Below are 54673 nucleotides of genomic sequence, written 5' to 3'. Positions count from 1 at the left end.
GCTGTTCCTGACCCTGGGCGGCGCCGCCGACATGGTCAGCGGCCTCTTCCGCGGGGTGATGTGGAACCAGACGATCCCGGACGAGCTGCGCGGCCGGCTCGCCGGGATCGAGTTGCTCTCGTACTCGGTGGGCCCGCAGCTCGGCCAGACCTACACGGGTGGCGTCGCCGCCTGGAAGGGCGTCAGGACGTCGATCTGGTCGGGCGGGCTGGTGTGCGTGGGCGCGGTGGGGCTGCTGGCGCTGTGTCTGCCGAAGCTGATGTCGTACGACGCGCGCACGAACGAGCACGCGGTACGGGTGCGGGAACAGCGGGCGGCGACATCGGCCGCTGCCGCCCCCGCGCCCTCACCTGCGGCGTCTCCGGCGGCATCACCGGCGGAGAGCTGATCAGCTCTCGTCCGCCGGGCCCGTCGGGGCGTCGTGCCACCTGGGGTCGTTCTCCCACTCCAGGTTCCGCTCCCGCGCCAGGTCCATCGCCTGCTGGGCCTCCTCGCGGGTGGCGTACGGCCCGAAGCGGTCCTTGGCCGGGCACTCCGGGCCCTCCTCGACCTTCTTGTGGACGAGGCAGTAGTACCACTCCCCCGGCTTCCCCACCGTGCGCTTCTTGAACAAGGCCATGACCGGCTCCTCTCGCCACCGTCATGTTCCCCCATGGCCGCTGGTTAGACTCGCTGCATGTCTGGCCAGTCGCTGCTCGTGCCCGGGGAACTGTCCCCCACCCGTTCCGTGCCCGGAAACATCCGTCGCCCCGAGTATGTCGGCAAGCCCGCGCCGACGCCGTACACGGGTCCGGAGGTGCAGACCCCGGAGACCGTCGAGGCGATGCGTGTCGCCGGGCGGATCGCCGCGCGGGCGATGGCGGAGGCCGCGAAGCTGATCGCGCCCGGTGTGACGACGGACGAGCTGGACAAGGTGGCGCACGAGTACATGTGCGACCACGGCGCCTACCCCTCGACGCTCGGATACCGCAACTTCCCCAAGTCGCTGTGCACGAGCGTCAACGAGGTGATCTGCCACGGGATCCCCGACTCCACGGTGCTGCGCGACGGCGACATCATCAACCTCGACGTGACGGCGTACATCGGCGGGGTGCACGGCGACAACAACGCCACGTACCTGGTGGGCGACGTGGACGAGGAGAGCCGCCTGCTGGTGGAGCGCACCCGCGAGTCCCTGAACCGCGCGATCAAGGCGGTCAAGCCGGGCCGCCAGATCAATGTCATCGGCCGCGTGATCGAGTCGTACGCCAAACGCTTCGGCTACGGCGTGGTCCGCGACTTCACCGGCCACGGCATCAACTCGTCGTTCCACTCGGGCCTGATCATCCCGCACTACGACAGCCCGCACGCGACGACAGTGATCCAGCCCGGGATGACGTTCACGATCGAGCCGATGCTGACGCTGGGCACACACGAGTACGACATGTGGGACGACGGCTGGACGGTCGTCACGAAGGACCGGAAGCGGACGGCCCAGTTCGAGCACACGCTGGTGGTGACGGAGACGGGGACGGAGATCCTCACACTGCCCTGATCATCGATCACCGAGCCCGCCCTGCCAAGGCGGGCTTTCTCTTGTACGCTTTTACCGACAGGGTGTCGGCAAGCTATTGACTTAGGTAAGCCTTACCTTAGAGGATGTGGCCCATGGAGTCCTTCTCGACACTCATCCGCACCGCGTCCCATGAACAGCACGTGGAGGCCGAGACCTCCACGTTCATGAGCGACCTGCTCGGCGGACGGCTCGGCGTCGACGCGTACGCGCGCTACACCGAGCAGCTGTGGTTCGTGTACGAGGCCCTGGAGACCGGCACCGAGCGGCTGGCGTCGGACCCGGTGACCGGCCCCTTCATCCAGCCGGAGCTGTTCCGGCTGACGTCACTGGAGCGGGACCTGGCGCATCTGCGGGGTCCGGACTGGCGAACAGGCGTGTCCGCGCTGCCGGCCACTCGGGCCTACGCGGACCGGGTGCGGGAGTGCGCCCGAGACTGGCCTGCCGGCTACATCGCCCACCACTACACCCGCTACCTCGGCGACCTCTCCGGCGGTCAGATCATCCGCGACAAGGCGGAGAAGACCTGGGGCTTCGCCCGCAAGGGAGACGGCGTCCGTTTCTACGTCTTCGAGGAGATCTCCAACCCGGCGGCGTTCAAGCGGGGTTACCGCGAACTGCTGGACGGGGTCCGCGCGGACGACCTGGAGAAGCAGCGGATCGTGACCGAGTGCAAGAGGGCGTTCGCCCTGAACACGGCGGTGTTCAGGGCACTGGGCGAGGAGTTCCCACTGAGCGCCTGAACGACAGGGTGCCCGCGCCCCCCGCGCCCCTGCGCCCCAGGGGCGCTCACTGCTCCAGGACGACCCGGCCGCCGAGTTCGACCCAGTCCCCGGGCTGCGGGGCGGTGAGGAGCTGCGAGCCGGAGCCCTGCGTGATGTTGAGGGCGCGGCCCAGCTTGTGGGTGAGCTGGATGGCCGCCGCACCGGTCGCCTCGTCCTCCTCGACGCCGTCACCCCGGCCGGGGAAGCCACGGGCACGGACACGTCCGGCGGCCTCGTCCTCCCACGCCCAGGCGTAGATCCACTCACCGGCCGGGGGTACCGCGAGCTCCTCCACCTCGGCGGCGGTCGCGTACTGCCGCAGGGTGCGCGGCGGCGCCCACTCCGCCCGCGCCTCGATCCAGCTGAACTCCCCGTCCAGCCGCGCGCCCACCACTCCGGCCGGGGTGACCAGTTCGGGCACGTCGAGCAGCCAGGCCGTACCGACACAGGGGTAGCCGGCGAACGGCAGCCGCACGGAGGGCGTGTAGATGTCGATGACCCCGCGCTCGGGATCGTCTACGAACACGGTCTCGCTGAAGCCGAACTTCGCCGCCATCGCCTGCCGGTCACTGCGCTCGGGAACCACCGAGCCGTCCCGGACGACACCGAGTTCGTTGCCGTAGCCGCCCTTGGGGCCGCAGAAGACGCGGAGGACGTCGTAGTCAGTCACGGGGAAATTGAAACATCACCCGAGCGGCGAGGTCGTCCCAGGCGGGGGCGCCGCCGGGGAGCGGAAGGAAGCGCGAGGGAGGCACACCGTAGGGCAGCGAGGCGATCGTTTCGGCGTACGCCCTTTCCATGGCGGCCCGTTGGCGTTCCGTGGCCGGATCGTCGGGGAGAGCCTCCAGTTGTCGCATGCGGTGCTCGTGCCCCTCGGTCACCCCTGCGACCCCCCGCCGCCAGTCCTCCTCGTCGGGCACCTGGCTCAGCTCCACGCACTCCGGTGTCCGCTCCTCCGCCAGTGCCGCCACCGCCCGGTCGTGGCCGTCGAGGACGACCCAGCCGTCGAGGAAGGTCACCCACCACAGCAGGACGGGCGCGAGGGTGCCCTCGCGGGCGTGTTTGCGGTACGCCTTCACCCGCCCGGCGTCCGGGGGCGAGAGCGGGCGCAGGGGGAGGACTCCGTGCCAGCCGCCGCCACACGACAGCTCCAGTCGGCCGCCCGGCCAGTCCCGTACGAAGTCGTCGGTCCAGATGCCTGGCGGGAAGCGGGTGCGGCGGGCCAGCTCCCAGCGCCCGTCCCGCAAGGGGGTCCCATCCGACTGCTCCAGCCAACGGGCGTACTGGTGCGTCCAGTCGACGGACGAGCGCATGGTCGTCGAGCGCAGCGGCGGCAACGGCGAGCGGTAGCCGTCGAGGCGGTGCAGATACAGCTCCGGGCAACAGCCCTCGCCCACCGAACGGCCCAGCAGCAGGGGCCGCTCCCCCTGCCGCAGCAGGATCCGGCCGTCGCCCGCCGTCTCGAAGCGCAGCGGCGGCGGATCCGGACGGCCCTGTGCGGTGAGCACGAGCCGTCCCGGCCCCAGCAGTTCTCTGTGTCCCCTGTGTCCCCTGTGCACGGGGACAGTCTTACGTAGTCACGGGATCAGACTTCGGGTCGGTCTTCGTCGTGGGCCGTGTCCGGCGTCGCGCCGTCATCGCGGTGGCCGCGCAGGACCAGGGTGCCGACGCCGGACGTCAGCAGTACGGCGAGGGCCGTGAGGGCGATGGGCAGGATCGGGACACCGCCGTCGCCGCCGATGCCGATCCCGCCGAGGGAGAGGGAGGCGAAGGGCACCTGTGAGGGCATGGGGGTCCTCCGGGGCGACGGACGCGATGACCGGCAGCAAGCGAAGGTAAGGCTAACCTAAGTTTTGCGCGTGACCGTACTGGAGAAGCCCACCCCCGAGGCCACCGCCCTGGACGGCCCATCGTCCAGACGCCACAGCACCAGCCTGCCGCTGAGCGCCGGCCTGCTCGTCGCCCTGCTCGTCCTCGTCCCGGTCGCCGCGGGCACCGGCGCCTACCCGGTACCGGTCGGCGACGTCCTCACCTCCCTCCAACACCGCGCCGGCCTCGGCGGCACCGAACTCGACCGAGTCGCCGAGTCGGTGCTCTGGAACGTCGGCGCTGGACCTCCGGCACCAGGAGCTGGTGCTGCGGGTGTGCCGGGAGCGGGCGCGGGCCGGGGACGCCGTCGTCGCCGTACTGCACGACCTGGGGCTCGCGGCGGCGTACGCGCACCAGGTCGCGATTCTGTGCGCCGGAAAGGTCGCGGCGGACGGGCCGCCCGCCGAGGTCTTCTCCGAGCGGCTCCTGTCGGAGGTCTACGACCAGCCCGTCGAAGTGCTTTCGCATCCTCGAACGCGAGCACTGCTGGCGGCCCCTCGACGCAATCTTTGACGTTCCTTTGACCTTTCTATGGGATCAATTTTGGCCACTTAGGTAATCCTTATCTCCGTTAGGCGAGCCTCACCTTCCTAGATGTGAGGCCCGTCACGCACACTTTCCGGCCACCTCCTGGAGCCTTCATGCGCGCCGCCAGACTCTCCGTCACCACCGCCATCGCCGCCGTGGCGGCGCTGACCGCCGTCACGGGATGCACCGAGAAGGGCAGTTCCGCGGACGGTGACCGGGTCGTCAACGTGACCTCCACGGACGACAAGTGCGAGGTGTCGAAGAAGGAGTTCCCGGCCGGGCACGTCGAACTCGCCATCGAGAACAAGGGGTCCAAGGTCACCGAGGTCTACGTCCTCTTCCCGGACGACCGCATCGTCACCGAGCGCGAGAACATAGGCCCCGGCACCAAGCAGACCGTCACCGCCGAGGTGAAGGCCGGCGACTACACGATCGCCTGCAAGCCCGGCATGAAGGGCGACGGCATCCGGCAGGCCGTCAAGGCCACCGGCAAGGGCTCGGCCGCCAAGCGCGACCCGCGGCTGGACAAGGCCGTCGCCGCCTACCGCGAGTACGCGCAGACCCAGGCCGACGAGACGCTGCCGAAGGCGGAGGCGTTCGCCAAGGCCGTCAAGGACGGTGACATCGAGGCCGCCAAGAAGGCCTACGCCACCTCCCGTATCGGCTGGGAGCGCACCGAGCCGGTCGCCGAGTCGTTCGGCGACATCGACCCGAAGGTCGACCTGCGCGAGGACGGCCTGAAGCCGGGCCAGGAACTGGAGAAGGACTGGACCGGCTGGCACTACCTGGAGCGGTCGCTCTGGAAGAACAAGAAGCTCACCGACCGCGACAAGAAGCTCGCCGACCAGCTGATCACCGACCTCAAGGACTGGCAGAAGCGGGTCGGCAAGGCCGAGATCAACCCGACCACCATGGCCAACGGCGCCAAGGAGCTGCTCGACGAGGTCGCCACCGGCAAGGTCACCGGCGAGGAGGAGCGCTACTCGCACACCGACCTGGTCGACTTCAAGGCCAACGTCGAGGGCGCGCAGAAGTCGTACGAGCTGCTCAAGACGGTCGCCAAGGAGAACGACCCCGCGCTGGTCACCGAGCTCGACAAGCAGTTCGCCGCGCTGAACACGCTGCTCGACAAGTACCGGGCGGACAAGTCGTCGTACGTCTTCACCTCGTACGACAAGGTCGGCGACGCCGACCGCAAGGAGCTGTCGGACGGTGTCAACTCCCTCGCGGAGCCGCTGTCCAAGCTCGCCGCCGCCGTCGTCGTGAAGTAGGGGCTGGGCCATGACGGAATCAACGGAATCGACTGAGGGAACCACCTCCCGTCGTGCACTGATCGGCTGGGGAGGTGCCGGGCTCGCGCTCGGTGCCGTCGCGGCCGGCGGTGCCGTGGCGATGACCCGTACGGGCAACGACGTGGATCCGGCCGCCGCCGAGACGGGCGCCGCGATCCCCTTCCACGGCGAGAAGCAGGCGGGCATCGCCACCCCGGTGCAGGACCGGCTGCACTTCGCCGCGTTCGACGTGAAGACCGACGACCGCGCCGAGTTCGTGCAGATGCTGAAGGACTGGACGGCCGCCGCACGCCGGATGACCGCCGGGCACGCGGTCGGCGAGGGCGCGTACGGCGGTCTGGCCGAGGCGCCGCCGGACGACACCGGTGAGGCGCTGGGGCTGAAGCCGTCGCGGCTAACGCTCACCATCGGGTTCGGCCCGTCGCTGTTCGAGAAGTTCGACCTCGCCGAGCAGCGGCCCGAGGCCCTCGTCGAGCTGCCGCACTTCTCCGGCGACAACCTCGACAAGAACCGCAGCGGCGGCGACCTGTGCGTCCAGGCCTGCGCGGACGACCCGCAGGTCGCCGTGCACGCGATCCGCAACCTGGCGCGCATCGGCTTCGGCAAGGTCGTCATCAAGTGGTCCCAGCTCGGCTTCGGGAAGACCTCCTCCACCACCCCCGAGGAGCAGACCCCGCGCAACCTCATGGGCTTCAAGGACGGCACCCGCAACATCGCGGGGACCGAGACCGACCGGCTGAAGAAGTTCGTGTGGGTCGGCGAGAAGGACGGGCCGGAGTGGATGGCCGGCGGCTCCTACCTCGTCGCCCGGCGCATCCGGATGCACATCGAGACCTGGGACCGCACCTCCCTGCAGGAGCAGGAGGACATCATCGGCCGCGACAAGGGCGAGGGCGCCCCGGTCGGCAAGGCCAAGGAGCGCGACAAGCCGTTCCTGAAGGCGATGCTGCCCGACGCGCACGTCCGGCTCGCGCACCCCGAGTCCAACGACGGGGCGACGATCCTGCGCCGCGGCTACTCCTTCACCGACGGCACCGACGGCCTGGGCCGGCTGGACGCGGGCCTGTTCTTCCTGGCCTACCAGCGCGACCCGCGCACCGGGTTCATCCGGATCCAGCGCAACCTGGCCATCGACTCGCTCAACGAGTACATCCAGCACGTGGGTTCGGCGCTCTTCGCGGTCCCGCCCGGCGTCCGCGACAAGGACGACTGGTGGGGCCGGACGCTGTTCGGGAAGGAGGCGTAGGGGCCCGTGTTCTCCAACTATCTGATCGGGCTGCGCGAGGGTCTGGAGGCGTCGCTCGTCGTCTGCATCCTCATCGCCTATCTGGTGAAGACGGACCGCAGGGACGCCCTCAAACCCATCTGGATCGGTATCGGCGTCGCCCTCGCCCTCGCGCTCGGCTTCGGCTGCGCGCTCGAATTCGGCTCGCAGGAGCTGACGTTCGAGGCGCAGGAGGCACTCGGCGGGTCCCTGTCGATCCTCGCCGTCGGCCTGGTGACGTGGATGGTCTTCTGGATGCGGCGCACCGCCCGGCATCTGAAGGCCGAGCTGCACGGCAAACTGGACGCGGCCCTGCAGATGGGCACGGGCGCGCTGGTGGCGACCGCGTTCCTGGCAGTGGGCCGGGAGGGCCTGGAGACGGCCCTGTTCGTGTGGGCGTCGGTGCGCGCGGCCGGTGACGGCAGCCCGCGCCCGCTGGTCGGCGTCGCCCTCGGCATCGCCACGGCGATCGTGCTGGGCTGGCTGTTCTACCGGGGCGCCCTGCGCATCAACCTCTCCAAATTCTTCACCTGGACCGGCGGCATGCTGGTCGTCGTGGCGGCGGGCGTGCTGGCGTACGGCTTCCACGATCTGCAGGAAGCCCGCTGGGTACCGGGCCTGAAGACGCTGGCCTTCGACATCAGCGACACCGTCGATCCGTCGAGTTGGTACGGCACCCTGCTGAAGGGTGTCTTCAACTTCCAGCCCGATCCGACCGTCCTCCAGGTCACGGTGTGGCTGCTGTACCTGATCCCGACGCTCGCACTGTTCCTGGCCCCGGTAGGGTTCGCCTCCGGGAAGGGGAAGGTGAAGGCACCTGATGAGCAGGGAACGCGGCCCTCGAAAGCTCCGCAGGCTTGACCGGAGCGCACTGATAGCGGCATCCGTGACCGCTTTGTCGTTGACGGCGAGCGGTTGCGTGGTGGTCCACGGGGAGCGGGAGATCCTCCCCTCGGCCACCAGGGCGGAGGCCGCCAAGGCGCTCCAGCAGTTCACGGCCGCGTACAACAAGGCGGACAAGGCGTACGACAGCTCCCTGGACGCCGACCACGTCACCGGCGCCCTGAGCGACATCGACAGCGCCCGGCTGAAGGCGGGCAAGGCGATCAGCCCCAGCGGCAACGCGTCGCACACCCCGCTGAAGCTGTCGGACGTCAAGTACACGATCCCGAAGAAGGCGGGCTGGCCACGCTGGTTCGTCGCCGACGCGGCCGCCAACAAGTACGGCAGCGCGCGCTGGATCTTCGTGTTCACCCGGGGCGGCCTGGCGGAGCCGTGGGAAGCGACGTATCTGACGCTGGTGGCCCCCGGCGACGTGCCGAGGTTCAAGACCGACAAGGACGGCTGGGCCGAGGCCGTCCCCGCGAACTCGACCGAACTGGCCGTGCCGCCGGAGGGCTTGAGCAAGGCGTACGCCGGCTACCTCAAGGACGGCACGGGTGCCTTCGCGCCCGGTCGCCACACCAGCGAGTGGCGTGCCGACCGGGAGAAGGACGCCAAGCGGCCGGGCCGGGTCAGCCAGTTCATCGACGAGCCGCTGACCGAGGGCGACTACGCCCCGCTGGCGCTGCGCACCACGGACGGCGGCGCGCTGGTGTTCTTCACCACGCGCTACTACGAGAAGCAGACGGCCTACGCGGGCACCAACATCCCCTCGCCGGGCAAGGGCGTGGAGGCGCTGACGACGGGCGAGATCAAGCAGTCACTCACGATGGAGATCGTCTCCAACGAGGTGGCACTGGACCCGAAGGGCTCGGGGAAGGTGCAGGTCATCGGCCGCACCCAGGGCCTGACGTCGGCGAAGGGCGAGTAGCGGGTCCTGGACGGGGCGGTTGGGCAACGCCCCCAAGGGGCGCGAGGCTGCGGTGAATGTGCGGCTCCGCCGCGTGGGCGCGACGAGCCACGACGGAGCCGCAGACGAACGACGGCACATCACGGCCCCGCGGCGGAGCCGCCTGTCGGCACAGCCCGCGCAGCGATCAGTGGCGCAGGGGCCAGGCCGTGGAGGCGTGGTCGGGCTCCTCGCCGACGTGGCGGCCGCAGGCGTCGGTGAGGACTTCGAGCAGGCTCAGCGGGTCGGGCAGCGGGTGTTCGAGTCCGCGCACCCAGTGCACGGTCTGTCCGTCGCCGGGCAGTTGGGCGGGCGGTACGAGGACATACGACCCGCGGCAGTGCCAGCGCAGTCCCGGGTGCTCGTCCATGGTCTCGGGGTGGCAGTCCAGCTCGCACGGCCACCACTCGTCCTCGTCCTCGGGGGTACCGCGGGTGAGGGTGAAGAACAGCAGCCGGCCGTCGTCGCTCTCGGCGACCGGGCCGACCTCGATCTCCGCGCCGAGCAGCCGCTCCAGCGCCTCGCGCCCGGCTTCCAGCGGTACGTCGAGGACGTCGTGGACCATGCCGGTGGCGGTGATGAAGTTGGCCTGGGGCTGGTGGCGGGCCCAGCGCTCGATCTGGGCGCGGTCGGTGGTGGACTGCGTCTGCCAGGCGAAGGACACCGGGTGCCGGGCGGGCGTGGGACAGCCGACGCGGTCGCAGGAGCAGCGGTAGCCGGGGGCGGGGTACGCGGCGGGCGCGAGCGGCAGGCCCGCTCCGGCGGCGGCCAGCAGCAGGGCCTCACGACCGCCGCTGTCCGCGGCGGCCTCCTTCGGGCGGCGTCCACGCAGCCACTGGGAGAGTTTGCCCTGCAGGCCGGTCCGGCCGCCCAACTCCGCGCTCATCTATCGCCTCGCCTCGCTGTCGTGCGGAACAGCATGCCCTATGGTCCCACCATCGTGCGCCTCGGGGGGCAGTAGCGGACAACCAGGCCAGGTGGGGCGAGGTGTACACAGCACCGTGATCAGGGGTAATGGACGGCTTTGGCGTGATTTACGCCCCTACCGAGTACGCGGTGCGATGCCGTGGAGTGCGTACTCGACGAGGGTGTCCGTGTATTCGTACGAGATCGGGCCCGTGTACTGGAGCCAGCGCTGGGCGAGGGGCGAGACCCAGAGTTCGAGGGCGATGCGCGGGTCGACCTCCTGGCGGACCTGGCCGGCCTTCTGGGCGGCGCGCACCCGGTCGACATAGAGCTGGAGCGAGGGTTCGAGGAGCTTGGTCATGAAGATCCGGCCGACCTGCTCGTTGACCACGCCCTCGGCGGCCAGGGCGCGGGACGGGATCTCGAAGCGGGGGTCCTTGAGCTGGTCGACGGTGAGGCGCAGCACGGCCTTGAGGTCGGCCGCGAGATCGCCGGTGTCCGGGATGGCGAACTCGTACTCCGGGCCCGCGTCCCGGGACGCCTGCTCACTCAGGTCGAGGAAGGCCTCCAGCAGGACGTCCGCCTTCGACGACCACCAGCGGTAGATCGTCTGCTTGCCGACGCCGGCGCGGGCGGCGATGCCCTCGATGGTGGTCCTGGGGTAGCCGACCTCCCCGACGAGGGCGAGGGCGGCTTCGTAGATGGCGCGACGGGACTTCTCGCTGCGGCGGCTGGAGTTGGGCTCGGACTGGGCGGACTTCTGGGCTGCCATGGCTCGATTTTATCAGGTTGACAAGACGGAGCGTCTCGCCGGAACCTGGAGGAGTTCGGTTCGAGACGGTACGTCTCGTTCCCTTGACTGATGACGAGAGGAGCTCGCCATGGCCCGAAGCGGAGCCGGAAAGATGCTGGGAGTCGGCGGGACGCGGCGCAACCTCGGCCGCAAGGCGCTGCGCGGCGGCGGCCGAGGTGACCGGATCGGCGGCGGGACGGACCCCACGGCGCAGAAACGGGAGCTGCTGCGCAAGCTCCGGGAGAAGCACGCCGAGGAGTCGTCCTAGTCGGACTCCGGCGGCCAGGCGTCGCCCCAGTCCGCGTCGCGGGCCGCCTTGTAGAGGTCGCCGTGGCGTTTGGTGACCGTGGTGCGGCGCAGGGAGGGTTCGGTCTCGCACAGGTCGAGGAGGACCTGGCCCTTGCGGATCTGGGGCTTGCGTACGACGCGGGCGGGGGCCGGGGTGACCGGGAGGCGGGTCGCGGCGACGTAGCTGAACTTCTCGTCCTCGTAGGCGAGGGAGCCGCCCTTGATCTGGCGGTGGAGCGAGGAGCGGCTGACCCTGGCCGAGAAGTGGCACCAGTCCGTGCCGGGGACGATGGGGCAGGCGGCGCTGTGCGGACAGGGTGCGGCGATGCGGAAGCCGGCGGTGACGAGGCGGTCGCGGGCCTCGATGACACGGGTGTAGCCGTCGGGGGTGCCTGGTTCGACGATCACGACGGACTGGGCCGCGGCGGCGACGGCGTCGACGAGGATGGTGCGGTCGGGGGCGGTGAGTTCGTTGAGGACGTAGGAGACGGTGACGAGGTCGGCGGGGTCGAGGGCGAGCGCCGAACCGATCCGCGCTCGCTGCCAACGGGTGTTCTTCAGCGCCGGGTTGGCGGTGGCGATGTCCCGGCCGATGGCCAGCGCGGGCTCGGCCCAGTCCAGCACGGTGACGTCGCGCTCGCCGGGCCAGGTGGCGGTGGCGGCCCAGATCGCGGCGCCGGTGCCCCCGCCCACGTCCACATGACTGGCGGGCACCCACTCCGGCACGGCCTGCGCGAACGCCTCCAGCGCCGCGCGCACCGCCTCGAAGGTCGCGGGCATCCGGTAGGCGGCGTAAGCGGCCACGTCCGCGCGGTCGCGGAGGATCGGGGCGTCGGTGGGGGTGGCGCCCCGGTAGTTGGCGATCAGCCGGTCGACGGCCTGGGCGGCCCGCTTCGGGGGCAGCCCGTCGAGCAACCCGGCCAGGGCGGCACGCAGCGTGTCAGCTGGGGAAAACGGGGCGTTCACGCGGTGATTCTACGGTGCCCCGAAGACGACAAGACCTGCGCTCACGCCCGGGGCCGCGCTGCCGGGAAACGGCGGATGCGCCCCGCTAATCGGGCGGTTTCAGCAAGTCGGCGAAACCCTGGAATCCGAAGTACCCCACCGAGAATCCGATGATTGCCCCTCCCCAGAAGTCTTCGATCGCGACGAACGGCTGGGCAGAGGACTTCCGGGCAAAAGCCACGACCACGACAAGGCTGGCCAGAATTCCGGTGAAGATCCCCCGGAACAGCGTTGCCCCGCCAGGCGTCGGCGAGGTTCCCAGGACGCGGAGAGTCGTACCGACCACGCTGCCGAACATGCCGCCCGTCACCGTCGCCGGCAGGGGAGCGTTGATCAGCACGTCGTGTGCGACGGTGGTGGTCTGATCGGCGCCGTCGAGCGAAAAGCTGACCTGGATCTCGAATGTATGGGCCAGCGGCCTGAAGAAGAGCCACGAACGCGTCCGCAGGACAAACTGCCGGACCACGGAGTTTCCCGGTTGAAGTGTGACCGGGGTGACACCACGCCGGTATTCGAGCAGCCGCCGGAACAGCTGATCAAGTTCTTCGGGGCTCGGATTGTCGGGAAAATTGAACTGGACACCGGCTACCGTCGCCCCGTCGCCCACCCCACCCCCGATTCTGATACTGGTCTCAATGGCGCTCGCGGAACTCTCGGGCGAGAATTCTGTGCCGACCGCCGTGGCCACACCGTTGTTCTGCTGGCGGACCAGCCTTCGCCATGCCCTCCAACTCCTTACGGAAGGGACCAGTCCGCCGGGTCTTGGCGGCTGAGCAGCCCGAAGGAGTCGCAGCCTGTTCACGTCCATGAGCTCCACCGGGATGTGCGTCTGCACTTCGTGCAGGGTGATGGGAACGTCGAACGGGTTCCGCACCACGACGAAGATGGAGAAGTCCGTTCCCGCCACTGTTTCGGGGTTGGAAGACGTCACCGCGATCTCCAGGGCACCCCGGATCGGCCGGGGCCCCGGGACGGCGCCGCCGTCAGCCGGTGATCGGTTCGGCTCGCTCAACTACGCCCCCGTGCAGCACTCGACGGTCCACCCACATCACTCCATCCCCCGCACGGCCCGAGCCAACCGCGTCCCGGCTCGCGCCCGTGGCCGGCTGTCCGCTGCCTGCCTCCGCGGATGCACCGTGTTCGCCAGCAGCACCAGGAACGTGTCCGTCGCCGGGTCCAGGACCAGGGAGGTACCCGTGAACCCGGTGTGGCCCGCGGCCCCCTGTCCCGCCAGCTCCCCCATGAACCACGGCTGGTCGACCGCGAAGCCCAGGCCGGGTGGGGTGAGCAGGAGCTCCACGAAGTCGGGGCCGAGGATGCGGGCGGGGCCGTATGAGCCGCCGGAGAGCAGCGTGCGGGAGAAGACCGCGAGGTCGCGGGCGGTGGAGAACAGGCCCGCGTGGCCTGCGACGCCGCCCAGGGACCAGGCGTTCTCGTCGTGGACGACGCCTCGGAGCATGCCGCGGTCCGCCTTGGCCCAGGGGCGGCGCTGGTCCTCCGTCGCTGCCGCCGCCGGGCAGGGGCCGAAGCGGGTCGCCGTCATGCCGAGCGGGCGGGTGATGCCGTCGTGGATCAGGACGTCGAGCGTGCGGCCCGTGATGCGTTCCAGGACGTGCTGGAGCAGGAGCAGGTTCAGGTCGGAGTAGCAGTAGGTGCCGGGGACTCCGATCGGCGGCTCGGCGCGCAGCAGTTCCAGGCGCTCCGCGTCGTCCGCGCAGTCGTACAGCGGGAGTTCGGGGCGCAGCCCGGACGTGTGGGTGAGCAGCTGGCGCATGGTGATGTCGTGCCGGGACGCCGCGCGGAAGTCCGGCAGGTACGCGCCGACCCGCGCGTCGATGCCGAGGGTGCCGCGCTCGATCTGCTGCACGGCGGCCACCGAGGTGAACAGCTTGGTGAGGGAGGCCAGGTCGAAAGGGGTCGACGGGGTCATCGGGACCCGGGAGTCGGGCGGGAGCTCCACGCCCGAGTCCTTCTCCTCGTCGTAGGCGGCATATCGCACCGCCCAGCCCGCCGCCTCCTCGACGGCGAGATACGGCCCCCGCCCCACGGCCAGCACCGCACCGGCCGCCCAAGGGCGGGCGCCGGTGGTGAGGTCGTGGACCTCGCGGACGAGATGACTGATCTCCTCGGGGTCGAGTCCGGCCCTTTCCGGCGTGTCCCCGCGCAGTCTCGGCGCGCTCAGCTCCCTGCTCCCTCCGCAGCCGCCCGTCCGTCCGAACGTCTGTCCGCACGCGTGTTCCAGGGACGGCACATTCCCATGAAGCAGGCCAGCGCCACCAGTGCTGCGGCCAGTTGGACGACGGCCATCGGAACGGCGGTGTCCTCCCCGGCGATGCCCACGAGGGGCGAGGCGACCGCTCCGATGAGGAAGGACGACGTACCGAGGAGCGCGGACGCGGATCCGGCGGCGTGCTTGGTGCGCAGCAGGGCGAGGGCCTGGGTGTTGGGGAGTGTCACCCCCATCGCGGACATCAGCACGAACAGCGCGGCGGCCACCGGCAGCAGCCCGACCTCGCCGAAGACGCCGGCGGACATCAGCAGCAGCGCCGTGGCCGCCACGATCACCACCGTCAGGCCCGCGCCCAGCACCCGGTCCAGACTGACCCGGCCCACCAGCACCTTGCCGTTGATCTGGCCGACGATCACCAGCCCGACCGAGTTGAGCCCGAACAGCAGGCTGAAGGTCTGCGGCGAGGCTCCGTAGATCTCCTGGACCACGAACGGCGACGCCGCTATGTAGGCGAAGAGGGCGGCGAAGGCGAACCCGCCGGCCAGCATGTACCCGGCGAAGGCGCGGTCGGCGAGCAGACCCCGCATCGCGCGCAGCGCCTCACCGACCCCGCCGCCGTGCCGTTCCTCCGGCGCCAGGGTCTCCGGGAGCCGCCGCCAGACCAGCCCGGCGAGCAGCGCCCCGACCACCGTGAGCACGGCGAACACGCCCCGCCAGTCGGTCACCCGCAGGATCTGCCCGCCGATGAGCGGCGCCACGATCGGGGCGACCCCAGAGATCAGCATGAGGGTGGAGAAGAAGCGGGCCATGGCCACGCCGTCGTAGAGGTCGCGTACGACCGCCCGCGCGATCACGATCGCCGCCGCGCCCGCGAGGCCCTGCGCCAGCCGGAAGGCGACCAGGAACTCGACCGTGGGTGCGAACGCGCAGAGCGCGGTGGCCACGATGTACACGGCCAGCCCGGCCAGCAACGGGCGTCTGCGGCCCCATCGGTCGCTCATCGGGCCGACCACCAGCTGCCCGAGCGCCATGCCGGCCAGGCAGGCGGTGAGCGTGAGCTGGACGGTCGCGGCGGGTGCGTGCAGGGCCCCGGTGACCTCGGGGAGCGCCGGGAGGTACATGTCCATCGCCAGCGGGGGCGTGGCCGTCAGACCGCCGAGGATGAAGGTGACGAGGAAGCCGGTGCGGCGCAGGGAGCGGGTGGAGGGTCGCTTCGCTGCCGGTGTCCGCGTCGGTGCCGATGCCGGTGTCGCGGATTGCGCCACGTCCCGTGTCGCCGACTGCGGTATGTCTGGTATCGGCCCCCCATGGTCTCCCATGCGCCCCTCCCTCTCCAAGTGATCCGCCCTCTATGCTCTCAGCTCGTACAGAGTGCCCAGGGTCACATGAGCGAGGGGTGGGGCCGCAGTGGCGGAACAGAACGTGCGGTGGGGGATTCTGGCGACCGGCGGGATCGCGGCCGCCTTCACGGCCGATCTGGTCGATCTGCCCGACGCCGATGTGGTGGCCGTCGCCTCCCGGCGGCAGGACTCGGCCGACGCGTTCGCCGAGCGGTTCGGGATTGCGCGGGCCTACGGCGACTGGGAGGCGCTCGCCCAGGACGAGGACATCGATGTCGTGTACGTCGCCACCCCGCACTCGGCACACCGCACGGCCGCCGGTCTGTGTCTGGAGGCCGGGCGCAACGTGCTGTGCGAGAAGGCGTTCACGCTGAACGCCCGCGAGGCCGGGGAACTGGTCGCGCTGGCGCAGGCGCGCGGAAGCTTCCTGATGGAAGCCATGTGGATGTACTGCAACCCGCTGATCCGGCGCCTCAAGGCCATGGTGGACGACGGCGCGATCGGCGAAGTGCGTCATGTGCAGGCCGACTTCGGGCTGGCCGGCCCCTTCCCGCCTTCGCACCGGCTGCGGGACCCGGCACAGGGCGGCGGCGCCCTGCTGGACCTCGGCGTCTACCCGGTCTCCTTCGCCCAGCTGCTGCTCGGGGAGCCGACGGACGTGACGGCGCGCGCCACGCTGTCCGCGGAGGGCGTCGACCTCCAGACGGGGGCCCTGCTCTCCTGGGACGGCGGCGCGCTCGCCTCGCTGCACTGCTCCATCGTCGGCGGTACGGCCACCTCGGCGTCCGTGACCGGCGCGGGCGGCCGTATCGATGTGCCGAACGGCTTCTTCTTCCCGGACCGTTTCGTGCTGCACCGCGACGGCCGTGACCCCGAGGAGTTCACGGCCGACCCGGCGGACGGGCCCCGGGGCAGCCTGCGGCACGAGGCCACCGAGGTGATGCGGGCGCTGCGTGCGGGGGAGACCGAATCGCCGCTGGTCCCGCTGGACGGCACGCTCGCGGTGATGCGGACGCTCGACGCGATACGGGACCGCGTCGGCGTCCGCTACCCGGGCGAGGCCCCCGACGGGGACGCGGCGCCCGAGGCGCCCGCGCTCACGCCGGTGTGAGCCCCGGCTCCCCGGCCTGCGTGACGAAGGACGCGGCCGTCGAGATCGGCGCCCCGGGCCGGGTCACGTACGGCACCGTCTTGAAGTCGGCCCGGGCCTGCGCCTCCCCCAGCGCGACGGTGACGTAGCCGCGACGGCCGTTGTAGAACTTCATGTGCGGGTTGGCCTGCATGTACGCGTCCCAGTTGGCGGGCTTGTCGATGCCGTCCCGGCCGCTGGCGATCGACGTGGCCACGATCTCCGTGCCGAGGGTGGCGGAGGCGGGGTCGTCGAAGTCGTCCTTGATGTCGAAGCCGTAGCCGACGTGGACGTCACCGGTGAGCACCATCAGGTTCTCGATGCCGGCCGCCCTGGCCCCGTCCAGTACCCGGCGCCGGGAGGCGCGGTAGCCGTCCCAGGCGTCCATCGACACCCGTGAGGGCGCGGGGGTGTCGAACCTGCGCTGGGAGAAGGTGACCTGCTGCGGAACGACGTTCCACAGCGCCGTGGACTCGCGCCAGCCGTCGAGCAGCCACTTCTCCTGGGCCTCGCCGGTCATGGTGCGCGCCGGGTCGTCGACGTCCGGGCCGGGGATCTGGGAGCCGTCGCCATAGGCCTGGTTGGAGCGGTACTGGCGGGTGTCCAGCACGTCGAACTGGGCGAGCCGGCCCCAGCTCAGGCGCCGGTAGAGCTGCATGTCGGGGCCCGTGGGCTGCTGGGGGCTGCGCAGCGGCTGGTTCTCCCAGTAGGCCCGGTAGGCGGAGGCGCGGCGAAGCAGGAACTCCTCCGGCGGGACGTTGTTCTCGGGGGTGTCGTCAGCGTAGTTGTTCTCGGTCTCGTGGTCGTCCCAGGTGACGACGAAGGGGTGCGCGGCGTGCGCGGCCCTGAGGTCGGGGTCGGTCTTGAACAGGGCGTAGCGCAGGCGGTAGTCCTCCAGGGTCACCGTCTCGCGGTTGAACACCGCGGGGAGGGTGCGGTCGGTGTAGTTGCGGTAGCCGCCGACGGAGTTGACCGCGTACTCGTACAGGTAGTCACCGAGGTGGAAGACGAGGTCCACGTCGTCCTGCGCGAGATGCCGGTACGGCGTGTAGTAGCCGTCGGTGTAGGCCTGGCAGGAGACGGCCGCCAGGGTCAGCGAGCTCGTGTCGGCGTCCGCGAGGGGCGCGGTGCGGGTGCGGCCCGTCTCGCTGATCCAGTCGCCGGTGCGGAAGCGGTAATGGAATACGCGGTCCGCGTCCAGGTGGTCGACCTCGACGTGAACCGTGTGGTGGAACTCGGGGTGCGCGGTGGCGGTGCCCCGTCTGACGATGGTGCTGAACTGCTCGTCGTGGGCCAGCTCCCACTGGACGGTGACGCGTTCGGCGGGCAGTCCGCCGTCGGGCTGGTACGGGGCGGGGGCCAGGCGGGTCCACAGGACGACGGACCCGGGCAGCGGGTCGCCGGAGGCGACGCCGAGGGTGAAGGGGTTGTCGGTGATCTTGCGGGGGTCGAGCCGGGCGGCGCTCGCCGCGCCCGCGGCCGGCAGATTGACGGCGAAGGCGAGCGCGGCGGCGGCGCCGGTGAGTGTCAGGAAGCGGCGGCGGCCGATGTGCCGGGCGGCGGCACGAAGTTCGGGTGTGTGCTGGGGCGCGTTTGGTGTGATTGTCATCCGGTCCTCCCCTGCCTGATGGATGCATGAGGCATTGGAGTGGCCGGGGACGACACTCGCTTGGCGCGTACACAACACCCGGATGGCGGATGGATGAGTTCCGGATGGCGGACCCTCGCCTACGCTGCGGGCCCATGACGAACAGGCAAACGGACACGAGGATCGCCGTGGTGACCGGCGCCGGATCCGGCATCGGGCGGGCGGTCGCGGTGGAACTGCTGCGCGCGGGCTGGTCGGTGGCGCTGGCCGGGCGGCGCGTGGAGACGCTGGAGGAGACGGCGAGGCTGGTGCCCGACGGGGCCGCGCTCGCCGTACGGACGGACGTGGCGCGGCAGGAGGACGTGGCCGCACTGTTCGCCGCCACCGTGGAGCGGTTCGGGCGGGTTGACCTGCTGTTCAACAACGCGGGGACGTTCGGGCCCGGCGGGGTGCCGTTCGAGGAGCTGTCGTACGACGCGTGGCGGCATGTCGTGGACACCAACCTCAACGGGGCGTTCCTCTGCGCGCAGGCGGCGTTCCGGCAGATGAAGGAGCAGGACCCGCACGGCGGCCGGATCATCAACAACGGCTCGATCTCCGCACACACACCCCGCCCGCGCTCGGCGCCCTACACGGCGACCAAGCACGCACTGACCGGCCTGACCAAGTCGCTGTCGCTGGACGGACGGCCGTACGACATCGCCGTCGGCCAGATCGACATCGGCAACGCGGCGACCGACATGACCGCCCGGATGCAGACGGGCGCACTACAGGCCAACGGGTCCGTGGTCCCCGAGCCGGTCATGGACGTCACCGACGTGGCGCGGACCGTGCGGCACATGGCGGAGCTGCCGCTGGAGGCGAACGTGCAGTTCGCGACGGTGCTGGCGACGGCCATGCCGTACGTGGGACGCGGCTGAGGTTCCGGCGCACCCTCGCCATCTCCACAACTTGCACAACCGGAGTCCAGAATTCCGCCGCATCGCAGCCGGTCGGAGGCATATGCTCAACTTCTCGTGCACCAGAGCTTCACATTTGGAGCACGAGGCTTCCGCAGACCACTCCGAGGGGGGAGGCGGCAGCCGTTCCACGATCACCGGGTGGGGGTGGATCTCGCGTGGGACCGCGAGGTACACACCGGTGCGTGGAACGGCTGCCGCGTAGGCGCTCCGCTGTGAGTGCCGCGATCGGCCGTCGGTTGTCTGCCGCGCCGTTGTGGCTGGTCGCGCCCACGCGGCGGAGCCGCATATCGACTCAGCCCCGCGCCCCTCAGGGCGTTGCAGCGCCCGGGGCTCAGCGGCCCAGGACCCGGTCGACCTCGGTCATCTGCTCCGCCGTCAGCGGACCCTTCGCGAGCGCGCCCGCGTTCTGCTCGGCCTGGGCGACGGAGCGGAATCCCGGGATCGGCACGGAGCGGGGGCTGCGGGCCCACAGCCACGCGAGGGCGCCCTGTCCGAGGGTGCGGCCGCCGCTGGTGAGCACGCCCTTCAGCGCGTCGACGCGGGCGACCCAGTCCGGGGCGGCGCCCGATCCGTCCTCGAAGCCCTGCAGCCACTGCGGCGGCCGGCTGCGGATGTCCCCGGCCTCCAGGGCCTGACCGCTCCTGCGCCTGCCGGTGAGCAGGCCCATCGCCAGCGGGCTGCGGTTGACGCTCGCCAGCTCCAGCTCCTCGCACAGGGCGAACATCTCCGGCGCGTCCTGGAGCACATTGGCCATGTGCTGTACGGTGCCCGGCGCCGTAGGTGTCGGCGGTGTCGAAGAAGGTGACGCCCAGGTCGAGGGCGCGCCGCACCGCCCGTACCGACTCCTCGTCGTCGACCTTGCCCCAGCCCAGTGGCTGCCCGTCGGTGGACTGCCGCCCCCACGCTCGAATGCGCTCGCGCGGGGGGGACCCCCATCCCCCGATGGCCCAGCGGCCGAAGCCGAGCGCGCTCACCTCGATGCCGGTGCGTCCCAAAGTCCTCTTGGTCTCCATGAGGCGGGACGTTAGAAGTTGGAGCGCACACGAGGGCAAGCGCTTACGGAAATTCTCCTGAGCCTCCGCCCGTTACGCCTGACCGGTCTCGAAGCGGGAGATCCTGCCGTCGTCCTCGATCTCGAAGTGCCACCGGGTGCGCATCTCGCCCCAGGCGTCGTTGCGGTAGCTGGCGAGGAGGTCGCGGCCGTGGTTCGACTCGTTGTCGACCTCCATGTGGCCGTTGGACGAGAAGATTTCCTGCTCGATCCAGTCGGCGAGGTCGCGGTCGGTGCCGTCGTCCGCCATGGTCGCGCCGGGCGCGAGGACGTTCAGGAAGCCCTCGCGGTCATGGGCGTTGACGGCGGTGACGAAGGCGCGGACGGCCGGATCGCTGAGTTTGGACGTCTGAATCGTCATACCGGTCACCCTCACACCGCCCCCGGCGGTCCGCCACCCGAACGGCGGCGAAGGCGGGCCGGTTGAGTGTCTTCGATGCCACGGTGGATACGCGGGAGGGGACCTGTCCCTGCTGACTGTTCCGGGAGTCGCTGTGAGTACTGGGAGTGCTGTGTGTGCCGGTAAGGCCCTCGGCCGGCGTGATCTGGGTCTGCTGCTGCTCCGGCTGGGTGCCGGCGGGGTGCTGGTCGCGCACGGCACCCAGAAGCTGTTCGGCTGGTTCGGCGGCCACGGCATCCACGGGACCGGCGAGTTCATGGAGTCGGTCGGCTACCGCCCCGGCAAGGTGAGCGCGACCGCCGCGGGCCTCGCGGAGACCGGCGGCGGCACACTGCTGGCGCTGGGGCTGGCGACGCCCGGTGCGGGCGCGGCGGCGGCCGGGGCGATGGCCGGGGCGTCCGCGGTGCACGCCCCGAACGGCTTCTTCAACCAGGGCGGCGGCTACGAGTACGCCGCCACCCTGGGCCTGGCCGCGACCGGCCTCGCGATCACCGGCCCCGGCCGCCTCTCCCTCGACCACGCCCTGGGCCACGTCCTCGACCGCGGCTGGATGGTCCCCACCGCCCTCGCGGCGACGGCGGCCGTGACGGCCCTGGTGGTGGGGGCACGGAACAGGAGGCTGGACAGGCCGGAGAAGGAGGACGGAGCGGCGGCGTTCGAGGGACAGGAGCCGTTGTTCGGCGAGTAGCGAGCAGGTGGAGTGGGTCGGCTCAGGGCCGCCGCCCGCCGAACTCCCACTCGTGGACCTCGATGTCGGCATACCGGTCCGGTATCAGCACGGCGCGTGCGGTGTCCGGGTCCGGCGCCCGGAGCAGCACGGCCGTACCCAGCCAGGCGCTGCCGTCGTCGGACAGCAGAGGCCCGTACGCGATCAGCGCGTCCCGGTCGGCCGGCCCGGCGAGGTCGTCGGCCCGGCCCGCGGCCAGGACGTGTTGTCCCAGGCCGAGCACCAGGTACCGGTTGCCCCCGCTCGGGCCGCCGGGGAAGTCCCACATGGTGCGCCCCAGCAGATTGCGCCACCGGCGCAGGAGCACGTCCCGGTACACGCCCGCCTGGTGGTTGGGCTCGTCGAAGGCGAAGGCGCGGGCGGCGGCGGCATCGGGCAGGTCGACGATGTGCACACTGCCGGTGGGTGTCTCGCCGTCGTCGGCGAAGGTGGGGCCGCGGGCGATCATCTCCTTCGCGTACCGGTCCATGTAGGACCAGTGCTCTTCCAGCAACTCGTCGCGCAGGGTGAGCGAGCCGGGCCGGTCTCGGTGGTAGCAGAAGTACTCCATGCCTCCAGACCCTCACCGACGTACGGCGGCATCTCAACCGGTTACCGCGCAGGCGTCAGCCGCAGCACCGTCCCCTCCCCGTTCGCCGACAGCAGCAAGGTCCCGTCCGCCCCCACCGCCAGCCCGGCGAAGCGACGGGCCATCCCCGGCATCCCGCCTGCGAAGAGAGCGGGTTCCGCACGCGGGACGCCCCCCCCCCCCCGCGGCGCCCCGACCGGCAGGTCCTCCGCGTCGACGCGGGACTCCCCCGTCGTCAGCGACACGGCCCGCAGCCTGCGCGGCCCCGTCTCCTCCGGCAGCGTCACATCGATGATGACCAGATCGAACCGGCGCTCGGCGAGCAGGGCGGTGGCCTCGGTGCCGCGGCCCACCGCGACGGTCCGGTGACCGGTCAGCTCCAGCAGTGCGGAGAACGGCTCACAGGTGCGGCATCGCCGAGGACGAGCAGGACATCCGGTACCGCGTCGGTCGACGGCGGTTTCGGCATGCGGTCAGCTTACCTGCGGGTTGCCTCAGGCAAGTAAGTCCCGGCCGCGGCGGCGACACGGCCGCGCCACCGTCTGCGTGGGCCGCGCCACCGTCTGCGTAGGCCGCGCCACCGTCTGCGTAGGCCGCGCCACCGTCTGCGTAGGCCGCGCTCCCGTCCGCGTGGCCGCGCCTCACGTCCAGGGCGTCGCGACGAGCCGGATCCTCGCGTCGGCGCCGACGAGGCGTGCGGTGGTGGCGGGCAGCGGGATGTGGGCGACCCAGCGGCCGGCGGCGGGGTCCTCGTCGGAGCGGGGCGAGCCGGCGGCCCGGTGGTCACGGATGGCGCCTTCGATCTCCGAGTTCCAGGTGGCCCAGATGCCGGGGCCGGCGTCCGGTGGGCCGACGTCGATGACGAGCGTGTCGGAGAAGTCGGCGGACTGCTCCAGGTGGTCGCCGAGACCGAGGAAGCCGCCCCGCTCGCGCAGGGAGATCAGCCGCAGGTCGAGGATGAACCGCATGGGCTCGTCGGTGGCCGTGGGGGCCCGCAGGCCGCTGTTGAGGAAGGTGGTGGCCAGCGAGACCGAGGCGTCCTCCCCTGCCCGGCGTCCGTCGAGCTGGATGGGGCACCAGTGGGCCGCGAGCCGCTCGTGCATCATCACGGGCAGCCCGCGCACCGACAGCCGGGACTCGGCCTGCCACACGATGTCGTCGTCATCGGGCAGCCGGTAGCCGACCAGCGACGCCTCGATCCGGGTGTCCCCGAACAGGAACCGCCGCAGGTTCTGGTAACCCTCCTCGGAGTTGACCATGCCGTAACGCCCGCTGTGGCTGCGGTGCACGAAGGCCCGTTGCGCGCCCGGCACATACGCGTTCTCGATCTGCACGAGTCCGTCGCTGTGCGGCCCGACGGCGGCCGAGGACAGGCCGAGGGCGACGTCGTAGTCGGCCGGGTTGGTCCCCACGAGGCAGAAGATCCGCTCGACGGGCAGCGCCCCCGGCCCCTGCGGCATCGGACGGGCGTCCCACCCGCCGGGCCGGTGAGGCGTCCGGTCCAGCTCGGCCTGCGGGGTGAGGTACTCGTACATCCGCCGGGGCCCGAAGATGTCCGCGCCCTGGATGCCGAAGGTGTCCCGCATCTTCTCCAGCAGCCCGCCCCCGAGGTCGAAGGAGATGCCGCCGTGCGGGGTGCCGTAGGTGAAGAACTTGGCGACGCAGTCGGCGGCCGCGCGCCCCTGGTCGGGCAGGATCTTCTGGAGCAGGCAGCGGCAGATCAGGCCGCCCATCGAGTGGGCCACGAGGATGACGGCGGGCGCGCCGGTCTTCACACGGAGTTCGTCGATCAGGTCGCGCAGATCGGCGGCGGCGTCCTCCAGCCGGTACTCCTGAGGGCTGCCGCCCCAGGTCGAGGCCGAGCGGTCGTAGAAGCGGTGGATCCAGATGGTGTCGGGGCGGACCTCGTTCGCCTGGCGGCCGGCCAGATAGGCCCGCTGGTCACCCTTCACGAGGAGGTCGTAGCCCTCTTCCTGCATCAGCCGCAGCAGCGGGCTCTCGAACTGGTGGAAGAGCGGCTGGTTGTCGGCGCCGACGCGGACGTGGGTGGAGCCCTCGTTGAAGCCGTAGAAGGGGTCGTCCACGGCCTTGTTGATCCCGCTCGTGCCGCCGGCGAATCCCCGGACGTAGACGATGGGGAGTTTGCGGTTGTCGTTCTTGTCGCGGTTGTCGTCCACGCCTTGCCTCCAAAAGCACCGGGGCCATCTCTCCTGAGTAGATGAATCCCGGAACTTCGGCCTCCAGGAATAGCCCGGAACGGTGATGTGGGGGGCGTGTCACCCGTGGGGAGCAGGCCGCCTGGTCGTGCCAGGTGCGGGCGTGTCGTACTGGAGGTTCCCGAGGGAAGCCACGGAGGCCCGGATGTCCGCGCGGCAGAGGATCAATCTCGCGCCCTGGCTGGAGCTGCCGCTGACCGTGATCTCCCGGCTGCGCACCCAGCTGGCCATGGAGGAGAGCGGTGGTGCGGGGGACGACGACGGCCGGCGCCGGGCGGTGCTCGACGGGGCGCGGGGGCATCTCGACCAAGCCGAGGCGGCGTGTCTGAACGTGCCGAGGTTCCAGCCCAGAGCCGGCACCCTGGAGCGCATCTGGTCGAACATCCGGGCCGCCGACGCCGATCTGCTCTCCATCGCCTGCGACGACGAGGTCCGCGCGAGGACCCCGGAGATCCTGGGCATGGTGCGCCGGAACCTGTCGGAGACCAGCCCGCAGCGGCAGGCCGTGCAGGATGTCGCCGACAAGGTCGAGGCCGGCCCGGCCCCCCTCACGGCCCAGGACCGGAGCACCCTGGTCAGGGCGCTCGCCTTCGCCTACGCGTCCCTGGGCGGCAGACACCGACGCGTACGCGTCCTGGCGGACCTGCTCTGGATCTTCACGGGGGCGGCGGTCCTGGGCCTGATCGCACTGGCGGCGTGGGGCTACGCCGACGAGGACGCCGTGGACCTGTGCTTCCAGCCGCAGCCGCCCGGCAACCGGGTGGTCTGCCCCACCGGCGAGCACGAGGTCCCTCCCGAGGGCCCGCCCCCCTTGGCCGAGGCCCCCGCCGTCACGGACGTCGTCACCGGCAACTACGCCAGGAACCAGGACGTCCTCACCGTGGAGTTCGCGGGGCTCATCGGAGCGTCCCTCACCGTGGTCACGGCGGTGCGCCGGATCCAGCCGAACCACGCCACCCAGTACCAGTTCCGGCTGCCGCTCGCCGCCGCCGTACTGAAGTTCCCCATGGGCGCCCTGTCCGCCGTCGCCGGAATCCTGCTCATCAAGGGCGCCTTCGTCCCCGGCCTGAGCAACCTCGACAGCTCCGCCCAGATCATCGGCTGGTCGATCGTCTTCGGAGCGGCCCAGCACCTGGTCACGCACATCGTCGACCAGCGGGCGGAGGAGGCGCTGAGCGGCGTGCGGAAGCCGTAGCGGCGGGACGCCGCGCGAACCCGTGCGACGGACCTGCCGCCCCGCCCCGTAGAGCAGACGACAGGCATCCGTCTGCGGGGAGGGGACAGCAAGTGGCAGGGCACGGAGTCAGAGCCGCGAGGGGTACGGCGGCCGCGGTCGCGGCGATGGTCGCGCTGACCGCGTCAGGGGCGCCGGGGGTGGTCGCGGAACGAGCCTCGGACCAGAGACAGCCACTCGCCGAGCAAGGCCCCAGCGTCTCCGGCGACACCCCGTTCCGCACCGAACTGCCACCCCTGCGGACCTCGAAACACGGCGGCGACGCGGCACCGGCCGTCGCGGGCGCCCCGCTTCCGGCGAGCGTGTTCGCCGCGTACCGCCGCGCCGAGGACCGGCTCGCGCGCGAGGCACCCGGCTGTCGGCTGCGCTGGCAGTTGCTGGCGGCGATCGGGCAGGTGGAGTCCGGCCAGGCCCGGGGCGGACGGGTGACGTCGGACGGTACGACCGTGACGCCGATCCTCGGACCTCGGCTGGACGGCGTGGCCTTCGCACGGATCCGGGACACCGACGGCGGCGCCCATGACGGGGACGCGGTGTACGACCGCGCGGTCGGGCCGATGCAGTTCATCCCGTCGACGTGGGCCCGCTGGGGCGCCGACGGCAACGGCGACGGGCGCGCGGATCCGAACAACGTCTTCGACGCGGCCCTCGCCGCCGGGCGCTACCTGTGCGCGGGCGGGCGGGATCTGTCCGTCCCGGCCGAGCTGGACCGGGCGATCCTCGGCTACAACCAGTCGGCGGCCTATCTGCGCACGGTGCGGGCCTGGTACGCGTACTTCCTGGACGGGCACCGGGTGGTACCGGACAGTTCAGCTGATTCAGTGATACGTCCTGAGCCGCCGCGGACGCCCTCGAAGCCGAGGGAGGTCTCGTCGCCGCGCCCCTCCGCCCACCCGAGCCCCACCCCGTCGGCGCCCGTCCCAACCCGTCCGGCCACCGCCCCCGAGGAGCCGGAGGAGACGACGGAGCCCCAACTCCCCCTCCCCACCCCGGACATCGAGCACGTCGCCGACGACCTGCTCTCCGACGACGCCCCGCTGACCAGTAACAGCGCGAAATCGATCACCGCTCCCCCCTCCACAACCTCCGATACCCGGCGGTAATGTCGCCCCCCGCCGGACGGCACGAGACCGGCGGGATGAGTGCGAAGGGGCCCTCATGGCGACGGACATGCCTGCGGACAAGCCTGCGAACAAGCTCGCAGAGACCTCTGCGGAGACATGTGCACGGACACTTGCGATGCCGCACGGCACCGACGAGCGTTGGCGGCTCATGTGGAGTCACCGCGAGCAGCTGCTCAAGGTGGCCCGGCGCAGGTCGATGAGTGCGGAGGACGCCGAGGACGCGGTGCACGAGGCGATGCTGCGCGCCGCGGAACGCCCCGACCTGGACGACGAGCGCCTGGCGGCCTGGCTGACGACGGTCACGATGCGGCTGTGCGTCGACCGCTACCGGCAGGTGAACCGCGAGGCCGAGGTACGCACCAGCCCGACCCTCGTCGCCCCCGGCCCCGTGCCCGTCGAGGAGGCGGTGTGCGACCGGGCCGAGGCGAAGTGGCTGGCGGTGCGCAGCGGTGAGCTGCCCGCGCGGCAGGCCGAGGCGCTGCGGCTGAAGTCGGAGGACCTGGACGTCGGGCAGGTCGCCGTCCGGATGGGGCTCAGCTACCGGACCGTCGAGTCGCTGCTGGCCCGGGCGCGACGGACACTGCGGCAGTCGCTGGCCGCGACGCTCGGGTTCGCGCTGTTCCTCATCGGGTGGGGTCGGCCCCGCGGCGCCGGCAAGGTGCAGGCCGTGGCGGTGGCCTCGACGGCGGCGACGCTGGTGGTGGCGGGGTTCGTGCTGCCGTACGCGCTCGACGGGGGCGGGGGTCAGGGCGGGGGCGGTACGGCTCCGCGGCCCGTCGTCGCCACACCGGGTGTGGAGGCGCTGCGGACGGACGGCACGACCGAGGGCGCCCCTCGGGGGAACCGCGCCTCCGCCACGGCGGCCGGGCGGAAGTCGGCCGGGGCGACGCCGGGAGAATCGTTCCGGCCGCTGTCCGTGCTGGAAGTGCCGAACATACCGGACGTACCGGACGTGCCGAAGCTCCCGGAAGTGCCGGACGTATCGGTTCCCGCGGTCTCGGTGACCCCCCTGCCGGTGCTGACCACGCCGGAGGTCCCGCAGGTGCCCGAGGTCCCGGAGCTGCCCGAGGTCCCGGAGCCGTCGGTCGAGCCCTCCGCCCCTCTTCCCCTCCCTACCGCGACCCCACTGCCGTAACCCGCTCGAAAAAAATCCGCCATCCCGGCGACGGACACCCCGCCCCTCCCCGTAGAGCAGATGTCAGAGCTGCTCCAGGGGCCGAAGGGTGGACCGGATGGGTGTCGAGATCTGTGTGGAAGGGCTGACCAAGTCCTTCGGTCACCAGGTCATCTGGCAGGACGTCTCGCTGACGCTGCCCGCCGGGGAGGTCTCGGTCATGCTCGGCCCCTCGGGCACGGGCAAGTCGGTCTTCCTCAAGACGCTCGTGGGACTGCTGAAGCCGGAGCGTGGCTCGATCACGATCCAGGGCCGGGACATCACCAGGCTGCGCGAGCACGAGCTGTACGAGGTGCGGAAGCTGTTCGGCGTGCTGTTCCAGGACGGCGCGCTGTTCGGGTCGATGAACCTGTACGACAACATCGCGTTCCCGCTGCGCGAGCACACCCGTAAGTCCGAGAGCGAGATCCGGCGCATCGTGCTGGAGAAGATGGACATGGTCGGGCTGATCGGCGCCGAGGGGAAGCTGCCCGGCGAGATCTCCGGCGGGATGCGCAAGCGGGCCGGGCTGGCCCGGGCACTGGTGCTCGATCCGGAGATCATCCTGTTCGACGAGCCGGACTCGGGCCTCGACCCGGTTCGGGTGGCCTACCTCAACCAGTTGATCGTCGACCTCAACGCCCAGATCGACGCGACCTTCCTGATCGTCACGCACGACATCGCCTCGGCCCGCCAGGTGCCGGACAACATCGGGCTGCTGTTCCGCCGCGAGCTGGTCATGTTCGGGCCCCGCGAGGAGCTGCTGACCAGCGGCGAGCCCGTCGTACGGCAGTTCCTGAACGGCAGGATGCAGGGCCCGATCGGCATGGCGGAGGAGAAGGACGCGGCCCAGGTCGAGCAGGAGCTGGCCGCCCTCGGCGCCGACGGCAGGGGCCCACGCTCTCCCGGCGCTCAGGCACTGACTCCCCGCCTGCTGCCGGGGCCGGGCATCCCGCGCCCACCGCGCTGGGAGGCGATCGCCCGGCGCGAGGCGGCGCTGCACCAGAAGGCGGGGGCCGGCGCATGAGCCTGTCACGTCTGTCTCCGATCGGAGCGCTGCGGCACTCGGGGAGCCTGTTCGCGATGGCGCTGGACGTCGTCCGGACCGTCCCCCGACGGCCCTTCCAGGCAAGGGAGTTCATCCAGCAGGCGTGGTTCGTCGCGAGCGTGACGATCCTGCCGACGGCGCTCGTCTCCATCCCCTTCGGGGCGGTCATCGCGCTCCAGATCGGCAGTCTGACCCGGCAGTTGGGCGCCCAGTCCTTCTCCGGGGCCGCCTCCGTGCTGGCGGTGCTGCGGGAGGCCTCGCCGATCGTCACGGCGCTCCTGATCGCGGGTGCGGGCGGCACGGCGATCTGTGCGGACCTCGGGGCGCGGAAGATCCGGGACGAGATCGACGCGATGCAGGTGCTGGGCATCGACCCGATCCACCGGCTGGTGGTGCCGCGGGTGCTGGCGTCGATGGTCGTGGCCGTGCTGCTCAACGGCCTGGTGTCGGTGGTCGGCGTGGCAGGCGGGTACTTCTTCAACGTCGTCCTGCAGAACGGCACCCCCGGCGCCTACCTCGCCTCCTTCACCACGCTCGCCCAGCTCTCCGACCTGTGGGCGGCGGAGGTCAAGGCACTCGTGTTCGGCGCGATCGCCGCGATCGTCGCCTCGTACAAGGGGCTCACGGCGAAGGGCGGCCCGAAGGGTGTGGGCGACGCGGTGAACCAGTCGGTGGTGATCACCTTCATGTTGCTGTTCGTGACCAACTTCGTGATGACCGCGGTGTACTTCCAAGTCGTCCCGCAGAGGGGCTGAGGCATGGCGCTGTTGAACCGTCTTGAGCAGCTGGGCAGCCAACTGGTCTTCTACGGCCGCTCGTTGGCGTGGACCGGCCGCACCCTGCGCCGCTACAAGAAGGAGATCCTGCGGCTGCTCGCCGAGGTGAGCTTCGGCCGGGGCGCCCTCGCGGTGGTGGGCGGCACGGTCGGTGTGATCGCCTTCCTGTCCTTCTTCACCGGCACGGAGGTCGGTCTCCAGGGCTACGCGGCCCTCAACCAGCTCGGCACCTCGAACTTCGTCGCCTTCCTCTCGGCGTACTTCAACACCCGCGAGATCGCCCCGCTGGTGGCGGGACTCGCGCTCTCGGCGACGGTCGGCGCCGGGTTCACGGCGCAGCTGGGCGCGATGCGGATCAGCGAGGAGACCGACGCCCTCGAAGTCATGGGCGTGCCCTCGCTGCCGTTCCTGGTGACGACGCGGATGATCGCCGGGTTCGTGGCCGTGATCCCGCTTTACGTGATCGGCCTGCTCTCCTCCTACCTGGCCGCCCGCACCATCACCACCGGCTACTACGGCCAGTCCGCGGGCACCTACGACCACTACTTCCAGCAGTACCTGCCACCGGTCGACGTGCTGTGGTCGTTCGGCAAAGTGCTCGTCTTCGCCGTGCTGATCATCCTGGTGCACTGCTTCTACGGCTACCACGCGAGCGGCGGCCCGGCGGGCGTCGGCGTCGCCGTGGGCCGCGCGGTGCGGACCTCGATCGTGGCGATCAACGTCCTGGACTTCTTCCTGTCGCTGGCGATCTGGGGCGCCAGCACGACCGTACGGATCGCGGGGTGAGCCGCCGAATGAGGGTGCGCCGTATGAGGGTGCTGAGACTGCGGCTGTACGGCGTGGTGTTCATCGCCGTGCTCGCCCTGCTGCTGGGGCTGTCGGTCGCCGTCTACCGCCAGGCCTTCACGCCGGTCGTGCGGATCACCCTGGAGGCCGACAGCCTCGGCAACCAGCTCGATCCACGGGCCGACGTCAAGCTGCGCGGACTGCTGGTCGGCGAGGTGCGCGAGGTGCGGGCCGACGGGACGAAGGCGACGCTCGACATCGCGCTCAGGCCGGAGCACGTCGCGTACATCCCGTCGGACGTGCACGCGCGGCTGCTGCCGAAGACGCTGTTCGGCGAGAAGTACGTCGACCTGGTGCCGCCCGCCGGTGCCGGCGCCTCGTCCGCCCGCCCGATCCGGGCCGGCGACGTCATCACCCAGGACCGCACCCGGGTCGGTATCGAGGTGCAGCAGCTGATGAACGACCTGCTGCCCCTGCTGCGCACCGTGCGGCCCGGCCGGCTCAACGCCACGCTCTCCGCCTTCGCCACCGCCCTCGAAGGCCGCGGCGACCGCATCGGCGACAACCTCACCCGCCTGGAGGCCTACCTGCGCCGCATCAACCCCCATCTGCCGTCCCTCACCGCGGACATCGCCCGCTTCGCCGAGGTCGCCGAGCTGTACGGCGACGCGGCGCCCGACCTGATGGAGCTCCTGCGCAACACGGTCACCACCAGCCGCACGCTGGTCGAGAACAAGGACCGGCTGGCGGCCGCACTGAAGACCACGGCGACCGTCGCGGGCACGGCCGAGGACTTCCTCGACGTGAACGGCGGCCGGCTGATCACCCTCGGCCGGGTCTCGCGCCCGACGCTGGAGCTGTTTGCCCGGTACTCCCCCGAGTACCCGTGTCTGCTGGCCGGTCTGGTCCGGCAGGAGAGGGCCTCGGAGGGGGCGTTCCGGGGCGGGAAGATGCACATCACCCTGGAGGTCGTACGGCAGCAGGGGGCGTACGAACCCGGTGAGGAGCCGCGCTACGGCGAGCGGTCGGGGCCCGATTGCCGCGATCTGCCGAATCCGCCGGTGCCGGCACCCGGCGCTCACCTCAACGACGGTTCACGGTCAGGGGGTTCGGCCGCGTCCGGCCCGCTCGGCGCGTCCGCCACCCGGGCCGAGCAGCGGGCCGTCGGCTCGCTGGTGGCGCCCGTCCTGGGCGTGCCCGCCGACGAGGTGCCGCCGGTCGCGACGCTGCTGTTCGGGCCGTTGGCGCGCGGGACGGCGGTGAGTGTGGCATGAGGAGCACGGGAGGGGCCCGGCAGACGGCCGCCCCGCTCATCAAGTTCAGCCTCTTCGCGCTGGTGACGGTGGTGGCGACGGCCCTGCTGGCCGCCACCATCGTGAACATCTCCCTCACCCCGGAGCATCGCTACCACGCGGTGTTCAGCGACGTCACCGGCCTGGCGGAGGGCGACGACATCCGGGTGGCCGGGGTTCGGGTCGGCGAGGTCGAGGGCATCCGGATCAAGGACCGGACGCTGGCCGAGGTCACCTTCACGGTCAGCCAGGACCGGCCGCTGCCGACCAGCACGGGTGCGGTCATCCGGTACCGCAACCTGGTCGGCCAGCGGTACGTCGCACTCACCGAGGGCACGGGCGACGGCACCCGGCTGCTGCGCCCCGGCGCGACGATCCCGCTGTCGCGCACCCGGCCCGCCCTTGACCTCAACGCGCTGCTGAACGGCTTCAAGCCGCTGTTCGCCGCGCTCAGCCCGAACGACGTCAACCAGCTCGCCACCGAGATCATCAGGACGCTCCAGGGCGAGGGTGGCACCGTCAACAGCCTGCTCATGCACACGGCGTCGCTCACTTCGACGCTGGCCGGCCGCGACAAGCTGATCGGCTCGGTGATCGACAACCTCGGCACCGTGCTGGAGACCCTCGACAAGCGCGGCGCCCGTTTCTCCGGGCTGCTCAAGCAGTTGCGCCGGGTCATCTCGGGTCTGTCCGCGGACCGCAAACCGATCGGGCAGTCCCTGGTGAGCATCGGCGACCTGACGGACGCCACCTCGGGGCTGCTGAAGGACGCGCGTCCACCGCTGAAGGACGACCTCGCCGAGCTGACCGACCTCACCGGAACGCTGAACGACAACGAGAAGACCGTGGAGGGCGTGCTGAAGCGGCTGCCGAACAAGCTGGGCGAGCTGACGGGGACGGCGTCCTACGGCTCGTGGTTCAACTTCTACCTGTGCGACTTCGACGGCCGGATCGTGCTGCCGAAGACGGAGTCGACGTCCCAGCAGGTGCTCACGCCCGAGATGCATGTGGCGAGGGCGAGGTGCGGGGCATGAGCCGCAAGCAGCGTCCGGAGCCGTTGTTCAGGGTGCGGGTCGAGCCGCCGAGGCTACCGAAGATCCGTCTGCCGAAGGTACGGCTCCTGCCGCGCCGCAGGCCCCGCCGGCAGCCGCTGTTCAAGGTGCACGTCGAGCCGCCTCGCATACGGCTCCCGCGCATCCGCCGCCCGCACCTGTCCCCGTTCCGTGTGGGGGCACCTCCCACGCCTTTCAGGCAGTGGGGGAGCAATCCCGTCGTCATCGGCGCGGTCGGCCTCACTGTCCTGGCGTTGCTGACGGTGGCCGCCTTCAACGCCGACCGCCTCCCGCTGATCGGCGACGGCGAGACGTACAGCGCGGCCTTCGCGGAGGCTGGCGGGCTCAAGCCGGGTGACGAGGTGCGGATCGCCGGGGTCAAGGTCGGCAAGGTGGAGGAGGTCGATCTGGACGGCGACCACGTCAAGGTCACCTTCAAAATCAAGGGCGAGCCCGGCTTCGGCGGCGACACCGGCGCGTCGATCCGGGTCAAGACGATCCTCGGCGCCAAGTACCTGGCCCTGCACCCCAGGGGGAAGGGCCAGTTGAAGCCCGGCAGCGAGATACCGCTGAAGCGCACAGTCCCGGCCTACGACGTCGTACAGGCCTTCAGCGACCTCACGACGACGACCGAGGACGTCGACACCGACCGCGTGGCGAAGGCCCTGGACACCCTCTCCGCCACCTTCGAGGACTCACCGGACGAGGTGCAGGCCTCCCTCAAGGGCCTGTCGCGGATCTCCCGGACCGTGGCCTCGCGCGACAAGGCGCTGCGCGAGTTGCTCGGCCACGCGAACGGCGTCACGGGCGTCCTGGCCGACCGCTCCGGGGACTTCACGGCCCTGGTCAAGGACGGCGACAAGCTGTTCAAGGAGATCAGCAGGCGGCGCGAGGCCATCCACCGGCTGCTGAGGAGCTCCGCCGCGCTCGGCATCCAGCTCTCCGGCCTGGTCCAGGACAACGACAAGGAGATCGGGCCCGCGCTCAAGGGCCTGAACGGCGTGGTGGACATGCTCGAACGGAACCAATCCAGTCTGGACCGGAGCATCAGGCTCCTCGCGCCGTACGTACGGCTCTTCACCAACACCCTGGGCAACGGCCGCTGGTTCGACTCCTACGTCCAGAACCTGGTCGCCGCTCCGGTGGAGCCGAGGACGGGAGGGGTGCGATGAGCGGCCGTTGGAAGAGGCGCGCGGCCCTGCTCGCCGTACTGACCCTGATCGCCGCGCTCATGTACGTCCTGTGGCCGCGCCCCGAGCCGGTCCGTGTCACCGCGTACTTCCCGCGCACGGTCGGCATCTACCCCGGCTCGGACGTCCGCGTCCTGGGTGTCCGGATCGGTGAGGTCAAGGGGATCACGCCGGAGGGCGGCCGGGTACGGGTGGAGCTGGAGTACGACGCGGACCGCAAGGTCCCGGCGGACGCCCAGGCCGCGATCATCAACTCCTCGGTGGTCAGCGACCGTTACGTACAGCTGCTGCCGGTGTACCGGGGCGGCGGTCCGGTGCTGCGGACCGGGGACGAGATCCCCGAGTCGCGTACGGCCGTACCCGTGGAACTGGACCGGGTCTTCGACTCCCTCCACACCACCGCCGAGGCGCTCGGCCCCAAGGGCGCCAACAAGGACGGCGCCCTGTCCCGGCTGCTCGGGGTGAGCGCGGACAACCTGGACGGCCAGGGCAAGAACCTCAACCAGACGGTCGAGGACCTGTCGGCGGCGGTCACGACGCTCTCCGACGGCCGCACCGACCTGTTCGGCACGATCCGCAACCTCCAGGTGTTCACGGCGGCGCTGGCGGCGGACGACCGGAGCGTGCGGTCGTTCAACAGCAGCCTCGCGAAGGTCGCCGGGCAGCTGGCGGGCGAACGCGAGGACTTGGCGGCCGCGCTGAAGAACCTGGGGACGGCGCTGGGTGACGTGTCGGCCTTCGTGAAGAGGAACAAGAACTCCCTGACCTCGAACGTGGAGGGGCTCAGCAAGGTGACCAAGGTGCTCGTCACCCAACGGGCGGCGCTGCAGGAGCTGCTGGAGGTGGCCCCGACCGGCCTGTCCAACCTCAACAACGCCTACAACCCGTCGTCCGGCACCCTCGACACCCGCAACAACGCCGACCAGGCGCAGGATCCGGCGTCGCTGCTGTGCTCGATCCTGAGGACGACCGGGGAGAAGACCGACTGCCGGGACCTGAGGGACCTCTTCGCCTCCCTGCCCGAGGTGCCCCAGGGACCGGCGGTCACCGGCACGGTCGACCGCACCCTCGGCGGAATCCTGGGGGCGAGCGCATGAGCGGGCTGCGCAAGGGCGGGGCGGTGGCCTGGGCGGCGGTCGGCTCGCTGTTCCTCTCCGGCTGCGGGTTCAACGGCTGGTACGACGTCCAACTGCCCGGCGGCGCGGCCTCGGACGGCCACGCGTACCACGTGACCGTCGAGTTCCGTGACGTACTGGACCTGGTGCCGCAGTCGGCGGTGAAGGTCAACAACGTCACGGTCGGCGCCGTCGAGAAGGTGGAGTTGCAGGGCTGGCACGCGAAGGTACGCCTCCGGGTCGCCGACTCGGTGAAGCTGCCCGGCAACGCGATCGCGGAGCTACGTCAGACCAGCATGCTGGGCGAGAAGTACGTGGCGCTGTCGAAGCCGACGGGCACGGCGTCGGTCGGCCGTCTGAGCGACGGCGCTGTGATCCCCCTGTCCCGCAGTGGCCGCAACCCGGAGATCGAGGAGGTGCTGTCCGCGCTGTCGGCGCTGCTCAACGGCGGCGGGGTGGCCCAGCTCAAGACGATCACCGTGGAGCTGAACAAGGCGCTGGCCGGACGGGAGAACCGGGTCAGGTCGCTGCTGAAGGAGCTGGACGTCTTCCTGGGCGGCCTGGACAGGCAGAAGGCGGACATCGTCCGCGCGCTGAAGGCCGTGGACCGACTCGCCAAGCGCCTCGGCAAGGAGAAGGAGACCATCGCCGAGGCGGTGGAGGAGATGCCGCCGGCTCTCAAGGTCCTGGCCGACCAGCGCCGCGACCTGACGAGGATGCTGACGGCCCTGTCGAAGCTGGGCCGGACGGGCACCAAGGTGGTCGACGCCTCCCACGACGACGCGGTCGCCAACCTCAGACAGCTCCGCCCGATCCTGCAACAGCTCAACAGGGCGGGCGATGACCTGCCCAACTCCCTTGAGTTGCTGACGACTTACCCGTTCCCCCGGAACGCCGTGGACGCCATCAAGGGCGACTACGTCAACCTGCACATCACGGCGGACCTCGACCTGGCGGGGATCTACGGCAACCTGACGGGCAGGCCGGGCGGGGACGGCGGAGACGGGGGCGAGGAGGGCCCCGAGCTCCCCGGGACCCCGGACGTACCCGATCTCCCGAACGCCCCTGAGCTGCCGGGTGTGCCGACGCCCACGGCGTTGCCGAACGGCCCGAGCGCGCCGTCGGCCCCGTCCGGAGGCGGCGAGGACCTGCTCTGCCCGCCGGTGTGCACGGCCAACTACATGGCCGAGGGCGACTGGCCCGAGGGCATCGACCTCGAACTCGCCGAGCTGATGCTGAAGGGGGTCCGGCCATGATCACCCGTACCGTCAAGATCCAACTGCTGGCCTTCGCCACCCTCACCGCCGTGGGAGTGTCGTACGTGGGCGCCGAGTACACGGGGCTGGTGGACGACGTCCTGGACCGCGGCTACACGGTCCGCGCGGACTTCGCCGACTCCGGGGGCCTCTTCCCCGGCGCCGAGGTGACGTATCGCGGGGTGCCGGTGGGGAAGGTGGGCACCCTGCACCTGTCGGGCAAGGACGGGGTGTCGATCGCCCTGGACCTGGACGACGACGCGCCCCGCATCCCGGCGGACACCCTCGCCGTGGTGGCGAACCGCTCGGCGGTGGGCGAGCAGTACGTAGACCTGCAGCCGCGCGCCTCGCACGGCCCGTACCTGCTGGACGGCAGCGGCATCCCGCGTCGGAACACCCGCGTACCGCTGCCGACGACCGACCTGGTCCTCAGCCTGGACCGCCTGCTCAACTCGGTCGGCAAGAAGGACCTGCGGGTGACGGTCGACGAGTTGGGCGAGGCCTTCGCCGGAACCGGCCCGGACCTGAGCCGCCTGGTGAACTCGGGCAACGAGCTGGTGGAGTCGGCGTCGGACGCGCTGCCGGAGACGATCGCGCTGATCGAGGACTCCCGGAAGGTCCTGAAGACACAGGCCGACCAGGGCTCTTCGATCAAGTCCTTCGCACACGATCTGGCCGCCCTGTCGGCCCAGTTGAAGGCGAGCGACGGGGACCTGCGCAAGCTGATCGGCAACGCGAGACCGGCGGCACAGGAGGTCAACTCCCTGCTCAAGTCGCTCTCGCCGCGCCTGTCGGTCCTGCTGGCCAATCTGATCAGCGGCGGCCGGGTGACGCTGGCCCGGCTGCCCGGCGTGGAACAGGCCCTGGTCACCTTCCCTGCGATGGTGGCGGGCAGCTACACGGTGATCCCAGGCGACGGCACGACCCACTTCGGCCTGGTCGTGAACGCCGACGACCCGCCGGCCTGCACCCAGGGCTACGGCACGAGGCGCCGCGACCCGGCGGACACCAGCACACGCGAGGCGAACACGGACGCCCGCTGCACACTGCCGCGCGGAAGCGAGTCGTCGGTGAGGGGCGCGCAGAACGCCCCCGGCGCATCGACCTCGTACGGCGGCGCGAACCAGGCGGCGTACGTCACCCCGTACGACCCACAGACCGGCACCACCACCGGCCCGGACGGAAGGGCCCTGAAGATCGGCACGACGGGCGGCCAGCGGGCCGTGTTCGGAAAGGAGTCGTGGCAATGGCTGCTCGTTGGCCCCATGGCATGAAGCTGAAGCGACCGAGGAGGCTGACGGCCGCCCTCGTCACGGCGACCGCCCTGACCACAGCCCTGACGATCTGGCTGTCCCTGGGCCTCTACGCACAACACGAGACGGACCGGCGCCACCAGGACATCCTGTCCGCGGCCCGCCAGTCGGCACTGAACTTCACCTCGCTCGACTACCGGCACTACGACCGCGACAGCGCGAACGTCCTGGCGGGCGCGACCGGCGACTTCAAGAAGCAGTTCGCGGCACAGACGCAGCAGCTGACGCGGCTGGTCGCGACGAACAGGTCCGTCTCCGAGGGCCAGGTCCTGGAGGCGGGCATCGTCCGCTCCGACGAGGACTCGGCCCGCGTCCTGGTGGTGGCCGACAGCAAGGTGACCAACACGGCGGCGCCGAAGGGCGAGGCGCGCAACTACCGCCTGCAGCTCGACCTGGTCCACCGGGACGGCCGCTGGCTGACGTCGGACGTCGAGTTCGTCGGCTGACCGACACCACCGGCACCACCGGCACCACCGGCAAGGACATCACTCAGGAGCACGACGATGCCGAAGACAACCACCGCCCGCACCCCCGGCACCACCACCCGGCGCACGATGACGGCGGCGGCCCGCGCGGCGGCCAAGCGCGCGGAGCGCGGCCACCGCGAACCGGACCCGGCGCCCACGGCCGCCGGACGCACCGTACTCATCGACGCCCCGAAGAACGGCTGGACCGACCCGCCCGAGCCGTCGCCGGAGTCCTTCGAGTCCGAGGGGGCCGACCCGTCGGAGGAGCCTGGCACGTCCAGGCACCAAAGGCCGCTCACCGCAGTGCTCACCGCACTGCTCGCGGTCCTGCTCGCGGCGGGCCTGGTGGCGGCGGCCGTCCTGGGGTGGCAGTACCGGGACGGACACCTGACGGAGAGCGCCCGGGCCGAGGCGGTCGCGGCGGCTCGCCAGGCGGCACCGGCCGTCCTGTCGTACGACTACCGCCACCTGGACCGGGACTTCGCGAGGGCCCGCACCCATCTGACCGGGGACTTCCGCGACGAGTACGGGAAGACCACGAAGACCGTGGTCGGCCCGACCGCCGAGAAGTACCGCGGCGTGGTGAAGGCGACGGTCGCCGCCCCTGCCTCCGGCGGCTCCCCGGCCGCCTCCGTCGTCTCGGCCGCCCCGGACAAGGTCGTGATCCTCCTCTTCGTCAACCAGGTCACCGAGAGCACGCAGGTCTCGGGCTCGCGGCTGGACCTGAACCGGGTGCGGATGACGATGTCGCGGACGGACGACGGGTGGAAGGTGAGCGCGGTGGACGCACTCTGACAGGCCGCCGGGCGCTGAAGGACCGGCCCGCTCATCGCCTGGACCCGCTCATCGCCCGACAGGACGCGGAGCGGCAGACGAGTCGGGCTGTACGCCGGGTTCTGTTCCCAGGGTTCCTCGCGGAGCCCTGGGCGACGGCCATCCATCTAGGGTCGGCGTTGCCGCCGGCCTCGTGCGGTCTACCCGCGGACTCGGGCGGGCAGCCCTCGAACGTCCGCGCAGGGTCGCCCCTCTTGCGAGAAGGCGGCCCCTTCTTGACCTTGCTCCGGGTGGGGTTTACCTAGCTGCCCAGGTCGCCCTGGGCACTGGTGGTCTCTTACACCACCGTTTCACCCTTACCCAGCGCCGAAGCGCTGGGCGGTTTGCTTTCTGTGGCACTGTCCCGCGGGTCACCCCGGGTGGCCGTTAGCCATCACCCTGCCCTGTGGAGCCCGGACGTTCCTCGGGGAGGTCCACAAGGGCCTCCACGCGGCCGTCCGCCCGGCTCGTCTGCCGTGTCGACCATGTTACCGGGCGGGCATCCCTCTTCGGGCCACCGCTCGTCGCCAGCACCGATCCCGCGAGGATCAGGGCGAAGGCCGCCACGATGCCGGTGGTCAGCGGCTCGTCCAGGAACACCGCCCCCGCCGCCACCGCGACCGCCGGGTTGACGTAGGTGAAGACCGTCGCCCGCGTCGGACCCACCTCCTTGATCAGCTCCAGGAAGGCCACGAAGGCGACCGCCGTGCAGATCACGCCCAGGGCGGCCAGCGCCGTCAGGACCTCGGCCGAGGGGAGCGAGGACGGCCGGGTCAGGGCCGCCGCGGGCGCGTAGACCAGCGCGGCCAGCGCCAGGCACGGTGCCGTGAGCTGGAGGGACGGTACGTCCTTCAGCCGGCGCGCCGCGATCAAGGGGGCCGTGGCGTAGCCGAGCACCGTCAGCAGCACCTCGCCCAGCGAGCGGGCGTCGCCGCCGGTGAGGTGCGGGACGGTGAGGACCGCCACGCCGGCCAGGCCGAGGCCGAGGCCGGTCAGGCGCCGACCGCCCAGATGCTCGTCGCTGCCGAAGAAGCGGGCGAGCGCGATGCCGACGATCGGCACGCCCGCGATCAGCAGGCCTGCCGTGGAGCTGGAGAGGTGGCGTTCGGCGTCGGTCAGGGTCCACCAGGGGCCGATGATCTCTATGCAGGCGAAGGCGAGCATCGGGCGCCAGTGGCGTCGTACCGTCCGGGTCAGGCCGCCCTGCCGGATCGCGAAGGGGAGCAGGAGCGCGGCGGCCAGCGCGCATCGCGTGAACACCACCACCGACGGGGAGACCGCCCCCACCGCCACCTTGATCAGCAGATACGGGATGCCCCAGACCACGCCCATCAGGGCGAACAGAAACCAGCCACGTGCAGTCATGCGGCCGAGTGTCGGCCGGGCCCGCGTCCGCTGTCTTGAACGCTGTTGCGGTACGCCGCCGGGGTCACGCCGAGTACGCGGCGGAACCAGCGGGTGAGGTGCGCCTGGTCCGCGAAGCCGACCAGCCCCGCGACCTCCGCCGGGCGCAGGCCCGACTCCAGCAGACCGCGCGCCCGGTTCACCCGGTACTGGGCGAGCCACGCGTAGGGCGGCACCCCCATCGTCGTACGGAAGGCGCGCAGGAGCTGGTAGCGGGAGAGGCCGAGGTCCGTGGCCAGGGCGGCGAGGGAGGGCGGGGCCGTGAGCTCGTCGGCGAGGCGGTCGCGTACGGCGTGCGCGATGCCGGAAGCGCCGGGGACCGTGTCGCTCGCCGCGCGGGCCGTGGAGTGGCGGCGGGCCAGGGCGGTCAGCAGCCAGGGGATGCGGGACTCGGCCTCCAAGGGGTCGGGGCAGGCGGCGAGTTCGGTGTGCGTGAGGCGTAGGGCGGTGGCCAGTTCGGGGTCGTCGAGGAGGGGGTCGTGGAAGTGCGGGACGGCGGTGCCGAGGGTGCCGTCGGTCAGCAGTGGCGTCCCGGCGTACAGGGCCCGGTAGGCGTAGCCCTCGGTGGCCGCCGGGCGGCCCGTGTGCATCTCTCCCGGTGCCAGTACGACGATGGAGCCCGGGCCGGGACGGATCCGGCCGCCGCGGTAGTCGATGACCTCGCTGCCGCCGACGCAGACGCCGATCGTGAACTCGTCATGGGCGTGCGGGGCGTACACATGCCGGTCGAAACGTGCGGTCAGCAGATCGAGCGGGGGCCCGCCCCGGCCGAGCCGCGCCCTGGTCCACCGCGCCTGTTCACCCACATCGCACCCCCTGTCTCGTATCCGGGCAACACCTGATCCGGGTAACACCTGATCCGGGTAACACCTGGCGGTCCGGGTTCCATTTCGCCGGAGGCGTTCGCTTGCCCCTGCCGCAACGTCAACGTCAACCTCAACGTCTCTACTGATCCCATGCGGATCGGGGAACTCGCCGCCGCCGTCGGCGTCACCAGGCGCACCGTGCGGCACTACCACCACCAGGGCTGCTGCCCGAGCCCGAGCGGCGGTCGAACGGATACCGGGACTACCCGGGACCACACGCTGCGGCATGCCGTCGTGCACCCATGAGCGGGCCAACGGCGAGCTCGACGTCGCCATCGGGGCGCAGACCACCGTGACGCTCGAACTCACCGAGCACGTACGCCACTTCACCTCCCTCGGCCGCCGTCGGGACATACGCCCCGTCCGCCGCCACGCCGACGACGCCGACCGCCTCCTGAGGGAGATCAAGGCGATCAGGCAGGCGCGAAGCGCACCTTCGCCGCTCCCGGACCCGCTTGCGGATCTGCCTGGGTGAGACGGGCCCGCAGCCGCTCCCCCAGCGGCAGCCGGTCCCCGCGCCCGGCCTCGATCCGGCCGATGATCGCCGGGGACTCCAACTGCACGGTCCCGACGCCGGGTCGGCGCTCCTCGACCTCCACCACCCAGCCGTCGAACACCTCCCCCACCCGGTCCCCGAGCAGCGCCGCCTCCACGATGTCGACGCACTCACGCTCGACCGTGCCCGCGCGCCGCGTGCCCTCGGCCATCCGGGCGGGCAGCGTGTCGAGGGCGGCCGACACCCAGTCGGGGACCGTCCGACCGGCAGCGGCCGCGAGGCAGATCTCGGACGCGTACCGGTCGGCGAGGCGGCGCAGGGGTGCCGTGCAGTGGGCGTAGGGGGCGGCGACGGCGGAGTGGGTGGTGATGTCGGGCAGCGCCCCGTCCCTGAAGACCGTGTAGCCGGCGCCGCGCAGCAGCGTCGTGCACTCCTGGAGGAACGCCGCGTGGTGCGGGCGGTGCGGGTCGAGGGAGCGGACGAGCTCGGCGTACGAGACGTGGTGCGGCCACTCGATGTGCAGGGCGTGTGCGGTACGGCGCAGTCGGCCGACCGCGCCGTCGGGGGCGGCGGGGAGGGTGCGCAGGATGCCGGTGCCGTGGGCCAGCATCAGGTCGGCGGCGGCCATTCCGGTCAGCAGGGAGAGCTGGGCGTTCCAGCCGTCGGCGGGCAGGGGTGCGCGGTAGGCGAGTTCGTAGGTGTGGTCACGGTCGCGCTCGACGATCTCCTGCTCGGGGACGCGCAGCGAGATCCCGCCCCGCTCCACCTCCAGCCGCTCCCGCAGCTCCCCGACCTCCTTCAGCAGCGACAGCGGTTCCTCGGCGGTCCCTGCGTCGATCCGCTGCTGCACCCCCGCGTAGTCCAGCTTGGCCCGGCTGCGGACGAGGGCGCGGCGGACGTCGACGGCGAGGGTACGGCCGTCCCCGTCGAGGTCGATCGTCCACAGCACGGCCAGCCGGTCCTGGTCCGGGAGCAGGCTCGCCGCGCCCTCGCTCAGCAGCTCGGGGTGGAGCGGGACCCGCTCGTCGGGGAAGTAGAGGGTGGTCACCCGCCGGTGCGCCTCCCGGTCGAGCGCGCCCGACGATACGACGAAGGCGGCGACGTCCGCGATGGCGTACCGGACGCGGTATCCGGCGCCCTGCCGGGACAGGTGAATCGCCTGGTCGAGGTCGGTGGAGGCGGGAGGGTCGACCGTGAAGAAGGGGATGTCGGTGGCGTCGTAGGAGCCGGAGGCGCCGTGGGAGCCGGAGGCGCCGTGGGAGCCGGAGGCGCCGTGGGAGTCGGAGGCGTCGTGGGAGTCGGAGGCCACATAGGGAGGGAGGACGGGAGCCTTCGCGGCCCGCTCGGCCTCGGCGAGCACCTCGGGCGGGAAGCCTCCCGAGACGCCGAGTTCGTTACGCAGCGCGGTGAGGGCGGCCCGGAGGGGGGCCTCGGGGGCGCCGGTCACGCGGATGTGGCGGCGGGGCATACGACGAGCGTAGGGCCGGGGTGTTCCGGTGGCACGCCGTACGCTGTGGCGGAGTTCGATCTAAGGAGTACGTGTGCTTGTCCTGCTGCCGCCTTCCGAAGGCAAGGCCTCGTCCGGTCGGGGTGCGCCGCTGAAGCTGGAGTCGCTGTCCTCGCCGGGGCTGAGCGAGGCCCGGGAGGCCGTGCTGACTGAACTGGTCGAGCTGTGCACGGGCGACGAGGACAAGGCACGCGACGTACTCGGGCTGAGCGAGGGGCTGCGGGGCGAGGTCGCCAAGAACGCCGAGCTGCGGACGGCGGGGGCGCGGCCCGCCGGGGAGATCTACACCGGGGTGCTGTACGACGCCCTCGACCTGGCGTCGCTGGACACGGCGGCGAAGCGGCGGGCGGCCCGGTCGCTGCTCGTCTTCTCCGGGCTGTGGGGTGCCGTCAGGGTCACCGACAAGATCCCCTCCTACCGCTGCTCGATGGGCGTGAAGCTCCCCGGCCTCGGCGCGCTCGGCACGCACTGGCGGGCGCCGATGGCGGACGTGCTGCCGGAGGCGGCCGGGGATGGGCTGGTGCTGGATCTGCGGTCGTCGGCGTACACGGCGGCGTGGAAGCCGAAGGGCGAGGTGGCCGGGCGGACGGCGTCGGTACGGGTGCTGCACGCGCCGACCCGGAAGGTCGTCAGCCACTTCAACAAGGCGACGAAGGGGCGAATCGTGCGGAGCCTGCTGGCGGAGGGCGCCGCGCCGAAAAACCCGGCCGAGCTGGTGGAGGCGCTGCGGGACCTCGGGTACGAGGTGGAGGTCGAGGCGCCCGTGAAGGGCGGGAAGGCCTGGACGCTGGATGTGCTGGTGACGGAGATCCACTGAGCCCGGTCCTGCACCGACCGCATCCTGCCGCGACTGCCGCATCCCGCCGCATCCCGTCGCATCGGGATTGCAACATGCGCAACGACCTTTGCGCAGTGTGCTCACCCTGGGCAGGATGAGGCCCATGACGTCAGTCCTGGATCTCGCGCCCGTCGTCCCCGTCGTGGTGGTCGACGACCCCTCCGACGCCGTACCGCTGGCCCGGGCGCTGGTCGAGGGCGGGCTGCCCGCGATCGAGGTGACGTTGCGGACGCCGGCCGCGCCGGCGGCGATCCGGGCGATCGCGGAGGCCGTGCCGGGCGCGGTGGTCGGGGCCGGCACGGTGATCACGCCGGAGCAGGTGACGGACGCGGTCACGGCGGGGGCGCGCTTTCTGGTGAGCCCCGGCTGGACGGACGTACTGCTGGCGGCGATGCGCGCGTCCGGGGTGCCGTATCTGCCGGGGGTGTCGACCACGTCCGAGGTGGTGGCGCTGCTGGAGCGCGGGGTGCGGGAGATGAAGTTCTTCCCGGCGGAGGCGGCGGGCGGCACGGCGTACCTGAAGTCGCTGTACGGCCCGCTCCCGCAGGCCCGTTTCTGCCCGACGGGCGGGATCGGCCCGGCGTCGGCCCCCGACTACCTCGCCCTCCCCAACGTCGGCTGCGTGGGCGGCAGTTGGATGCTTCCGGCGGACGCGGTGGCGGCGCGGGACTGGGGGCGCATCGAGGCGCTGGCGCGGGAGGCGGCCGGGCTCAAGGGCTCAGGAACGCAGGGGTCGGGAACACAGGGCTCAGGCGCGCGGGGGTCAGGCGCGCGGGGGTCAGGCGCGCGGGGGTCAGGCGCGCGGGACTCAGGAACGCAGGGGTCAGGAACGCAGGGGTCAGGAACGCAGGGGTCAGGCGCGCGGGGGTCAGGCGCGCAGGTGTGAGGTGTCGTTGACGAGGCGGACGCTGGCGTTGCCGTCGGCGTAGTACGCGATCGCCGAGAGGGAGGCCGCCGAGAGTTCCATGCGGAACAGGGACTCGGGCGGGGCGCCCAGGGCGAGGCGTACGAACGTCTTGATCGGGGTGACGTGCGTGACGAGGAGGACCGTACGGCCGGCGTACGCCGCGACCAGCTTGTCGCGGGTGGCGGCGATACGGGTCGCCGTCGCGGCGAAGCTCTCGCCGTCGCCGGTGGGGCGGGCCTCGGGGTCGGCGAGCCAGGCGGTGAGGTCGTCGGGGTGGCGTTCGCGGACCTCGCCGAAGGTGAGGCCCTCCCAGGCGCCGAAATCGGTCTCGCGCAGGCCGTCGTCGATGCTCACGTCGAGTCCGAGGTGGGCGGCGACGATACCGGCGGTCTCCCGGGTGCGGGTCAGCGGCGACGCCACGACGGCCTGGATGGTACCGCGCCGGGCGAGCGCGGCCCCGGCCCGCTCGGCCTGCTCCCGGCCGACGTCGGAGAGGGACGGATCGCTGCCGCCGCTTCCCGAGAAGCGCTTCTGCGGCGTGAGCGGCGTCTCCCCGTGCCGCAACAGCACGAAGGTGGCCGGCGCCCCCATGTCGGCGGGGCCCCAGCCGGTCCCCACCGTGGCCACGCTCCGCGCGGCCCTGACATCGGCCTCGGCCTTCGCGGCTGCGCCACCAGAAGGAGCGGAGGCGGCGGAGGGATCGCCGGCCGCACGCCCCTCCGCCAGCGCCGCCCGCGCTCGCGCCGCACCCGCGGCAGCGTCTCCCGGCGGGCCCGACGGCTCATGCTCGGCCGCAGCCCGCGCGGCCTTCGCAGAGCGAGCGGCCTGTGCGTCAGCCGCCTGAAGCTCCGCCGTGGAAGCCGACGCCGACCACTGTTCCCCCCGCTTCCCGGCATCCATCGCCTCGTTGGCCAGCCGGTCCGCGTGCTTGTTCTGCTCCCGGGGGATCCACTCGTACGTCACCTGAGGAGCCGGAAAGACCCGCGCCGCCTCGAAGGCCAGCGGCTTCATGTCGGGGTGCTTGATCTTCCAGCGGCCCGACATCTGCTCGATGACCAGCTTGGAGTCCATACGGACATGGACGGTGGCCGCGGGGTCGAGTTCGTGCGCGGCGCGCAGGCCCGCCACCAGGCCCCGGTACTCGGCGACGTTGTTCGTGGCGACGCCGATGTACTCGGCCGCCTCGGCCAGCGTCTGCCCCGTGGTCGCGTCGATGACGACCGCACCGTAGCCCGCGGGCCCCGGGTTGCCCCGTGACCCGCCGTCGGCCTCGACGATGAACTCCCGCACGACCAGCGCCCCTTACCGAAAACCCGCTACCGCAGCCGTTACCTCAGCCGCTACCCGCCTACAGCCCCGACTCCGCCGTACGCACCAGAATCCGGCGGCAGTTCTCACAGCGCACCACCGTGTCCGGCGCCGCCTGGCGGATCTCGCTGAGCTCGGTGATGGCGAGCTCCTGGCGGCAGCCCTGGCAGGTGCGCTGGTACAGCTTGGCCGCGCCGATGCCGCCCTGCTGCTGGCGCAGCTTGTCGTAGAGCTTGAGGAGGTCGGCCGGGACGGCGGCCGCGATGACCTCGCGCTCCTTCGTCACCGTCGCCACCTCGCCGTCGATCTCCTCGAACGCGGCGTCCCGGCGGCCGATCGCGTCGTCGATCTTCGACTGCACGGAGCCGACCCGCTCGGTCAGCTCCGTGACCCGCTCCTGCGCGGACTCACGGCGCTCCATGACCTCCAGGACGATGTCCTCCAGGTCGCCCTGGCGCTTGGCGAGGGATGCGATCTCGTGCTGGAGGTTCTCCAGGTCCTTCGGCGAGGTGATGGCGCCGGAGTCCAGGCGCTGCTGGTCGCGGGCGGCGCGCTGGCGCACCTGGTCCACGTCCTGCTCGGCCTTGGTCTGGTCGCGGGCAGTGTCGCTCTCCTCGGTCTGCGCGGCCACGAGCAGGTCGCGCAGCTGCGTGTGGTCCTTGGTGAGCGACTCGATCTCGGCGTGCTCGGGCAGGGACTTCCGCTTGTGCGCAAGCTGCTGCAGGCGGACGTCCAGGGCCTGGACGTCGAGGAGTCGGATCTGGTCGGCCGGCGCGGCGTTCAGTTGGGGGCTCCAGTAGTACTAGTGGGCGGGTTGGACGCCGCGTGGGCGGTCCAGGGGTCGGTGACCGTCTTGGAGACATGGACCCGCAGGTCCCAGCCATGGCGGTCGGAGATCTCGTCGAGCTGGGCGGCGGCCAGCTCGCACCAGGGCCATTCGGTGGCCCAGTGCGCCGCGTCGAGCAGCGCGAGATGTCTGGGGGCCACAGCCGCCGTGAATTCTGCGGCCGGGTGGTGGCGCAGGTCCGCGGTGAGGAAGGCGTCGACGCCGGCGGCGCGCACCTGGTCGAAGAGGCTGTCGCCGGAGCCGCCGCTGACCGCGATCGTACGGACCGTCGCCTCGGGGTCGCCGGCCACGCGGATGCCCTGCGCGGTGGCGGGCAGCCGCTCGGCGGCGCGGGCGGCGAGTTCACGGACGGTCAGCGGGTGGTCGAGCTCGCAGACACGGCCGAGGCCCCGGCGGCCGTCCGGGTCGGCCGGGTCGGGCACCAGCGGTCGTACGACACGCAGGTCCAGCGCACCGGCCAGCGCGTCGCTGACTCCCGGGTCGGCGGTGTCGGCGTTGGTGTGCGCCACGTGCAGCGCGATGTCGTTCTTGATCAGCGTGTGGACGACCCGGCCCTTGAAGGTGGAGGCGGCGACCGTCGTCGTACCGCGCAGGTAGAGCGGGTGGTGGGTGACCAGCAGGTCGGCGCCCAGCTTCACCGCCTCGTCCACGATCTCCTGGACCGGGTCGACGGCGAACAGGACCCGGGAGACCTCCTGGTCGGGGTCGCCCACGACGGTGCCGACCGCGTCCCAGGACTCGGCCCGCTCGGCGGGCCACAGGTTCTCCAGCGCGGCGATGACTTCAGACAGACGGGGCACGAAGGCAAGGCTACCTGGCCCTTCTTTGCGCCTAAACCGGCGCCGCTCTCGCGGACGTGGCTGCTCGCCGTCGTGGCTCCTCAATTATTGGTTGCGGTGATCTTCGCGAGAGTTACGTCGCCGTCCGCCGACCCGGCTCGCGCGCCCGCCCCAGCACAGACACCCCTATTTCCTCAGGCGAATCGTTCCTCGGCCACCCCTTTGTGTGAAGGGAAACGTCGCCGATCCCACGTCTGTGCGTGCGAAAACTAGCTTCGTAACCGGAGGTGACCGGACCATGACGGCCTGTGCGATCGAGCCCGCGGCGGAGCACGAGGACGGCGACGCGTCTCGACCGGAATGCACCATCACGGTGGACGGCTCCTACGCCGCCCGCCTCGCGCCGGCCGGCGACTGCTGGTTCCCGGAGCGCTGGACCCTGGACGGCCCCGAGCCCTACGCCGTGCCGCTCCCCGCCCACCAGCCGGAGGAGCCCGGCACCGAGGTGCAGCCCATGGGCGACGGGCGGGTCCTCATCCGCCGCCGCACCGACGGACGGCACATCTTCTCGCTGCTCTACCCGACCGGACCCGGCACCGGTGAGCTGCTGCTGGGTGCGGTCCAGTGCCCGGAAGAGGGGACCCGGCTGCGGATGCTGCCCCCGACGCCGGGCGGCGACGAGGCGTACGCCCTCGCGGTGGGTCGGCGCTCCAGCGTGGTGTGGCAGGTGGCGGGGGGTGCCTTCGGGCCCGAGCAGGTCGCGGAGGTTCCCGGTCGCTGCTCGGGTGGGGTGTGGCTGGACCGGGGCGGGCGGATGCTGGCCCTCGACCGGGAGTCGGGGGGCCGTACGAAGGCCGTCGTGGTCGATCTGGCACGGGGCGGCGAGGTGTCGCCGTTGCTGCAGATCGCGGACGCCAGCGACGACCGCGTACTGCTGGCCGACCCGGACAGCGGGCTGCTGCTGATCCGCTCGGACGCGCCGTCGCCCGGGCAGGAACGGTTGGGCTGGGGGGTGCTGGGCAGCACGCTGCCGGTGCGTTTCCCGGAGTGTCTGCGGATGCCGGAGTGCGCGGTGACGCCGTTCGCGATCCAGCCGGGGCAGGTGCTGACGCCGGAGAGCTGCGGGGTCGCGCTGCGCATCGACGGGCCGGTGGGGAGCTGGGTCGGTGTGTGGCGGCCCGCCGAACGGCAGGTGCGTCATCTCGCGGCGCCCGAGGGGTGGTTGACGGGGGCGGGGTTGTGGACTCGGGACGGGGTGCTTCAACTGCCCTATGCCACGCGGGAGGTACGGTGTGGGGTTGCTCGGGTGGAGGCGCCCTCGGCGGAGGCCGAACAGGTGCCGGAACCGGATGCGAGACCTGAATCGTCGGCAGGCGAGCCGGCGGAAACGGAGCCTCCGGATCCCGTCGTGTCCCGCCCTGTGCCGTTGCAGCAAGCCCCGTTGGGGAATCTTGTAACGAAGTAGTGCCGGTTGGCGTGGCCGCCTGGATTCGGCCGGTAGGGCGCCGGTTAAACTCGCCCGGCTGTTTGAAAGATCATGTCGACGGGGTGAGCTTTACCGATGAGCAACGCCAGCACGACCCAGCCGTCGTCCGACGTCCAGGAGGCCGCCGGCCACGGCAGGCACCGGGGCCCGGTCTCGGCCCACGACAGCGAGACGGCCCCTCGCGGCCGTCACCGCAAGCAGGTCGAGGAGTCCGAGAAGGCAGCCTGACGCCGCGCGCGAGCAACGGTATGCGGCCCTGTTCCTCCTGGAGGAGCAGGGCCGTTCCCGTGTCCGGCGGATTCGCCGTCGCGCCGTCTGGCCGTCCGCCGTCTAATCGTCCCGATGCCCTCCGGTCCAGCCTCGTTTCAGGCCGAGCACCTCGGCCGCCCCGAAGGTCTCCCCCGACGGCCGCTCCGCGTAGTGCGCGGTGAGCAGCGCGTCGAGCTCGTCGTAGGTGAAGGCATCCTGCTTGCTGTCGAACTGGGCGGCGACCCGCGGCCGTTCGACGACGGCGACCATGCCGCCGTGGACGACGAGCAGTTGGCCGTTGATCCGGGCGGCGGCCGGGGAGGCCAGGTAGCCGACCAGTGGGGCGACATGCTCGGGGGCGAGCGGGTCGAGGCTGTCCGGTGGCTGTTCGAGGCCGGCGAAGACGTCCTCGGTCATCCGGGTGCGGGCGCGCGGGCAGATGACGTTGGCGGTCACGCCGTATTTGGCGAGGGCGAGGGCGGTGGAGGTGGTGAGCCCGACGATTCCGCCCTTGGCCGCCGCGTAGTTGGGCTGTCCGGCGGAACCGGCGAGGAACGCCTCGGAGGAGGTGTTCACGATCCGCCCGTACACCGGTCCCCCCGCTGCCTTGGACCGCTCCCGCCAGTGCGCGGCGGCGAAGCGGGTGGTGTTGAAGTGGCCCTTGAGGTGAACCCGGATCACCGAGTCCCACTCCTCCTCCGTCATGGAGAAGACCATGCGGTCGCGCAGGATGCCCGCGTTGTTGACCAGGATGTCCAGCTTGCCGTACTCGCCGATAGCCAACTCGACCAGTGCGGCGGCCTGTTGGTGGTCGGCGACGTCCCCGGTGTGGGCGAGTGCCCGGCCGCCCGCGGCGCGGATCTCGGCGGCGACCTGTTCGGCGGGGCCGGTGGAGGCCTCGCCGGAGCCGTCCCGGCCGGGCTGTCCGTAGTCGTTGACGACGACGGCCGCGCCGAGCCGGCCGAGCTCCAGTGCCTCGGCCCGGCCCAGACCGCGTCCGGCGCCGGTGACGATCGCGGACAGGCCTTCGAGTGGCAGTGACATCAACGCCCCTTCGCAGCGGGTGGGTTCAGATCTCGATGCACGTACGCAGCGCGGTGCCCGTGCGCATCTGGTCCAGGGCCTCGTTGATCTCGCTCAGCGGCACCCGGTGGGTGATCAGGCCGGCCAGGTCGATGCGGCCCGCGCGCCAGAGGGCGATCGTCCGCTCGTAGGAGCGCAGGACGTCGCCGCCGCCGTACATGGACGGCAGGATCCGCTTCTCGTCGAAGAACAGCTCGAACATGTTGAGCTGGAGGAAGTCGTCCATGGCGCCCGCGCCCACGATGACGAGGGTGCCGCCGCGGCGGGTGTTCTCGTACGCCGTGCGGGCGGTGGCCGACCTGCCGACGACCTCGAAGACATAGTCGAAGCCCTCGCCCGCGGTGACCTGCTGTTTGGCGTCGGGCAGTTCGTCCGGCGAGACGGCTTTGGTGGCCCCGAACCTGAGCGCGGACTCGCGGCGCGAGGCGACCGGGTCGACGGCGACTATCTCGGCGGCGCCCTTGAGCCGGGCACCCTGGATCGCGGAGATGCCCACGCCCCCGCAGCCGATGACGGCGACCGACGAACCGGCCTCCAGATCGGCGGTGTTGAGGGCGGCGCCGAGTCCGGTCGTCACCCCGCAGCCGATGAGGGCGGCGATGTCGAAGGGGACGTCGTCGGGGATGGGCACCGCGCAGCCGGCGTCGACGACGACCTCCTCGGCGAAGGTGCCGGTGCCGGCGAAGCCGAAGACATCACCGCCGGGGCGCTTGAAGTTCGGGGTGCCGGCGTTCATGAACCCGGCCAGGCACAGTTCGGTCTGGCCGCGCTTGCAGGCGGGGCAGGCACCGCAGGCGGGGAGCCAGCAGACGACGACCCGGTCGCCGGGCTTCAGGTTCCGTACGCCTTCCCCGACTTCGAGGATCTCGCCCGCGCCCTCGTGACCGGGCACGAACGGCGCCGGCTGCGGGAGCACCCCCGCCATCGCGGACAGGTCCGAGTGGCACAGCCCGGTCGCCCGCACCCGGACCCTCACCCGGCCGGGACCGAAGCCCACCGCCTCGACGTCGTCGAGCATTTCGAGCTTGTCCTGGCCGGTCTCGTGCAGTACGGCTGCGCGCATGGTGCGGACTCCCCTCATACGACGTGCTGGCCTGATACGGCGTGCTGGACTCAGGTGTGTTCGACGACGGTGTCGGCGAGGACGGGCGCGTCCTCCCGCTCGACCGCGCTCACGGCGACCCGCACCGTGCCCTCGCCGGGCCACATGCGGATGCGCAGGGTCTCCCCCGGGTACACGACCCCGGCGAACCGGGTGACGTACGAGCGCACCCGGGTCACGTCCCCGCCGAGCAGCGTGTCGACGACCGCCTTGAGCGTGATGCCGTAGGTGCACAGGCCGTGCAGGATGGGCCGTTCGAATCCGGCGACCTTGGCGAACTCCGGGTCGGCGTGCAGGGGGTTCCAGTCGCCGGAGAGGCGGTAGAGGAGGGCCTGGTCCTCGCGGACGGGCCGCTCGACGGTGCGGGCGGGCTCGCCGACCGGCGGTTCGAGACGGGCCGAGGGGCCTCGGTCGCCGCCCCAGCCGCCTTCTCCGCGGACGAAGATCTGGGCGTCGTTGGTCCACAACGGGCCCTCGTCGTCGGCGACTTCGGTACGCAGCACGAGGACGGCCGCCTTGCCCTTGTCGTACACGGCGGCGAGCCGGTTGACCGCGGTGGCCGTGCCCGTCGCCGGGATGGGCCGGTGGATCACCAGGCTCTGGCCGCCGTGCAGGACGCGGGCGAGGTCGACCTCGATGCCGGGCATGGACAGCCCGCTGATCACTCCGGGCGAGCCGGCCCCCGCGACGGTGGCGAAGCTCGGCAGGACGTGCAGCCGGGACTCCAGGGTGTAGCGCAGTTCGTCGGGGTCGGTGGCCGGGCTGCCCTTGTCGGGATTCGCGCCGGCGCCGATGCCGAGGTGGTAGAGCTGGACGTCCCTGGAGTCCCAGGAGATCTCACCGCTGCGTGGCTCGGCGGCGAGGGCCTTGGCTGCGTCGATGGGCATACGGCTCCTGACGGTGACGGAGTACGGGGCGCGGTACGGGCGGCGGAGTGGAGTACGGGGTGGGGGCGAGGTACCTGGCAGTGGCGGACGCAAGACCCCGGTACGGCCGTCCGCACCGTCGGCCGCACCGAGGTCGTCACGGGCCGTTCTAGAACGCGTTCCAGTCCGGCGCCCTCTGTATAGCCGAGGGCACCACACTTGTGAAGCCTCCTGACGCCGCATCAGATCGGTTCGCTGGATCGGGGCGGCGGCTTCCGCGCGAGCGCCGTCGCGCCGACGTGATCGCGACGGGGGCGCGGCTCGAAAACCGGTTCCCGCCGGGGCCGCGCCACCTGGCTCTCGCCAGGCCGGTTCCCCATACGCTGGCCCCGTGAACGAAATGCCGCGGGACCACCGGCCCGCGAAGTCCATCAGGGTTCTGCTCGCCGGGGACCAGGGCATGACGCACGGGGCGCTTGCCTTACTGCTCGGGATGGAGCCGGACATCTCGGTCGTGGCACAGGTGCCGGCCGGGGACGCGATCGTGGACGCCGCCCTCACGCACCGCCCCGACGTCGCCCTCCTCGACATCGAACTCCCGGGCATGAGCGGCCTCGACGCCGCGGCCGAGCTGCGCGACCAGGCGCCCGACTGCCGGGTACTGCTCCTGACCACCCACGCCCGCCCCGGCCACCTCCACCGTGCCATGGACGCGGGCGCCGCCGGTTTCCTGGTGAAGGACGCCCCCGTGGAGGAGCTGGCGGCCTCGATCCGCCGGGTCCTGACCGGCGAGACGGTGATCGACCCGGCCTTCGCCGCGACGGCCCGCAACGCCACCCCCAATCCACTGAGCCCCCAGGAGTGCGACGTCCTCAAGGCGGCGGCCGACGGCACGGCACCGGTCGACATCGCCACCCGTCTGAACCTCCCCGAGCCAACGGTCCACGCCTGCCTCACCTCCGCCACCGCCAAGACCGGGGCCGGCAACCACATGGAGGCCCTGCGGGAGGCCCGGCGGCAGGGTTGGCTGTGAACGCTCACCCGCGCAGACGCAACTCCGCCATGTACATGGGCTGTATCTCTATGCACTCACCTCGGGAGAACCGGGCGGACACCACACAGACAAAGGCGAACCGGCTTCCGATGCGCCGGCTCCCCACCATGGTCGAAAGCCGCCGCAGCGAGATCTTGATCAGGTCACCGAAGAGGTATTCAGCCGCCACATAGGTGCCGTAGGTGGTGAATCCTGCGCACAGTATGCGCCGATGATATCTGCCGCCCTGTCCGCGGTGATATGTGGCGATGACGAGGCCGCAGTCCCTGCCCGGATAACCGTTCACGATGCCCGGTGTGAATGATTCGACGGAGAACGGCTGACCGTTCTGCAGATCTATCCGCAGCGTGTCGTCGATGTCGTCGAAGACGAAGTCGGCCATCTCATGGTGAAGTGCCAGATCCTCCAGCATCGCGCGCGCAGCCTCGTTCTTGGCCGGCCCTCCGAGGATGACCAGGTCTCGATCGAGCCGGTTCCGAATGAAGCCGCTGAGATGGATGAAGACGTCCTTGCGGGGATAGAGCGAGGCCAGGACCCCGGCACAACTCGCCACCGCCCGCACCTGACCGTACCCCGTGAGAGGACGGCTGGCGGGAGCACCGTGAATGGCCTCGGTCACCGCCGACGTGGTCAGGACGAGGTCGATCGGAGACGCGCGGGTGAACTGCAGAATGTGCCGGCCTCTGCCGAATCGCTGCACCCAGTACCACACCGCGGCAATGACGGGCAGCACTCCTATGACGGACATGATGGTGCTGAAAACGATCATTCGCGGCCTGCCGCATGCGTCCTGGAAAGACCCACGGCGGCCGCAATCTCATCGAGGATCTCCGGTGTCCGGGCGACGATGAGATCGTACTCCAGCGGCATCTGGTCGGCTCCGTAGGAAGTACTGGGAATGGCACACACCGAGCATCCGGCCTCCTCGGCGACCAGGGAAGCAGCTGCGAAGTCCCAGT

The 54673-nt window shown here is 71.3% G+C and carries 55 protein-coding genes, 1 other RNA gene and 6 pseudogenes (2 of these 62 only partly in view); 34 read left to right on the top strand and 28 right to left on the bottom strand.

Translation table 11 applies throughout. The annotated features are described in order from the left end of the window. Window positions 1–388, top strand: the final stretch of a protein-coding gene (locus POF73_RS15680; protein ID WP_272115373.1) for an MFS transporter. Its footprint begins 974 nt before the window's first position; only the last 388 of its 1362 coding nucleotides appear in the window; the start codon falls outside the window, past its left edge; the stop codon is at window positions 386–388. Here the strand turns inward: POF73_RS15680 and POF73_RS15675 are convergent, their stop codons facing one another. Then, entirely contained in the window at window positions 389–619 is a 231-nt protein-coding gene (locus tag POF73_RS15675; protein ID WP_272115372.1) for a hypothetical protein, read from the bottom strand. It lies immediately after the preceding gene. A gap of 57 nt (window positions 620–676) precedes the next feature. Here POF73_RS15675 and map point away from each other — a divergent pair, with 57 nt between their 5' ends. Both map and POF73_RS15665 read left to right on the top strand, forming a co-directional pair. Next, window positions 677–1534: a type I methionyl aminopeptidase gene (gene map, locus POF73_RS15670; RefSeq protein ID WP_126391806.1), complete on the top strand. Its 858-nt coding sequence runs from the start codon at window positions 677–679 to the stop codon at window positions 1532–1534. 113 nt (window positions 1535–1647) lie between these two features. Next, window positions 1648–2295, top strand: a complete 648-nt coding sequence (locus tag POF73_RS15665) for a biliverdin-producing heme oxygenase (RefSeq protein WP_272115371.1) — start codon at window positions 1648–1650, stop codon at window positions 2293–2295. A 46-nt stretch (window positions 2296–2341) separates the two neighbouring features. Here the strand turns inward: POF73_RS15665 and POF73_RS15660 are convergent, their stop codons facing one another. The 3 genes from POF73_RS15660 to POF73_RS15650 form a co-directional block, all read right to left on the bottom strand. Further along, complete coding sequence (locus POF73_RS15660) at window positions 2342–2986, bottom strand: PhzF family phenazine biosynthesis protein (protein WP_272115370.1); 645 nt, start codon at window positions 2984–2986, stop codon at window positions 2342–2344. Beyond that, window positions 2979–3824: a hypothetical protein gene (locus tag POF73_RS15655; RefSeq protein WP_272115369.1), complete on the bottom strand. Its 846-nt coding sequence runs from the start codon at window positions 3822–3824 to the stop codon at window positions 2979–2981. Before POF73_RS15655 ends, POF73_RS15660 begins: the two co-directional genes overlap by 8 nt. A 77-nt stretch (window positions 3825–3901) precedes the next feature. After that, window positions 3902–4105 carry a hypothetical protein gene (locus POF73_RS15650; protein ID WP_272115368.1) on the bottom strand — a complete coding sequence of 68 codons (204 nt, stop codon included), beginning with the start codon at window positions 4103–4105 and terminating at the stop codon, window positions 3902–3904. Window positions 4106–4214: 109 nt separating this feature from the next. Between POF73_RS15650 and POF73_RS15645 the strand changes: the two are divergent. From POF73_RS15645 to POF73_RS15620, 6 genes and pseudogenes are all read left to right on the top strand, one after another. Next, window positions 4215–4421, top strand: a pseudogene (locus POF73_RS15645) (iron ABC transporter permease); the annotation flags it as partial. After that, window positions 4417–4698: pseudogene (locus tag POF73_RS15640) on the top strand (hemin ABC transporter ATP-binding protein); the annotation flags it as partial. The pseudogenes POF73_RS15645 and POF73_RS15640, both read left to right, overlap by 5 nt. A 128-nt stretch (window positions 4699–4826) precedes the next feature. Further along, window positions 4827–5984 carry an iron uptake system protein EfeO gene (gene efeO / locus POF73_RS15635; protein WP_272115367.1) on the top strand — a complete coding sequence of 386 codons (1158 nt, stop codon included), beginning with the start codon at window positions 4827–4829 and terminating at the stop codon, window positions 5982–5984. A 10-nt stretch (window positions 5985–5994) separates the two neighbouring features. Further along, a complete protein-coding gene (gene efeB / locus POF73_RS15630; RefSeq protein ID WP_272115366.1) occupies window positions 5995–7251 on the top strand; it encodes an iron uptake transporter deferrochelatase/peroxidase subunit in 1257 nt (418 codons plus the stop codon). Window positions 7252–7257: 6 nt separating this feature from the next. Further along, complete coding sequence (gene efeU, locus POF73_RS15625; RefSeq protein ID WP_272115365.1) at window positions 7258–8130, top strand: iron uptake transporter permease EfeU; 873 nt, start codon at window positions 7258–7260, stop codon at window positions 8128–8130. After that, window positions 8090–9082 (top strand): hypothetical protein, encoded by a 993-nt coding sequence (locus tag POF73_RS15620; protein ID WP_272115364.1) that lies wholly within the window; start codon window positions 8090–8092, stop codon window positions 9080–9082. The genes efeU and POF73_RS15620 overlap by 41 nt, the downstream gene beginning before the upstream one ends. Window positions 9083–9248: 166 nt before the next feature. Here the strand turns inward: POF73_RS15620 and POF73_RS15615 are convergent, their stop codons facing one another. Together POF73_RS15615 and POF73_RS15610 are read right to left on the bottom strand one after the other, a co-directional pair. Further along, window positions 9249–9986, bottom strand: a complete 738-nt coding sequence (locus POF73_RS15615) for a bifunctional DNA primase/polymerase (protein ID WP_272115363.1) — start codon at window positions 9984–9986, stop codon at window positions 9249–9251. A 156-nt stretch (window positions 9987–10142) separates the two neighbouring features. Continuing rightward, the gene (locus POF73_RS15610) at window positions 10143–10778 is read right to left on the bottom strand and encodes a TetR/AcrR family transcriptional regulator (protein ID WP_272115362.1); all 636 of its coding nucleotides are present in this window, start codon (window positions 10776–10778) and stop codon (window positions 10143–10145) included. Between the two features lie 109 nt (window positions 10779–10887). On the opposite strand from POF73_RS15610, the gene POF73_RS15605 reads away from it, so the two are divergent. Beyond that, complete coding sequence (locus tag POF73_RS15605) at window positions 10888–11067, top strand: DUF6243 family protein (protein ID WP_272115361.1); 180 nt, start codon at window positions 10888–10890, stop codon at window positions 11065–11067. Here the strand turns inward: POF73_RS15605 and POF73_RS15600 are convergent. The 4 genes from POF73_RS15600 to POF73_RS15585 form a co-directional block, all read right to left on the bottom strand. Beyond that, entirely contained in the window at window positions 11064–12053 is a 990-nt protein-coding gene (locus tag POF73_RS15600; RefSeq protein ID WP_272115360.1) for a small ribosomal subunit Rsm22 family protein, read from the bottom strand. The two genes, POF73_RS15605 and POF73_RS15600, sit on opposite strands and share 4 nt — an antisense overlap. Window positions 12054–12138: 85 nt before the next feature. Beyond that, window positions 12139–13023: a hypothetical protein gene (locus POF73_RS15595; RefSeq protein ID WP_272115359.1), complete on the bottom strand. Its 885-nt coding sequence runs from the start codon at window positions 13021–13023 to the stop codon at window positions 12139–12141. 117 nt (window positions 13024–13140) lie between these two features. Next, window positions 13141–14343, bottom strand: coding sequence for a serine hydrolase domain-containing protein (locus tag POF73_RS15590; protein WP_443049523.1), 1203 nt, complete (start codon window positions 14341–14343; stop codon window positions 13141–13143). Beyond that, a complete protein-coding gene (locus POF73_RS15585; protein WP_272115358.1) occupies window positions 14271–15641 on the bottom strand; it encodes a multidrug effflux MFS transporter in 1371 nt (456 codons plus the stop codon). Before POF73_RS15585 ends, POF73_RS15590 begins: the two co-directional genes overlap by 73 nt. Before the next feature lie 88 nt (window positions 15642–15729). On the opposite strand from POF73_RS15585, the gene POF73_RS15580 reads away from it, so the two are divergent. Beyond that, on the top strand, window positions 15730–16773 hold the full coding sequence (locus tag POF73_RS15580) for a Gfo/Idh/MocA family protein (protein WP_272115357.1): 1044 nt from the start codon (window positions 15730–15732) through the stop codon (window positions 16771–16773). On the opposite strand, the gene POF73_RS15575 is transcribed toward POF73_RS15580, so the two are convergent. Further along, the gene (locus POF73_RS15575) at window positions 16760–18400 is read right to left on the bottom strand and encodes an alkaline phosphatase D family protein (RefSeq protein ID WP_272115356.1); all 1641 of its coding nucleotides are present in this window, start codon (window positions 18398–18400) and stop codon (window positions 16760–16762) included. The genes POF73_RS15580 and POF73_RS15575 overlap by 14 nt on opposite strands. Before the next feature lie 134 nt (window positions 18401–18534). On the opposite strand from POF73_RS15575, the gene POF73_RS15570 reads away from it, so the two are divergent. Continuing rightward, window positions 18535–19299, top strand: a complete 765-nt coding sequence (locus tag POF73_RS15570; protein ID WP_272115355.1) for an SDR family oxidoreductase — start codon at window positions 18535–18537, stop codon at window positions 19297–19299. Between the two features lie 373 nt (window positions 19300–19672). Here POF73_RS15570 and POF73_RS15565 read toward each other — a convergent pair. Together POF73_RS15565 and POF73_RS15560 are read right to left on the bottom strand one after the other, a co-directional pair. Beyond that, window positions 19673–20354 (bottom strand): annotated as a pseudogene (locus tag POF73_RS15565) (aldo/keto reductase). A gap of 72 nt (window positions 20355–20426) precedes the next feature. Next, window positions 20427–20753, bottom strand: a complete 327-nt coding sequence (locus tag POF73_RS15560; RefSeq protein ID WP_272115354.1) for a nuclear transport factor 2 family protein — start codon at window positions 20751–20753, stop codon at window positions 20427–20429. Between the two features lie 133 nt (window positions 20754–20886). On the opposite strand from POF73_RS15560, the gene POF73_RS15555 reads away from it, so the two are divergent. After that, window positions 20887–21480, top strand: coding sequence for a DoxX family protein (locus tag POF73_RS15555; protein WP_272115353.1), 594 nt, complete (start codon window positions 20887–20889; stop codon window positions 21478–21480). A gap of 22 nt (window positions 21481–21502) precedes the next feature. Here POF73_RS15555 and POF73_RS15550 read toward each other — a convergent pair whose 3' ends face one another. From POF73_RS15550 to POF73_RS15540, 3 genes are all read right to left on the bottom strand, one after another. Next, a complete protein-coding gene (locus POF73_RS15550) occupies window positions 21503–22069 on the bottom strand; it encodes a YciI family protein (RefSeq protein ID WP_272115352.1) in 567 nt (188 codons plus the stop codon). Between the two features lie 41 nt (window positions 22070–22110). Continuing rightward, complete coding sequence (locus POF73_RS15545; protein WP_443049522.1) at window positions 22111–22440, bottom strand: hypothetical protein; 330 nt, start codon at window positions 22438–22440, stop codon at window positions 22111–22113. A 288-nt stretch (window positions 22441–22728) separates the two neighbouring features. After that, window positions 22729–24264: an esterase/lipase family protein gene (locus POF73_RS15540; RefSeq protein ID WP_272115351.1), complete on the bottom strand. Its 1536-nt coding sequence runs from the start codon at window positions 24262–24264 to the stop codon at window positions 22729–22731. Window positions 24265–24448: 184 nt separating this feature from the next. On the opposite strand from POF73_RS15540, the gene POF73_RS15535 reads away from it, so the two are divergent. The 14 genes from POF73_RS15535 to POF73_RS15470 all read left to right on the top strand — a co-directional run bounded on the left by POF73_RS15535 (window position 24449) and on the right by POF73_RS15470 (window position 38904). Beyond that, window positions 24449–25498: a hypothetical protein gene (locus POF73_RS15535; protein ID WP_272115350.1), complete on the top strand. Its 1050-nt coding sequence runs from the start codon at window positions 24449–24451 to the stop codon at window positions 25496–25498. A gap of 146 nt (window positions 25499–25644) precedes the next feature. Then, the gene (locus POF73_RS15530; protein WP_272115405.1) at window positions 25645–26640 is read left to right on the top strand and encodes a lytic transglycosylase domain-containing protein; all 996 of its coding nucleotides are present in this window, start codon (window positions 25645–25647) and stop codon (window positions 26638–26640) included. Between the two features lie 136 nt (window positions 26641–26776). After that, window positions 26777–27796, top strand: coding sequence for a sigma-70 family RNA polymerase sigma factor (locus tag POF73_RS15525; RefSeq protein ID WP_272115349.1), 1020 nt, complete (start codon window positions 26777–26779; stop codon window positions 27794–27796). Between the two features lie 97 nt (window positions 27797–27893). Then, window positions 27894–28841 (top strand): ABC transporter ATP-binding protein, encoded by a 948-nt coding sequence (locus tag POF73_RS15520; protein ID WP_272115348.1) that lies wholly within the window; start codon window positions 27894–27896, stop codon window positions 28839–28841. Then, a complete protein-coding gene (locus tag POF73_RS15515; protein WP_272115347.1) occupies window positions 28838–29617 on the top strand; it encodes an MlaE family ABC transporter permease in 780 nt (259 codons plus the stop codon). The genes POF73_RS15520 and POF73_RS15515 overlap by 4 nt, the downstream gene beginning before the upstream one ends. A gap of 3 nt (window positions 29618–29620) precedes the next feature. Continuing rightward, window positions 29621–30424 carry an MlaE family ABC transporter permease gene (locus POF73_RS15510; RefSeq protein WP_272115346.1) on the top strand — a complete coding sequence of 268 codons (804 nt, stop codon included), beginning with the start codon at window positions 29621–29623 and terminating at the stop codon, window positions 30422–30424. 23 nt (window positions 30425–30447) lie between these two features. Then, on the top strand, window positions 30448–31698 hold the full coding sequence (locus POF73_RS15505) for an MCE family protein (RefSeq protein WP_272115345.1): 1251 nt from the start codon (window positions 30448–30450) through the stop codon (window positions 31696–31698). Then, window positions 31695–32750 (top strand): MCE family protein, encoded by a 1056-nt coding sequence (locus POF73_RS15500; protein ID WP_272115344.1) that lies wholly within the window; start codon window positions 31695–31697, stop codon window positions 32748–32750. The genes POF73_RS15505 and POF73_RS15500 overlap by 4 nt, the downstream gene beginning before the upstream one ends. Next, window positions 32747–33940, top strand: a complete 1194-nt coding sequence (locus POF73_RS15495; protein ID WP_272115343.1) for an MCE family protein — start codon at window positions 32747–32749, stop codon at window positions 33938–33940. The genes POF73_RS15500 and POF73_RS15495 overlap by 4 nt, the downstream gene beginning before the upstream one ends. After that, on the top strand, window positions 33937–35055 hold the full coding sequence (locus POF73_RS15490) for an MCE family protein (RefSeq protein ID WP_272115342.1): 1119 nt from the start codon (window positions 33937–33939) through the stop codon (window positions 35053–35055). The genes POF73_RS15495 and POF73_RS15490 overlap by 4 nt, the downstream gene beginning before the upstream one ends. After that, the gene (locus POF73_RS15485) at window positions 35052–36329 is read left to right on the top strand and encodes an MCE family protein (RefSeq protein WP_272115341.1); all 1278 of its coding nucleotides are present in this window, start codon (window positions 35052–35054) and stop codon (window positions 36327–36329) included. The genes POF73_RS15490 and POF73_RS15485 overlap by 4 nt, the downstream gene beginning before the upstream one ends. Then, the gene (locus POF73_RS15480) at window positions 36326–37603 is read left to right on the top strand and encodes an MCE family protein (RefSeq protein ID WP_272115340.1); all 1278 of its coding nucleotides are present in this window, start codon (window positions 36326–36328) and stop codon (window positions 37601–37603) included. Before POF73_RS15485 ends, POF73_RS15480 begins: the two co-directional genes overlap by 4 nt. Further along, window positions 37600–38088, top strand: a complete 489-nt coding sequence (locus POF73_RS15475) for a hypothetical protein (protein WP_272115339.1) — start codon at window positions 37600–37602, stop codon at window positions 38086–38088. Before POF73_RS15480 ends, POF73_RS15475 begins: the two co-directional genes overlap by 4 nt. Before the next feature lie 57 nt (window positions 38089–38145). After that, window positions 38146–38904, top strand: a complete 759-nt coding sequence (locus tag POF73_RS15470) for a hypothetical protein (protein WP_272115338.1) — start codon at window positions 38146–38148, stop codon at window positions 38902–38904. Between the two features lie 74 nt (window positions 38905–38978). Here POF73_RS15470 and rnpB read toward each other — a convergent pair. The 3 genes and pseudogenes from rnpB to POF73_RS15455 form a co-directional block, all read right to left on the bottom strand. Further along, window positions 38979–39392, bottom strand: an RNA gene (rnpB, locus tag POF73_RS15465) — RNase P RNA component class A. A 115-nt stretch (window positions 39393–39507) separates the two neighbouring features. Then, window positions 39508–40287: pseudogene (locus tag POF73_RS46230) on the bottom strand (DMT family transporter); the annotation flags it as partial. Further along, the gene (locus tag POF73_RS15455) at window positions 40284–41132 is read right to left on the bottom strand and encodes a helix-turn-helix domain-containing protein (RefSeq protein ID WP_272115336.1); all 849 of its coding nucleotides are present in this window, start codon (window positions 41130–41132) and stop codon (window positions 40284–40286) included. The gene POF73_RS15455 and the pseudogene POF73_RS46230, both read right to left, overlap by 4 nt. A gap of 150 nt (window positions 41133–41282) precedes the next feature. Between POF73_RS15455 and POF73_RS15450 the strand changes: the two are divergent. Both POF73_RS15450 and POF73_RS15445 read left to right on the top strand, forming a co-directional pair. After that, window positions 41283–41428, top strand: a pseudogene (locus POF73_RS15450) (MerR family DNA-binding transcriptional regulator); the annotation flags it as partial. Next, a complete protein-coding gene (locus POF73_RS15445) occupies window positions 41419–41667 on the top strand; it encodes a hypothetical protein (protein WP_272115335.1) in 249 nt (82 codons plus the stop codon). The pseudogene POF73_RS15450 and the gene POF73_RS15445, both read left to right, overlap by 10 nt. Here POF73_RS15445 and POF73_RS15440 read toward each other — a convergent pair. After that, the gene (locus tag POF73_RS15440; RefSeq protein WP_272115334.1) at window positions 41606–43156 is read right to left on the bottom strand and encodes an RNB domain-containing ribonuclease; all 1551 of its coding nucleotides are present in this window, start codon (window positions 43154–43156) and stop codon (window positions 41606–41608) included. The two genes, POF73_RS15445 and POF73_RS15440, sit on opposite strands and share 62 nt — an antisense overlap. Before the next feature lie 73 nt (window positions 43157–43229). Between POF73_RS15440 and yaaA the strand changes: the two genes are divergently transcribed. Together yaaA and eda are read left to right on the top strand one after the other, a co-directional pair. Then, the gene (yaaA, locus tag POF73_RS15435) at window positions 43230–44012 is read left to right on the top strand and encodes a peroxide stress protein YaaA (protein WP_272115333.1); all 783 of its coding nucleotides are present in this window, start codon (window positions 43230–43232) and stop codon (window positions 44010–44012) included. 124 nt (window positions 44013–44136) lie between these two features. Further along, window positions 44137–44760 (top strand): annotated as a pseudogene (gene eda / locus POF73_RS15430) (bifunctional 4-hydroxy-2-oxoglutarate aldolase/2-dehydro-3-deoxy-phosphogluconate aldolase); the annotation flags it as partial. Window positions 44761–44901: 141 nt separating this feature from the next. On the opposite strand, the gene POF73_RS15425 reads toward eda, so the two are convergent. From POF73_RS15425 to POF73_RS15415, 3 genes are read right to left on the bottom strand one after another with little or no spacing between them, the layout of a single operon-like run. Further along, complete coding sequence (locus POF73_RS15425) at window positions 44902–46230, bottom strand: bifunctional RNase H/acid phosphatase (protein ID WP_272115332.1); 1329 nt, start codon at window positions 46228–46230, stop codon at window positions 44902–44904. 58 nt (window positions 46231–46288) lie between these two features. After that, a complete protein-coding gene (locus POF73_RS15420) occupies window positions 46289–47032 on the bottom strand; it encodes a zinc ribbon domain-containing protein (RefSeq protein WP_334313605.1) in 744 nt (247 codons plus the stop codon). Beyond that, window positions 47029–47895 (bottom strand): Nif3-like dinuclear metal center hexameric protein, encoded by an 867-nt coding sequence (locus POF73_RS15415; RefSeq protein ID WP_272115330.1) that lies wholly within the window; start codon window positions 47893–47895, stop codon window positions 47029–47031. The genes POF73_RS15420 and POF73_RS15415 overlap by 4 nt, the downstream gene beginning before the upstream one ends. Before the next feature lie 277 nt (window positions 47896–48172). Here POF73_RS15415 and POF73_RS15410 point away from each other — a divergent pair, with 277 nt between their 5' ends. Both POF73_RS15410 and POF73_RS15405 read left to right on the top strand, forming a co-directional pair. Then, window positions 48173–49339 carry a hypothetical protein gene (locus POF73_RS15410; protein WP_272115329.1) on the top strand — a complete coding sequence of 389 codons (1167 nt, stop codon included), beginning with the start codon at window positions 48173–48175 and terminating at the stop codon, window positions 49337–49339. A gap of 96 nt (window positions 49340–49435) precedes the next feature. Further along, window positions 49436–49588, top strand: a complete 153-nt coding sequence (locus POF73_RS15405) for a hypothetical protein (RefSeq protein WP_272115328.1) — start codon at window positions 49436–49438, stop codon at window positions 49586–49588. A gap of 102 nt (window positions 49589–49690) precedes the next feature. Here POF73_RS15405 and POF73_RS15400 read toward each other — a convergent pair whose 3' ends face one another. Genes POF73_RS15400 through POF73_RS15390 form a run of 3 tightly spaced genes read right to left on the bottom strand, consistent with a single transcriptional unit; the run spans window position 49691 to window position 52681 of the window. Further along, window positions 49691–50653 (bottom strand): 3-oxoacyl-ACP reductase, encoded by a 963-nt coding sequence (locus POF73_RS15400; protein WP_272115327.1) that lies wholly within the window; start codon window positions 50651–50653, stop codon window positions 49691–49693. A 25-nt stretch (window positions 50654–50678) separates the two neighbouring features. Then, on the bottom strand, window positions 50679–51755 hold the full coding sequence (locus POF73_RS15395; RefSeq protein WP_272115326.1) for a Zn-dependent alcohol dehydrogenase: 1077 nt from the start codon (window positions 51753–51755) through the stop codon (window positions 50679–50681). 50 nt (window positions 51756–51805) lie between these two features. Beyond that, window positions 51806–52681, bottom strand: a complete 876-nt coding sequence (locus POF73_RS15390; protein WP_272115325.1) for a MaoC/PaaZ C-terminal domain-containing protein — start codon at window positions 52679–52681, stop codon at window positions 51806–51808. A gap of 379 nt (window positions 52682–53060) precedes the next feature. On the opposite strand from POF73_RS15390, the gene POF73_RS15385 reads away from it, so the two are divergent. Further along, window positions 53061–53693: a response regulator transcription factor gene (locus tag POF73_RS15385; RefSeq protein WP_272115403.1), complete on the top strand. Its 633-nt coding sequence runs from the start codon at window positions 53061–53063 to the stop codon at window positions 53691–53693. 4 nt (window positions 53694–53697) lie between these two features. On the opposite strand, the gene POF73_RS15380 is transcribed toward POF73_RS15385, so the two are convergent. Both POF73_RS15380 and POF73_RS15375 read right to left on the bottom strand, forming a co-directional pair. Beyond that, window positions 53698–54483 carry a hypothetical protein gene (locus POF73_RS15380; protein ID WP_272115324.1) on the bottom strand — a complete coding sequence of 262 codons (786 nt, stop codon included), beginning with the start codon at window positions 54481–54483 and terminating at the stop codon, window positions 53698–53700. Beyond that, window positions 54480–54673, bottom strand: the 3' portion of a protein-coding gene (locus tag POF73_RS15375) for an inositol monophosphatase family protein (RefSeq protein ID WP_272115323.1). It continues 628 nt past the right edge of the window; only the last 194 of its 822 coding nucleotides appear in the window; its start codon lies off the right edge, out of view — the gene reads right to left on this strand; the stop codon is at window positions 54480–54482. The genes POF73_RS15380 and POF73_RS15375 overlap by 4 nt, the downstream gene beginning before the upstream one ends.

This window comes from Streptomyces sp. HD (assembly GCF_028369295.1).
Lineage (GTDB): Bacteria > Actinomycetota > Actinomycetes > Streptomycetales > Streptomycetaceae > Streptomyces.
Note: the sequence above shows the minus strand (reverse complement) of the source record. Positions and strands in the feature narration are given on the sequence as shown.

Excerpts from the sequence above, each read along its gene's own strand:
- POF73_RS15675 (WP_272115372.1), bottom strand. The coding sequence starts at position 619 with ATGGCCTTGTTCAAGAAGCGCACGGTGGGGAAGCCGGGGGAGTGGTAC.
- map (WP_126391806.1), top strand. The coding sequence starts at position 677 with ATGTCTGGCCAGTCGCTGCTCGTGCCCGGGGAACTGTCCCCCACCCGT.
- POF73_RS15665 (WP_272115371.1), top strand. The coding sequence starts at position 1,648 with ATGGAGTCCTTCTCGACACTCATCCGCACCGCGTCCCATGAACAGCAC.
- POF73_RS15650 (WP_272115368.1), bottom strand. The coding sequence starts at position 4,105 with ATGCCCTCACAGGTGCCCTTCGCCTCCCTCTCCCTCGGCGGGATCGGC.
- efeO (WP_272115367.1), top strand. The coding sequence starts at position 4,827 with ATGCGCGCCGCCAGACTCTCCGTCACCACCGCCATCGCCGCCGTGGCG.
- efeB (WP_272115366.1), top strand. The coding sequence starts at position 5,995 with ATGACGGAATCAACGGAATCGACTGAGGGAACCACCTCCCGTCGTGCA.
- POF73_RS15620 (WP_272115364.1), top strand. The coding sequence starts at position 8,090 with ATGAGCAGGGAACGCGGCCCTCGAAAGCTCCGCAGGCTTGACCGGAGC.
- POF73_RS15615 (WP_272115363.1), bottom strand. The coding sequence starts at position 9,986 with ATGAGCGCGGAGTTGGGCGGCCGGACCGGCCTGCAGGGCAAACTCTCC.
- POF73_RS15610 (WP_272115362.1), bottom strand. The coding sequence starts at position 10,778 with ATGGCAGCCCAGAAGTCCGCCCAGTCCGAGCCCAACTCCAGCCGCCGC.
- POF73_RS15605 (WP_272115361.1), top strand. The coding sequence starts at position 10,888 with ATGGCCCGAAGCGGAGCCGGAAAGATGCTGGGAGTCGGCGGGACGCGG.
- POF73_RS15585 (WP_272115358.1), bottom strand. The coding sequence starts at position 15,641 with ATGGGAGACCATGGGGGGCCGATACCAGACATACCGCAGTCGGCGACA.
- POF73_RS15575 (WP_272115356.1), bottom strand. The coding sequence starts at position 18,400 with ATGACAATCACACCAAACGCGCCCCAGCACACACCCGAACTTCGTGCC.
- POF73_RS15570 (WP_272115355.1), top strand. The coding sequence starts at position 18,535 with ATGACGAACAGGCAAACGGACACGAGGATCGCCGTGGTGACCGGCGCC.
- POF73_RS15560 (WP_272115354.1), bottom strand. The coding sequence starts at position 20,753 with ATGACGATTCAGACGTCCAAACTCAGCGATCCGGCCGTCCGCGCCTTC.
- POF73_RS15550 (WP_272115352.1), bottom strand. The coding sequence starts at position 22,069 with ATGGAGTACTTCTGCTACCACCGAGACCGGCCCGGCTCGCTCACCCTG.
- POF73_RS15535 (WP_272115350.1), top strand. The coding sequence starts at position 24,449 with ATGTCCGCGCGGCAGAGGATCAATCTCGCGCCCTGGCTGGAGCTGCCG.
- POF73_RS15530 (WP_272115405.1), top strand. The coding sequence starts at position 25,645 with ATGGTCGCGCTGACCGCGTCAGGGGCGCCGGGGGTGGTCGCGGAACGA.
- POF73_RS15525 (WP_272115349.1), top strand. The coding sequence starts at position 26,777 with ATGCCGCACGGCACCGACGAGCGTTGGCGGCTCATGTGGAGTCACCGC.
- POF73_RS15520 (WP_272115348.1), top strand. The coding sequence starts at position 27,894 with ATGGGTGTCGAGATCTGTGTGGAAGGGCTGACCAAGTCCTTCGGTCAC.
- POF73_RS15515 (WP_272115347.1), top strand. The coding sequence starts at position 28,838 with ATGAGCCTGTCACGTCTGTCTCCGATCGGAGCGCTGCGGCACTCGGGG.
- POF73_RS15510 (WP_272115346.1), top strand. The coding sequence starts at position 29,621 with ATGGCGCTGTTGAACCGTCTTGAGCAGCTGGGCAGCCAACTGGTCTTC.
- POF73_RS15505 (WP_272115345.1), top strand. The coding sequence starts at position 30,448 with ATGAGGGTGCTGAGACTGCGGCTGTACGGCGTGGTGTTCATCGCCGTG.
- POF73_RS15500 (WP_272115344.1), top strand. The coding sequence starts at position 31,695 with ATGAGGAGCACGGGAGGGGCCCGGCAGACGGCCGCCCCGCTCATCAAG.
- POF73_RS15495 (WP_272115343.1), top strand. The coding sequence starts at position 32,747 with ATGAGCCGCAAGCAGCGTCCGGAGCCGTTGTTCAGGGTGCGGGTCGAG.
- POF73_RS15490 (WP_272115342.1), top strand. The coding sequence starts at position 33,937 with ATGAGCGGCCGTTGGAAGAGGCGCGCGGCCCTGCTCGCCGTACTGACC.
- POF73_RS15485 (WP_272115341.1), top strand. The coding sequence starts at position 35,052 with ATGAGCGGGCTGCGCAAGGGCGGGGCGGTGGCCTGGGCGGCGGTCGGC.
- POF73_RS15480 (WP_272115340.1), top strand. The coding sequence starts at position 36,326 with ATGATCACCCGTACCGTCAAGATCCAACTGCTGGCCTTCGCCACCCTC.
- POF73_RS15475 (WP_272115339.1), top strand. The coding sequence starts at position 37,600 with ATGAAGCTGAAGCGACCGAGGAGGCTGACGGCCGCCCTCGTCACGGCG.
- POF73_RS15470 (WP_272115338.1), top strand. The coding sequence starts at position 38,146 with ATGCCGAAGACAACCACCGCCCGCACCCCCGGCACCACCACCCGGCGC.
- POF73_RS15445 (WP_272115335.1), top strand. The coding sequence starts at position 41,419 with ATGCCGTCGTGCACCCATGAGCGGGCCAACGGCGAGCTCGACGTCGCC.
- POF73_RS15440 (WP_272115334.1), bottom strand. The coding sequence starts at position 43,156 with ATGCCCCGCCGCCACATCCGCGTGACCGGCGCCCCCGAGGCCCCCCTC.
- POF73_RS15410 (WP_272115329.1), top strand. The coding sequence starts at position 48,173 with ATGACGGCCTGTGCGATCGAGCCCGCGGCGGAGCACGAGGACGGCGAC.
- POF73_RS15405 (WP_272115328.1), top strand. The coding sequence starts at position 49,436 with ATGAGCAACGCCAGCACGACCCAGCCGTCGTCCGACGTCCAGGAGGCC.
- POF73_RS15400 (WP_272115327.1), bottom strand. The coding sequence starts at position 50,653 with ATGTCACTGCCACTCGAAGGCCTGTCCGCGATCGTCACCGGCGCCGGA.
- POF73_RS15395 (WP_272115326.1), bottom strand. The coding sequence starts at position 51,755 with ATGCGCGCAGCCGTACTGCACGAGACCGGCCAGGACAAGCTCGAAATG.
- POF73_RS15390 (WP_272115325.1), bottom strand. The coding sequence starts at position 52,681 with ATGCCCATCGACGCAGCCAAGGCCCTCGCCGCCGAGCCACGCAGCGGT.
- POF73_RS15385 (WP_272115403.1), top strand. The coding sequence starts at position 53,061 with ATGCCGCGGGACCACCGGCCCGCGAAGTCCATCAGGGTTCTGCTCGCC.
- POF73_RS15380 (WP_272115324.1), bottom strand. The coding sequence starts at position 54,483 with ATGATCGTTTTCAGCACCATCATGTCCGTCATAGGAGTGCTGCCCGTC.